Below are 51023 nucleotides of genomic sequence, written 5' to 3'. Positions count from 1 at the left end.
GATACATCCAGGCGGACCCGATCGGGTTGGAGGGTGGCTGGAATCGGTTTGGGTATGTGGGTGGTAACCCGCTGAGTCACGTCGATCCGCTGGGGTTGGCTGGATTTGTTCCTGGAGGTGGCGGCGCTGTTAACACAGGTGACATGTGCCAACCGCTACTCCTTAATAGTCCGATGGATGACAACGGGTGCCTTCGCCCATTTATTGCAGGTGGCCCAAGCCTTTGTGTGGGGCCGGGCTCTGTAGGTAAAGCGGGCCCAGCACTGAGGTCAATGACCAAAGAAGAGTTAAAAGCGTTGATTGGAAAAGATCAAACGGAGCTCTTGCGACAGCTTTTTGGAACAGGAATTCCAGGTGCAAATAATGCACTTTCAAACTTGACGCGCCCCGAGGCACTGACCAATCAAGCTGTAAATGCTTATAGAGAGCTTGCAACGAGAGCCATAAGCCAATATGAGCGATCAGGAAATGCTGCCGCGGCCGATCTGCAGCGGCTACGCCTAGAAATACTTAATAGATTGAAATAATGAAATATCTCATTCTTCCTAATAACTGCAACCCAACAGAGTTGTCATCCTGGAAAAAAACAAACGAGGTTGATCTTGGTGGTTTTTTTTATGACCATATCAAATCCAAGGAGGGTAACTTAATTGGCATTAGGTATTACATTGAAGACGGCTTCAAGCCTAAAGAGCATCCCGTTTTTAATTATTTTATAACAGATCCACGATTTCATTTTGATGCAATCAATGGGTATATCGATATCTTCTTTAAATGCATCCGCGAAGAAGATTCTTTTACTATTGATGTTGTTCAAGACTTTGGGGGGGATCATGTATTAAAGAATCACAAAGAATATGGAATCATGGTTGAAATATAAAATAATCATTAAATAAGTCTTCATTAAAAAAAAACCTGCAACCCCATGTCAGCCGCTGCGGCTGGGGGTTCAGGGTGCCAGCGTTGCGTGTCTGCTACGAACTATGCTGCGCCAACATAGCCGCAATCGCGTCAATCACCACGCGCTGCCGCGACTACGGCCAGACTGTCAGCGGTCCCAGCTATGCGCAGGTGGTGAAGTTCGACCTGCGGTATCCGGGGCAAGTGTTTGATGAAGAGACGGGGCTGTCGTACAACCTGCACAGGTACTACGATGCGGCGACGGGGAGATACATCCAGGCGGACCCGATTGGGCTGGAGGGTGGGTGGAATCGGTTTGGGTATGTGGGGGGTGATCCGCTCAATGCGATTGATCCGGATGGATTGAATGCTGTTGTTGCGTTGAACAGGATCGCAGAGGTGGGACGGGGGCTTTACTACCGGTACGGTCCGGCGATCACGGAGTTCATTGCCGGGGCGTCGGCATCGCCTGCGGCGATCAGCCCGCTGGTGGCGCAGATTCCGACGGGTGTCTCGAGGATGCTGCCGATTGCGCGGGGGATTTCTAAGGGAGTGGAGTCGGGGGCGTTTTGCTCTTCAGTGGATGCTTCAAATGTTGCAAATACTCCACGATTGGCAAGGCAACTCACCAACGAGTCAGCTAGATCTTCATTTCTACCAAATGGAGCTTTGACCAAAGAAGCTCTTGCGCGATCAAGGGCAATGCCAAACCTTGGTCTTGGACAGCTTAGTAACCCAGCTATACCCGCAGGCTATGGAAAATATACCACAGAAACATTTCAAAGTCTCGCAGGAGACTATCAAATGCATTTCTATATGAATTCTGGAACTGGTGAAGTGTTTTATGGCTTGTATTATAAAGCTATATTTAATAATTATTCTGGAGCATTAAAATGAAGGTTCAATGTATTAAATTGCTCGACACTGAGGGAAATGAGGCTTTGTCCTCCCCTTGGTTGAAGCTAAACTCTGTTTATCAGGTTTTGTCAATTTTTATTGATCCGCATGGTCGACGTAGTTTTAATGTTGTAACTTCTGAGAATAGTGGAGGGCGTCCTATATTTGGTAGTTATCAAGCAGAGTGCTTTAAGATTATTAGCACTGTTGTTCCAACAAATTGGACCGTATGGATTCATGAGAGCTCTGCTATAGGAATTTCGCCAAAGGCCTGGCAAGAGGCTGGATTTCTTGATTCTCTTTTAGAGCAAGAACAATTTGCATGGGATATTTTCGAGCAAGAACGCCGCTTAATAATGTCTGAAGAGCCGTAGCAGAGGCGGTGTGATGCTGGGCCAGCAAGTTACCCGCGCAGCGTTGACAGAATAGCCCCCGGCCAGTGGTCCCATGCCCATTGCGGTAGAAATCAACGGCCGCCTATACGCCATCCACACGGACCACCTGACCCCCCCCCCAGGCGCCTGACCAACCAGCAAGGATAGGTGGGCTGGCAATGGCTGATCTCGGGGTTCGGGGAAGTGCGGCCCACCACGGGCGACCGTGGCTACGGCCAGACGGTCAGCGGGCCCAGCTATGCGCAGGCGGTGAAGTTCGACCTGCGATATCCGGGGCAAGTGTTTGATGAAGAGACGGGGCTGTCGTACAACCTGCACAGGTACTACGATGCGGCGACGGGGCGGTATATGCAGGCGGACCCGATCGGGTTGGAAGATGGGTGGAATCGGTTTGGGTATGTGGGGGGTGATCCGCTCAATGCTATTGATCCGGATGGATTGAATGCCGTTGTTGCGTTGAACAGGATCGCAGAGGTGGGACGGGGGCTTTACTACCGGTACGGTCCGGCAATCACGGAGTTCATTGCCGGGGCGTCGGGGGTCAACGGGACGTTGGCATCGCCTGCGGTGATCAACCCGCTGGTGGCGCAGATTCCGACTGGTGTGTCGAGGATGCTGCCGATTGCGCGGGGGATCTCTGAGGGGATGGAGTCGGGGGCGTTTTGTGCAGCAAAAGGTGGAATACAAGAAACTGCCAAGATTGGAGACTTATTCGCAACTCATGGACAGACAATAAGTAGTAGGCAGTTGGATAGATTAATTAAAGATATTCGGGTTAATGGAATATCTAATCCGTTGGTGGTGACTGCGCATGATGGGCGGTTGTATATTCTGGATGGTCATCGTAGAGCGTGGGCGGCTCCTAGGGCTGGAGTTTTAGATGTTCCGATAAAAAGGGTGGATTTGCCATACGGTGCTTACAGAGGACCCGCAGATCTTGAATTCACATGGGGAGGTTATTAAAAATGGAACTAAGAAAAATCAATGAAATCATCATTTCTAGTAGAAATATTTTATTTAATAATGAGGTGAATGATACAGTTATTTCTTCATTGGAAGAGGTGTTGATCTGCTGGCGAGAAATTGAGGTGGATAGTTCGCGTAATATATTGAAATACTGCATTGGTGAGGCTTTGCAGCAGATCAAGCAATCTAAATTAACTAGTGCTGGGCGTGTGTTGAATTTAATTCATAACTTGCCTTTGTCATTGGAAGGTTTAAATAATTGGGATTTGGACTACTTTATCTCTATGGAACTGCCGAATTTTTTAGAGCATTTTGAAGAAATAAATAATTCCAGAGATATCTCTCTTTATGTGTTTCAACAAATTTCCAATCAGTATTTCAACAGTGCTTTATTGAATAGATAGAATTCTTCTCTGAAAATCTATTGGATTTTAATGCTTGGCCCAGCCGCAGGAGCAGGTGGCTTGGCAATGGCTGATCTCAGGCTTTGGTGAAGTGTGGCCCACCACGGGCGCCCGTGGCTACGGCCGAACCGTCAGCGGCCCCAGCTACGCGCAGGCGGTGAAGTTCGACCTGCGATATCCGGGCTTCGACCGTTATAACAACTATCGTGCCTTGCCAAAAACGACCAGCACAACCACTGCTTTCGTTTCGACTTGGGCAATGGTGTTCTTCATAATGCGGATGGCAGTGTCTTCATTGAAGCCTCCAGATCCGCAACCGATGAGGGGAAAGGCTACGGATTTGAAGCCGTGATCGTTGACGAGTTGCAGGGCCGACTGTGTGGACTTCTCAATGGAGAGTTGTGACGCCCTCCAAAGAAGATTGATACCCGCCACATGGATGATGCCTTTGAAAGGCAGTCTGCCGGCAGATGTCAGGACGGCATCGCCCAGAGGAATGGGGCCGGCCCGCGCAACCTCCAAGAATGGCTGCAGTCCACCCTTGCGCTTGATTGCGCCGGACACGCCTTGGGGGATCAACAGCCACCAGGGAATGATGTTTCTATTCCATGAGTTGACGATGACTTCAACGTCCTGGTCCAGAAGGTCGCCGTTGACTATGCGGATATTCATGGAGTGAGGGGCGATGCTCGCAGGTGCGGAAACTGCACAGTATCTCGCGCCTCGCGTCACCCCAACGCTCACTTGTCTTGAGCCACCGCATGCCCTTTCTCCAGCCTTGCCACGGCCTCGCGGTAGGCGGGGCTGGCGCGCAGTTGCTGGTAGCGCTCCAGGCCGCGCTGGTATTCGGTGGAGCGGACATCGATCTCGCGGTCGGAGAGATAGGTGAGTCCGGCGCGGTGCCACATTTCCAGGTCGGCCAGCACCTGGGCGCGGCTGAGGTCGGTGGGGGCAGCAGTGGAGGAGGGCGCGGCGTCCTGGGCGAGGGCGGTGCCGGCCAGGCCCAGGCTGAGGGCGGCCAGGGCGATGAAGCGGGTGAAGTCGGAAGTGCGCATGGGGAACCTTTCAGGTGAAGCGAAGTGATGAGGGCTTCATGGTCCCGCCGCCGCCCTGGCCGGCACAGCCGTTTGCGACGCACTGCAGCATGGCGGGAGCCAATGGCCGTTGGGTTTCGTGAAATGTCAGGAGGGCAGGCGCGGCCAACCGAGGAGCGCCGCCAGCCATGAAAATGGGTTGAGCGGCGCTTGTGCAGCGCTTGTGCGGCAGATTATTTCCAGTTTCTCGAATAAATCGGCATAAAAATCTGTGAAATGGCTGGTGGAAGCATGAATCGGCAGCAAATTCCAGCGGCACAGGCCGACAATCGCCGCTCTCCATGTCTTCATCCATTCCACTTTCCCCCGCTGCCGTTTCGGCAGATTCTGTCTCCCGCAGTTCCGAGGCCTTTCGCGGCTTCAGGGATGCGATTCCCGTGATGCTGGGCTTCGTGCCCTTTGCCCTGGTGCTGGGCGCCCAGGCCGTGCAAAAGGGGCTGGCACCGCTGGAGGTTCCTCTCATGACCGGGATGAACTTCGGCGGCGGCTCGGAGTTCACGGCCATACGGCTGTGGACGTCGCCGCCGCATGTGCTGCTGATCGTCGCCATGTCCTTCCTGGTCAATTGCCGGCACATCCTGATGGGTGCGGCGCTGGCGCCCTATCTGCGCCATCTGCCCAGGCGCCGTGCGCTGCCGGCCCTGTTCTTCATGTGCGACGAAAGCTGGGCGCTGGCCCTGGCAGACGCGCAGCGCAGTGCCTCCCGGCGTGTGAGCCTGCCTTACTACATGGGCGTGTCGGCGGGCCTGTACATGGCCTGGGTGTCGTGTACGGCGGCAGGTGCCTTTCTGGGGCCGCGCATTGGCGACCTGGAGCAGTACGGCTTCGACATGGCGTTCACCGCCGTGTTTCTGGTGCTGCTGCGCGGCATGTGGAGGGGCGTCAGGCCTTGCCGGCCCTGGCTGGTGAGCCTGGTGACGGCGGCCCTGGTCTACAAGCTGGTGCCTGGCGCCTGGTATGTGGCGGCGGGCGCCGTTTCGGGCCTGGTCTGCGCGGCCTTGCTGGCGCCCAGGAGTTGAGCGATGGAAGCCACAACCTTGCTGACGCTGGTGCTCATGGCGTGCAGCACGTATTTCACGCGGGTGATCGGCTACCTGCTGCTGCGCGGGCGCACGCTGAGCCCGCGAATGCAGTACGTGATGGAAAGCCTGCCGGGCTGCGTGCTGATCTCGGTGATTGCCCCGGCGTTCGTGTCCGAGCGGCCGGCCGATCTGCTGGCCCTGGTAGTGACTATGGTGGCCGCGAGCCGGCTGCCCATTCTGCCGACGGTGCTGATCGGCATTGCATCGGCGGGAGCGCTGCGGCATGTGCTGGGGTGACTACTGGCGGGGCAGGCGTGTTTTCGGCCTTCAGTTTGTGCGGCTGCGGACGATGTATGAGGCATGCAAGTCTCATCCTCCACATCGGCTTCCGCCTCGGGAGCCGCTTCATCCTCCGGCGGCAATGACATCGTTGCGTTGCAGCGCAAGCTCAAGGAGCTGCAGCAGGCGCTCAAGGAAGTGTCTTCCGAGAACGTCGACGCCAAGGCCAAGCAGACGAAGGCCAAGCTGCTGCAGTCGCAGATCATGATGGTGCAAAGCCAGATCGAGGCGATCATGCGCGCCAGGCAGCAGGCCCAGATCGACAAGCAGCGCGAGCAGCAGCAGGCGGCTGAAGCCAAGTCGCCGTCCCAGCCGAAGAGCAACAAGGCGCCCGGACTGGGTGGCGTGGTCGACGTCTACGTCTGAATGGAAATGGCTCGTGCTTTCACGGGCCTTTTTTTTGATGATCTTGATGTAACTTACATGAATTGATTGGCCGTGCCTTGGATGCGTTGGCCTGGCAACGGGGTTGAGGGCAGTGGCTGGGCATCCGCACTTTGGCAGGCGTCTTTACACATCTCGCGGAACTTATTGAGTTTTGTCTCTCAAGAAATCGGCCACCGCTACCGATAAGGCAGCTAATGTGACTGCCTGGATGCGATAGCGATGGCCTATACCGACGGCAGCACTGGGCCAGAGGTTCTGCGATGAAAAAACTCAGCGATGTGCGTATAGGTACCCGGCTTACAGCCGTCTTTCTTGTCCTGCTGGTCTGCCTGATGGCCGTAGGGGGCGTCGGCGCAAGGGCGCTGGGCCATGTGTTTTCGGGCACGGAGACCCTGTACCAGGACCGTGTGGTTCCACTCAAGCAGCTCAAGCAGATTGCGGATGCCTATGCCGTCAACGTCATAGACACGGTCAATAAAGCCAATGCGGGCCTGATCACGGCGCAGGAGGCATCGGCCAGCATCTCGGGCACGCTGCCCGTGATCGAGGCCGCCTGGCGCAGCTATTCGTCCACCCAGCTCACCGTGCAGGAGGCGATGCTGGCCAAGCAGGCCCAGGCACTGTTCGCGCCGGCCAACCAGAGCATCGACAAACTGCTGCAGCGCCTCAAGCAGCTGGACGGCAAGAAGGCCGGCAGCCTGGATGAGTTCGACGGCGCGCTGTATGCCAGCATCGACCCCATCAGCGCCAAGATCGGCGAGCTGGTCGAGCTGCAGCTCAAGACGTCGGAGGATGTCTATGGGGACTCCAGGGAGGTTTTTGCACGGTCGCAGATGCTGATCTACGGTTTTGTGGCGGCTGCCGTCATCCTGGCCGTGGCCCTGGGCTACATGGTCACGCGCTCCATCACGGTGCCCTTGAAGTCAGCCGTGGAAGTGGCCCGGCACATCGAGCAGGGCGACCTGGCTTCGGAAATCCAGGCCACTGGGCGTGACGAAGTCGGCGACCTGCTGCGCTCCATGAGCGCCATGCGCGAGTCGCTGGCAAACATCGTTGGCGATGTGCGGCGCGGGGTGGAGTCGGTGACCACGGCGTCCAGCCAGATCGCTGCCGGCAACCAGGATTTGAGCAGCCGCACCGAGCACCAGGCCTCCAGCCTGCAGGAAACGGCGGCGTCCATGGAGCAGCTGGCCGGCAATGTGGGCCAGAGCTCCGAGAACGCGCGGCAGGCCAGCGCCCTGGCCGTGCGTGCCAAGGAGGTGGCCGGCGTGGGCGGCGGCGCGGTCGCCAGGGTCATCGGCACCATGGACGAAATCTCGGCCAGCAGCGGAAAGATTGCCGAGATCACGGGCGTGATCGACTCTATTGCCTTCCAGACCAATATCCTGGCGCTCAATGCAGCGGTGGAGGCCGCGCGGGCAGGCGAGCAGGGCAGGGGCTTTGCCGTGGTGGCCGGGGAAGTGCGCTCCCTGGCCCAGCGCAGCGCCGCAGCGGCGCGGGAGATCAAGGCACTGATCACGGCATCCACCGACAAGGTACGGACAGGCGGCAACCAGGTCCGGGAAGCAGGCAAGGCCATGGATGCCATTGAAGCCCAGGTGAGCGAGGTGGCGTCGCTGATCGAGGCCATCTCTGCCTCCAGCGTGGAGCAAAGCGGTGGCCTGGGGCAGATCACCCAGGCCGTCTCCCAGATGGACCAGGTCACGCAACAGAATGCCGCCTTGGTGGAAGAGTCAGCAGCCGCTGCAGCCAGCCTGGAACGGCAGGCGCGGGTGCTGGCGCAGGCGGTGGCCACGTTCCAGATCAGCTCGGTGAAGGAGATCGGCATGGCGAGCCCCGGCCTGACATTGGCAGCTGCTTGACGCAGACCCAGGAAGAGCGTGCGCAGTGCGCTCTTCCTTTCTTTTTGATCAATTCAATGTAACTTACATAAATTGAATCCATATCAAAAATAGAAAAAGCCGCCGTTTTGAGCTGCGGCTGCTTGTCAGGAGCAGGGGGTCAACCCGCGCTGTTGCGGCCTTGCCAGCGCTCGGCAGGCTTGCTGTACATGGCGGCGATCTGCGACTCGAACCGCGTCATGAGGTTGTTGCGCTTGAGCTTGAGGGTAGGCGTCATCAGCCCGTTTTCTATGGTCCAGGGCTCCAGCTCCAGATGCACGGCGCGTGGCACGGCATAGCGGGCAAAGCTGGCCACCTGCTTTTCGATGCGTGCCAGTGCCTCGCGTTCGGCGGCGGAGTGGTTCAGGCTCTTGGGGTCTTCGGGATCCAGGCCCAGGCGCTGGGCCATGGCCTGCCATTCGCCGCGTTCGATCACGGCCACGGCAGCGATGAAAGGGCGGTCTTCGCCCACGACAAAGACCTGGGTGAAGAACGGGTCGCCGGTAATGGCAAGCTCCAGGTCGGCCGGTGGAATCTTTTCGCCGGTGGAGGTGACGATGATTTCCTTGATGCGTCCCTGTATGCGCACGCGCCCGTCCTCGAGCACCGCCTGGTCGCCTGTGCGCAGCCAGCCGTCGTCGGTGAAAGTCTTGGCGGTGTCTTCGGGGCGCTCCCAATAGCCGCGCATCACGCAGGGGCCACGCACCTGCAGCTCCCGGTTCTCGCCAATCCGCACCTCCACGCCGGGCAAGGCGCGGCCCACGGTGGCGGGGTGGTTGTCCTCCAGCGTGTTGGCGCAGACCACGGGCGAGGTCTCGGTCATTCCGTAGCCCTGGATCAGCGGCAGGCCCAGGCCGAGAAAACAGCGCGCAATCGTGGGTGACAGCGGCGCGCCACCGCTTACGGCCACGCGCACACGCCCGCCAAACTGGGCCAGCAACGGCTTGGCCACCAGGTGGTTGAGCACCGGCCAGGGCAGCCATTGCATCCAGCCCGGCACTTCGGGCTGGGGCGCTTGCGCATCGGCAATGCCTTGTGTTTCACAAAATCGCTGCCAGCCCCTGGCCTGGGCCAGCTCGAACAGCTGGGCCTTGAGCGGTGCACGGGCCAGGGTCTCCATGACCTTGGCGTGCACGCGCTCGTAGATACGTGGCACGGACACCAGCACCGTGGGGCGCTGGGTCTTGAGATCCTCTGCCAGCTGGGCCACCGAGCGCGCATAGGCCACGCAGGCGCCCACGGCCAGCGCCAGGTAGTAGCCAGCCGTGCGCTCGAAGGTGTGCGACAGCGGCAGGAAGGAGAGGAAAACATCGTCGCTGCGCGGCTGCAGCCGCTGCATCACCGCCTGCACGTTGGAGACCACGTTGCGGTGCGTGAGCATCACGCCCTTGGGCTTGCCCGTGGTGCCCGAGGTATAGACCACGGCGGCCAGGTCCTCGGCAGAGGGAGGCGGGGGCAGGGGGACTGCGCCGCCTTCAGCCAGCCATTGGGCCAACGGCTGCACGGGGATCTGGCGCAGGGTCTCCAGTGCGGCGGCATCGCCTTCGGTTTCAGGCTCTGCGGCCCGGGAAGCCGGCTTGGCCGATGCCACGACCACCTTGCGCAACGCGGGCAGGGCCTGGCCCGTGGCGCAGATCTTGTCCCAAGTGGATTGCTGTGCCACGAACAGCATGGACACCTGGGCGTTGGCCAGGATGTAGGCAATGCTGCCCGCGTTGTCTATGGCGTGCAGCGGCACGGGCACATGGCCGCAGCGCAGGCTGGCCAGGTCGATGGACATGGCGTCCAGACCGTTGGGTAGCAGGATGGCGATGCGCGATCCTGCCGGCAACTCCTGCGCGGCCAGCGCCTGCGCCCAGAGGGCCACGCGCTCGCCGGCCTGTGCCCAGTTCAGCGTCTTCCAGCTGCGCGCATCCTCGTCATAGGCCCGGTAGGCCTCGCCTGCGGGCGTTTGCCGCACGCGCAGGGCCAGCATTTCCACCAGGGTGGAGGCCGTGGCCATGCTGGCATCGGCTGGCAGGCTCATGGCCAGGGAAGGGGCGCGGGCTGGGTCTTCTTGGATGCTCATGCGAGAAGGGTGCGGGCCGAAGTGGATGTAGCCGCTGATGATAGCCGGGGCTTTCCGCAGGCCCTGGCGTCAGCTTCGGACATGAGAGGGTGCGGCGCACGCGTTTATGCTGCACTGCAGCGTTTTCGTGTGCCCACTCTGAAACCAACCAGGAGCCGCATGTCTGCCTACGTCGCCACCGTTGCACACCGGGCCCGATTCCAGACGGGGCGGCCGCCTGCGCGTCATGGCCGCGCCAGAGGGTGCCGGCTGCGCAAGAGCGCCGAACGGCAGGCTTCAGGACGCCGCAGCCAGGCCGTTCTGAAAATGCTGACGCATGGCCTGGGCCGCTGCAGCGCCATCGCGGCGCAGCAGGGCCTGCATGACGGTCTCGTGCTCGGCCAGCGAATCCTCGATGCGGCCCTGCTTGAACAGCGACTTGTGGCGGTTGAGCTTCATCACCTTTCGCAGATCTGCCACCAGCTGGTTGCGCCAGCGGTTGTCGGCAATCTGCAGCAGCTGCATGTGAAAGCTTTCGTTGAGTTCGAAGAAGCGGTCTGCATCGCGCGTCTGCGCCTTGAGTTCCTCGTGGGTCTGCTGCAGGGCGGCAAGCTCTTCGTCGCTGCCCGATTCGGCCACCACCTGGACGGCATCGGATTCCAGCAGGCTCAGCAGGTGATAGACATCGGCAATGTCCTTGGACGACACCTCGGTCACATAGGCGCCACGGCGCACCTTCATGGTGACCAGGCCCTCGGCGGCCAGCACCTTCAGGGCCTCGCGCAGCGGGGTGCGGCTGATGCCGTATTCCTCGGCAATCTTCAGTTCGTCGATCCAGTCACCGGGCGCCAGCTCGTGCTCGAAGATGCGCAGGCGCAGCTTCTCTGCAACCTGTTCGTAGAGAGCGCGGGGAGTGAGGGTGTTTGTCGACATGTGGCCCGGATTGTATCGGCAAAGATATTTTGAATGAATAATTATGAATGATGTAAACTGCGGCAGCTCTGGGGCATGCCCTCAAGGGCACCTGTCATTCACGAGCCTGAGAACATGAGACAAGACCATCCGACAGCGCAGAACGGCCAGGAATTCGCAACTGCCGACCTGCAGAAATGGGCCCAGGCGGCCGCCAAGGCCGCTCCCGGGGGCGACATCCAGGCACTGCACTGGACCACGCCCGACGGCATCGACGTCAAGCCGCTGTACACGGCGGCAGACACGGCCAACCTGCCCCATACGGATAGCCTGCCAGGCTTCGAGCCCTACATCCGCGGCCCGCAGGCCACCATGTACGCGGGCCGGCCCTGGACCATTCGCCAGTACGCGGGCTTTTCCACGGCCGAGGAATCCAATGCCTTCTACCGCAAGGCGCTGGCCGCCGGCGGGCAGGGCGTGTCGGTGGCGTTCGACCTGGCTACGCACCGGGGCTACGACAGCGACCATCCGCGCGTCACAGGCGACGTGGGCAAGGCCGGCGTCGCCATCGATTCGGTCGAGGACATGAAGGTGCTGTTCGACCAGATCCCGCTGGACAAGATCAGCGTGTCCATGACCATGAACGGCGCCGTGCTGCCCGTGCTGGCCGGCTACGTGGTGGCGGCCGAGGAGCAGGGCGTGGCCCAGGACCAGCTGTCGGGGACCATACAGAACGACATCCTCAAGGAGTTCATGGTCCGCAACACCTATATCTACCCGCCCCAGCCGTCGATGCGCATCATCGGCGACATCATCGAGTACACGAGCAAGAACATGCCCAAGTTCAACTCGATCTCGATCTCGGGCTACCACATGCAGGAGGCGGGCGCCAACCAGGCGCTGGAACTGGCCTTCACGCTGGCCGACGGCAAGGAGTACGTCAAGACCGCCACGGCCAAGGGCATGGATGTGGACGATTTCGCCGGCCGGCTGTCCTTCTTCTGGGCCATCGGCATGAATTTCTACCTGGAGATCGCCAAGATGCGCGCGGCCCGCCTGCTGTGGTGCCGCATCATGAAGGGCTTCGGCGCCAAGAAGGCCAAGAGCCTGATGCTGCGCACGCACTGCCAGACCTCCGGCTGGTCGCTGACCGAGCAGGACCCCTACAACAACGTGGTGCGCACCACCATCGAGGCCATGGCCGCCGTCTTCGGCGGAACGCAGAGCCTGCACACCAACAGCTTTGACGAAGCCATTGCGTTGCCCACCGAGTTCTCGGCCCGCATTGCGCGCAACACGCAGCTGATCATCCAGGAAGAGACCCACATCACCAATGTGATCGACCCCTGGGCCGGCAGCTACATGATGGAGAAGCTGACCCAGGACATGGCCGACGCCGCCTGGAAGATCATCGAGGAGGTCGAGGCCATGGGCGGCATGACGGCCGCCGTGGACTCGGGCTGGGCCAAGCTCAAGATCGAGGCCGCCGCCGCCGAGAAGCAGGCGCGCATCGACTCGGGCAAGGATGTCATCGTTGGCGTCAACAAGTACAAGCTGGCCAAGGAAGACGCCATCGACATCCTCGAGGTGGACAACGTCAAGGTGCGTGACAGCCAGATCGCGCGCCTGAACCAGATCAAGGCCAGCCGCGATGCAGCCAAGGTCGAGGCCGCCCTGCAGGCGCTGACCCAGGCCGCCGAAAGCGGCGAGGGCAACCTGCTGGACCTGGCCATCCAGGCCGTGCGCCTGCGCGCCACGGTGGGCGAGGTCTCGGACGCACTGGAGAAGGTTTTCGGGCGCCACCGCGCCGATACGCAGAAGGTGACCGGCGTGTATGCAGCAGCCTACGACTCGGCCGAGGGCTGGGAAAAGCTCAAGAGCGAAATCGACGCATCGTCCGAGCAGCTGGGCCGCCGCCCGCGCGTGATGATCGCCAAGCTCGGCCAGGACGGCCATGACCGCGGCGCCAAGGTGGTGGCCACGGCCTTTGCCGACCTGGGCTTCGACGTGGACATGGGCCCGCTGTTCCAGACGCCCGAGGAATGCGCGCGCCAGGCCATCGAGAACGACGTGCACGCCGTGGGCGTGTCCACGCTGGCGGCCGGCCACAAGACCCTGGTGCCGGCCATCATCGAGGAACTGCGCCGCCAGGGCGCGGACGACATCATCGTCTTCGTGGGCGGCGTGATTCCCGCGCAGGACTACGACTTCCTCTACAACGCCGGCGTCAAGGGCGTCTATGGTCCGGGCACCCCCATCCCGGCCAGCGCCAAGGATGTGCTCGAACAGATCCGCCAGGCCAACAGCCTCTGAGCCCGCCGCAGTGACTCCCGAGCAAATGCAAGACGGCATCCTGAACGGCAACCCCGCCGTTCAGCGCCGGGCCATGGCCAAGGCCATCACCCTGCTGGAATCCACGCGCGCCGACCACCGTGCGGCGGCCGATGTGCTGCTCACGGCCCTGCTGCCGCATACGGGTGGGTCTTTCCGCCTGGGCATCAGCGGCGTGCCGGGCGTGGGCAAGAGCACCTTCATCGAAACGCTAGGCCTGTTCCTCATCGCACGCGGCCTGCGGGTGGCGGTGCTGGCCATCGACCCCTCATCCACCGTGTCGGGCGGCTCCATCCTTGGCGACAAGACGCGCATGGAGCATCTGTCCGTCAACCTGGATGCCTACATCCGCCCCAGCCCCAGCAGCGGCACCCTGGGCGGCGTGGCCGAGAAAACCCGCGAGGCCATGCTGGTCTGCGAGGCGGCTGGCTACGATGTGGTCATCGTCGAGACTGTGGGCGTGGGCCAGAGCGAGATCGCCGTGCAGGGCATGTGCGACATGTTCTGCCTGCTGCAACTGCCCAATGCGGGCGATGACCTGCAGGCCATCAAGAAGGGCGTGATGGAGCTGGCCGACCTGGTCGTCATCAACAAGGCCGACATCGACCCGCATGCCGCCACGCGCGCGCAGGCCCAGATCACCTCCAGCCTGCGCCTGCTGGGCATGCACGGCAATCCCGAGCACGCCCACCACGACGAGCGGCTGTGGCAGCCCAGGGTCATCACCATCAGCGCGCTCAAGAAAGAGGGCGTTGACGGCTTCTGGAGCGCGGTGGAGGAATTCCGCCGCCTGCAGCAGGCCAACGGCCGCCTGGCGCTGCGCCGCGAACGCCAGGCCCTGTCCTGGATGTGGGAGCGCATCGACTCCGGCCTCAAGCAGGCCTTCCGGCAGCATCCGCAGGTGCGGGCGCTGCTGCCCCAACTGCAGGCCGACGTGGCAGCAGGGCGGATCGCGGCCAGCACCGCCGCCAGAAATCTGCTGCAGGCGCAGGCCGGGCCCGCGATGGCGCCATCTTCAGCGCCGGCGACAGCACCCGCCGCAGCGCCGCAGTGACAGCAGACAAGACAACACCAGCAACCCGTATCGTTAGACGTTAGAGGAATCGCAGCATGCAAGACATCCTGGATCAACTGGAGACAAAGCGCGAACAGGCCCGCCTGGGTGGCGGCCAAAAGCGCATAGACGCACAGCACAAGAAGGGCAAGCTCACGGCGCGAGAGCGCATCGAGCTGCTGCTGGACGACGGCACCTTCGAGGAATGGGACATGTTCGTCGAGCACCGCTGCACCGACTTCGGCATGGAAAACAGCAAGATCCCCGGCGACGGCGTGGTCACCGGCTACGGCATGATCAACGGCCGCCTGGTCTTCGTCTTCAGCCAGGACTTCACCGTCTTCGGCGGCGCGCTGTCCGAGACCCATGCCGAGAAAATCTGCAAGATCATGGACCAGGCCATGAAGGTCGGCGCCCCCGTGATCGGCCTCAACGACTCGGGCGGCGCCCGCATCCAGGAAGGCGTGGCCTCCCTGGGCGGCTATGCCGACGTGTTCCAGAAGAACGTGCTGGCCAGCGGCGTGGTGCCGCAGATCTCCATGATCATGGGCCCCTGCGCGGGCGGCGCCGTGTATTCGCCGGCCATGACGGACTTCATCTTCATGGTCAAGGACAGCAGCTACATGTTCGTCACCGGCCCCGAAGTGGTGAAGACCGTGACGCACGAGGAAGTCACGGCCGAGGAGCTGGGCGGCGCCATCACCCACACCACGCGCAGCGGCGTGGCCGACATGGCCTTCGACAACGATGTGGAGGCGCTGATGATGCTGCGCCGCCTGTACAACTACCTGCCGCTGAACAACCGCGAGAAGGCGCCCGTGCGCTACACCTCGGACCCTGTGGATCGCGCCGACAAGTCGCTGGACACCCTGGTGCCCGACAACGCCAACAAGCCCTACGACATGAAGGAGCTGATCCTCAAGACCGTGGACGACGGCGACTTCTTCGAGCTGCAGCCCGACTACGCCAGGAACATCATCACCGGCTTTGCGCGCATGGACGGGCAGACCGTAGGCATCGTCGCCAACCAGCCCCTGGTGCTGGCCGGCTGCCTGGACATCAAGAGCTCCATCAAGGCGGCGCGCTTCGTGCGTTTCTGCGATGCTTTCAACATCCCCGTGGTCACCTTCGTGGACGTGCCCGGCTTCATGCCAGGCACCAGCCAGGAGTACGGCGGCATCATCAAGCACGGCGCCAAGCTGCTGTACGCCTATGCCGAGGCCACGGTGCCGAAAATCACCGTCATCACGCGCAAGGCCTACGGCGGCGCCTATGACGTGATGGCCTCCAAGCACCTGCGCGGCGACGTCAACCTGGCCTGGCCCCATGCCGAGATCGCCGTGATGGGCGCCAAGGGCGCCGTGGAGATCATCTTCCGCGAGGACAAGAACGACCCTGCCAAGCTGGCCGCGCGCGAGGCCGAGTACAAGGCCCGCTTCGCCAACCCCTTCGTGGCAGGCGCGCGCGGCTTCATCGACGATGTGATCCAGCCGCATGAGACGCGCAAGCGCATCTGCCGCTCGCTGCAGATGCTCAAGAACAAGCAGCTGGAAAATCCGTGGCGCAAGCATGGAAACATCCCCTTGTGAAGCACCCCCTGAGCGGCTCCGCCGCTTCCCCCTCTCTAACTCGCTTCGCGAGGGAGGGGGACGACACCCTCGGTGCGGGGCGGCGCGGCCGGCCTAGGCCCTTCCTCGGTGTCCCTCGCTTTGGTCGCGCCGGTTACTGACAGTGCTGGCGAAGCGCAAAACAGGGACAGCGAAGCTGACGACAGCTCCGGTTTCCATGATTTAGTTCCAAGAATGGGCTAAGAAGATGTTCAAGAAGATCCTGATTGCCAACCGCGGCGAGATTGCCTGCCGCGTTATCGCCACCGCCCGCAAGATGGGCATACAGACCGTGGCGGTGTACTCTGATGCGGACCGCGAGGCACGCCACGTCAAGCTGGCCGACGAGGCCGTGCACATCGGCGCCGCGCCCAGCCGCGAGTCCTACCTGCAGGCCGACCGCATCATTGCCGCCTGCAAGCAGACCGGCGCCCAGGCCGTGCACCCGGGCTACGGCTTCCTGTCCGAGAACGAGGCCTTCGCCCGGCGCGTGGAGGAAGAGGGCATCACCTTCATCGGCCCCAAGCACGCGGCCATTGCGGCCATGGGCGACAAGATCGCCTCCAAGAAGCTGGCCGACAAGGCCGGCGTGAGCACCATCCCCGGCTACAACGACCCCATTGCCGGCCCCGAGGCCGCCGTGGAAATCGCCAAGGGCATCGGCTACCCCGTGATGATCAAGGCCAGCGCCGGCGGTGGCGGCAAGGGCCTGCGCGTGGCCTACAACGACAAGGAAGCCTTCGAGGGCTTTGCCAGCTGCCAGAACGAGGCACGCAACAGCTTTGGCGACGACCGCATCTTCATCGAGAAATTCGTGCAGGAGCCGCGCCACATCGAGATCCAGGTGCTGGGCGACGGCCACGGCAACGTGATCTACCTGAACGAGCGCGAATGCTCCATCCAGCGCCGGCACCAGAAGGTGATCGAAGAGGCGCCGTCCCCCTTCATCAGCGACGCCACGCGCCGCGCCATGGGAGAGCAGGCCGTGGCCCTGGCCAAGGCCGTGGGCTACCAGAGCGCGGGCACGGTGGAATTCGTGGTCGGCAAGGACCAGGATTTCTACTTCCTGGAAATGAACACCCGCCTGCAGGTGGAGCACCCGGTGACCGAGTGCATCACCGGCCTGGACCTGGTCGAGCAGATGATCCGCGTGGCCGCTGGCGAGAAGCTGGCCATCGTGCAGGAAGACGTCAAGCGCAATGGCTGGGCCATCGAGTGCCGCATCAACGCCGAGGACCCGTTCCGCAACTTCCTGCCCTCCACAGGCCGCCTGGTGCGCTTTGCGCCGCCCGAGCAGACCATGTGGCAGGCCGACACCGGCCACCTGCACGGCGTGCGCGTGGATACTGGCGTCTATGAGGGCGGCGAGATCCCCATGTTCTACGACTCGATGATCGCCAAGCTCATCGTGCATGGCAGCGACCGCAACGACGCCATCGCCAAGATGCGCGAGGCGCTCAATGCCTTCGTGATCCGGGGCATCAGCTCCAACATCCCGTTCCAGGCCGCGCTGCTGGCCCATCCCAAGTTCAAGAGCGGCGACTTCAACACCGGCTTCATCGCCGAGCACTACTCCCACGGCTTCCACGCCGAGGACGTGCCCCACGGCGATCCCGACTTCCTGGTCGCCCTGGCCGGCCACATGAACCGCCGCTACCGCGCGCGCGCCGCCACCATCAGCGGCCAGATGCGGGGGCACGAGCTCAAGGTCTCGGCCGACTACTGCGTGGTCGTGCTGGGCGCCGAAGGCCAGCACCAGTACCGCGCCGTGCAGGTCTCGGACTTCGACGCCGAAAGCCGCGCCAGCACCGTCACGGTGGATGGCAAGCCCTACACCTTCCGCAGCGAAACCCCCATGCGTGCCATGTGCGTGCAGGGCAGCTGCAACGGCAAGCCCTTCACGGCCCAGGTCGAGCGCGGCACGGCCAGGAACCCGCTGGCCCTGCGCGTCATCCACAACGGCACGCAGATCGACGCCCTGGTGCTCTCGCCGCGCGGCGGCGAACTGCACCGCCTCATGCCCTACAAGGCGCCGCCGGACCTGTCCAGGTTCCTGCTGTCGCCCATGCCGGGCCTGCTGGTGGACGTGGCCGTGCAGCCGGGCCAGAAGGTGCAGGCGGGCGAGAAGCTGGCGGTGATCGAGGCCATGAAGATGGAGAACATCCTGTTCGCCTCGCAGGACGGCGTGGTCGGCAAGATCAGCGCAGCCAAGGGCGATTCGCTCGCGGTGGACGATGTGATCCTGGAATTCGAGTGATTTCTGCGCCGCGGGGCGGGGCGGTGGCATGCATGAAGCATGTCGCCGGCCGCCCGGCGTTGCTGTTCCGACTCAGGTGCAATAAATTTTTGCTAAATCCGAGGCGCTCGCTTTAGAATTTGTAAAAATATGTGTCACTCCCCAGGACCGGCATGAACCTCAATTCCAAGGCAGCTCAAAGAGAGATCGACGAGCGCACCAACCTCACCAGCAACAACAAGTTCGAGCTGCTGCTGTTCCGGCTGGGCAGCGACTCCGGCCTGGGCCAGTCCGAGCTGTTCGGGATCAATGTGTTCAAGGTCCGCGAAATCGTGGCCATGCCGCACATTACGCCCATCGCGGGGGGCACGGCCCATTCGCTGGGTGTGGCAAACCTGCGCGGGCAGGTTATCCCGGTGCTGAATCTTCCCGCCATCATGGGCTGCAAGCCCCAGACCGGCCTGAACATCATGCTGGTCACCGAATATGCGCGCACCACCCAGGCATTCGCGGTGGAGTCCGTCGAGGACATCGTGCGCCTGGACTGGAAGCAGGTGCTGTCGGCCGAGGCCAGCGGCACCGGCGGCAAGCTGGTCACCAGCATCGCCCGCCTGGATGGCGACACCGACAACTCGCGCCTGGCCCAGGTGCTGGATGTGGAGGCCATCCTGCAATTGGTGTCTCCCACCGACGCCCAGGAAATCACGCCGGAAAAAGTGGGCGCCAGGCTCAAGCTCAAGCCCGGCGCCATCGTGCTGGCCGCCGATGATTCCTTCGTGGCGCGCTCGCTGATCGAGAAGGAGCTCAAGGTCCTGCAGGCACCGTATGAAATGCTCAAGTCCGGCAAGGAGGCCTGGGACCGCCTCAACGCCATCGCCGACAGTGCTCAGGCAGAGGGCCTGACGGTGGCCGACAAGGTCGCCCTGGTGCTGACCGACCTGGAGATGCCCGAGATGGACGGCTTCACGCTCACCCGCCACATCAAGCAGGACGCGCGCTTTCATTCCATTCCCGTGCTCATCCATTCCTCGCTGTCCGGATCGGCCAACGAAGACCATGTGCGCAGCGTTGGCGCGGACGGCTACGTGGCCAAGTTCGCGGCAGAGGATCTGGCCGAGACCCTGCGCCGCCTGCTGCCGGGCTGATGGCCACGGAGGAGGGCGCACAAAGCCCTCTTCGCTTCAACTGCTCTGCCGCACCACCAGTTCGTAGCCCAGATCCACGCTGGGCGGCTCCACGGCCTCGCCACGCATCAGTTGCAGCAGCATGCGCGCACCTTCGGTGCCGATATGGCCGCGCGGCGTGCGGATGGTTGTCAGCGGCGGCACCATCTGGTCGCTGCCGGGCAGGTCGTTGAAGCCTGCGATGGCGATCTGCTCGGGCACGCGTATACCCCGGCGCAGAGCCTCCAGCAGCGCACCCTGAGCGATGTCGTCGTTGCAGAAAAACAAGGCATCGACGGCAGGGTCCAGGCGCAGGGCCGCGTCCAGCAGCTCGGCGCCCAGCGCCATCGACGTGGGGCGGGGCCAGAGCAGTTCCAGGGCGGGGTCATGCAGGCCTGCCGCCTGCAGGGCATGGCGGTAGCCAGCGGCGCGCTGCATCACGCGTGCATCGAGCTGACCTGCGCAAAAGGCAATGCGCCTGTGTCCTCGCTCCATCAAGTGCCGCGTGATGGCGGCCCCGGCCTCGGCCTGCGAAAAGCCCACGCTGGGCGCATCAGGCTCGCCACCCAGTTCCATCAGGTGCACGCAGGGGACCTTGCTGGCCTGCACCAGTTCACGCGCAGCGGGGCTGCGGTCAAAACCCGTGAGCAGCAGGCCGGCCGGGCGCATGGGCAGGTAGGTGCGCAGCAGCTGTTCTTCTTCGGCCCGGTCGTAGTGGGTCACGCCGATCAGCGCGTGGTAGCCCGCGGAGAACAGCACCTTGTGAACCGCCTCGATCAGGTCCACGAACAGGGTGTTGGACAGCATGGGCACCAGCACCAGCACCTGGGCGCTTTTCTGCGAGGCCAGGGCGCGAGCGGCGGGGTCGGGCACGTAGCCCATCTGTGCGGCGGCCGTGCGGATTTTCTCGACCAGGGCCGGGTCCACGCGGCGCTCGCCGCGCAGGGCGCGCGAGACCGTCATGGGGCTGACGCCAGCGGCCTGTGCCACATCGCTGAGCGTGATGCGCCCGCTGGCCCGCGAGGAGCGTGCGCGGCCCGTGGCGGGCAGGGCCGGGCCGGAAACATCGGCGGAGGGCGTTTCTGGGGAGGCAGGCGGAATCTGACGGGCCAAGGGATTGTCCTAGGTCGGGGGCGGGAGGGTTGAAGATTATGATAGCGCTATCCCAATCATTCGAAGGCCCTTGCTCCTGCGTGTAAACCCGGACGAAGGCCTCTGAAGCACACCGAAATCCAAGGCAGACCCTGGTCTGCCAATTTTTGCAAGAACATGGATAGCGCTATCCCAACAACCACCGCGGCCGCCCCCGCAGACACCCGCCCACGGGCGCTGGTCGTCATGGGCGTTTCCGGCTGCGGCAAGTCCAGCGTGGGGCAGGCCCTGGCCGATGCCCTGGGCTGGACCCTGCACGAGGGCGATGCCCACCATGCCGAGGAAAGCATCCGCAAGATGCAGGCCGGCATCCCCCTGACCGACGACGACCGCAGCGGTTGGCTGGACCGGCTGGCCCAGCTGCTGGCCCAGGCCATGCCGGGGCAGGGCGTGGTGCTGACCTGCTCGGCCCTCAAGCGCAAGTACCGCGACCGGCTGCGTGCCGCCGGCCCGGCCGGTGCCGTGGGCTTCGTGTTCCTGGACCTGAACTACGACACGGCGCTGCAGCGCGTGCAGGAGCGCGCTGGCCACTTCTTCTCGCCCGAGCTGGTGGCCAACCAGTTCGCCACGCTGGAACGCCCTGATGGCGAATGCGCCGTGCTGTCCGTGGACGCCACGCTGCCGCTGACCGACATCGTGCTCCGCGCCCAAAGCTGGCAGGTCCTGCCCGCGGCGCATGCCGACACCTTCTCCCAAAACCCATAACGCCAGGAGACAAGCCCCATGCAATCCGATTCCCCCGCAGTCCGGCCCAAGCCGCGCCTGCAGCACTTTGCCGAGGTGCTGATGGTGCTGGCCCTGGCCGGCATGGTCATTGCCGTGTTCGTCAACGTGGTGCTGCGCTATGTGTTCCACACCAGCATCGTTTCCTATGAGGAAATCTCGCGCCTGCTCTTCGTCTGGCTGGTGGCCATTGGCGCCATCGTGGCCGCTTTCGAGGGCAGCCACCTGGGCTTCGACCTCGTGACTTCCCGCGTGGGGCCTGGCGCGCGCAAGGCGTTGTTCTGGGTGTCGCAGGCGCTGGTCCTGGTCTGCATGGGCCTGCTGCTGTGGGGCTCCTGGGCCCAGGTGGAGGCGGGGCTGAACAGCTACAGCACGGTGCTGGGGTACCCGCTGGCCCTGGGCGCCGCGGCCACCCTGGTGCTGGCCGTGGGCCTGCTGGTGGTGACGCTGCGCGACCTGCGCCGCGGCGCGCCGGCAGAAAACCATGCCGAAACGACGGTCGAGTAAGGAGTACGCACCATGGTTGTGACCCTGATCTTTCTGGCCGTGCTGATTGGCGGCATGGTGATCGGCATGCCCATCGCCCAGGCGCTGGTGCTGACCGGCGTGGCGCTGATGTGGCACCTGGACTTCTTCGACTCGCAGTTGCTTGCGCAGAACCTGCAGGCCGGCTTCGACAACTTCCCGCTGCTGGCCGTGCCCTTCTTCATCCTGGCCGGCGAGCTGATGAACGCGGGTGGCCTGTCGCGCCGCATCATCGACCTGGCACGTGCCTATGTGGGCCATATCCGTGGCGGCCTGGGCTATGTGGCCATTGGCGCGGCAGTGCTGCTGGCGTCCATGAGCGGCTCGGCCATTGCCGATACCGCCGCCCTGGCCACCATCCTGCTGCCCATGATGCGCGACCAGAAGTATCCCGACAGCTACAGCGCGGGCCTGCTGGCCTCGGGCGGCATCATCGCGCCCATCATTCCGCCGTCCATGCCCTTCGTGATCTACGGCGTGACGACCAACACCTCGATCAGCAAGCTGTTCCTGTCGGGCGTGGTGCCGGGCCTGATCATGGGCGTGTTCCTGATCTTTGCCTGGTGGTCCATCGCCCGCAAGTACGACCTGTCGCGCGGCGAGCGCATGGCCTGGGGCCCGCGTCTGAAGGCACTGGCCAAGAGCTTCTGGGCCATGATGATGCCGGTCATCATCCTGGGCGGCCTCAAGGGCGGCGTGTTCACGCCCACCGAGGCGGCCGTGGTCGCAGCCGTCTACGCGCTGTTCGTGTCCATGGTGATCTACCGCGAGATGACCTGGACCCGGCTCTACGCCGTGTTCCTGGCCGCCGCCAAGACCACGGCCGTGGTCATGTTCCTGTGCGGCGCCGCCACGGTGACGGCCTACATGATCACCCTGGCCGACCTGCCCAACATGCTGGCCGACAGCTTCTCGGGCCTGCTGGGCAGTCCCGTGCTGTTCATGGCCACGATGATGCTGTTCCTGCTGGTGGTGGGTACGGCCATGGACCTGACGCCTACCATTCTGATCTTCGGCCCCGTGTGTGCGCCGCTGGCCGTCAAGGCCGGCATCGATCCCATCTATTTCGGCTTCATGTTCATCTACGTGGGCTGCATCGGCCTGATCACGCCGCCCGTGGGAACGGTGCAGAACGTGGTGGCCGGCGTAGGCCGGCTGCGCATGGAGACCGTGATCAAGGGCACGAACCCGTTCCTGATGGTCTATGTGCTGCTTGCCGTGCTTTTCGTGATTTTTCCGCAAATCATCCTGGCCCCTCTGCGCTGGATGCATTGATCCCTCACTACAACCCAAGGAGATGAACATGCGTATTCCCTTTGCACTCGCCGGCCTGATGGCCGCCGTCACCACGCTGGCCGCCACGGGCCAGGCCATGGCCCAGGACTTCAAGCCGCGCATCGTGCGCTTCGGCTATGGCCTGGTCGATGAGTCCAACCAGGGCCGCGCAGCGCGCTTCTTTGCCAAGGAGGTCGAGAAGGCCACGGGCGGCAAGATGAAGGTGCGTGCCATCGGCAATGCCTCACTGGGCTCGGACACGCAGATGCAGCAGGCGCTGATCGGCGGCGCACAGGAGATGATGGTCGGCTCCACCGCCACCCTGGTGGGCCTGTCGCCCGAGATGGCCGTCTGGGACACGCCCTTCCTGTTCAGCAATGTCAAGGAAGCCGACGCCGTGCTGGACGGCCCCGTGGGCGAGAAGGTCAAGGCCACGCTGGAGCCCAAGGGCATGGTGGGCCTGGTCTATTGGGAAAACGGGTTCCGCAACCTCACCAACAACAAGCGCCCCATCGCCAAGATGGAAGACCTGGCCGACGTGAAGCTGCGCGTGATGCAGAACAACGTCTTCCTGGACAGTTTCAAGGCCCTGGGCGCCAATGCCGTGCCGCTGCCGTTCTCCGAGCTGTTCACGGCGCTGGAGACCCGTGCCGTCGATGGCCAGGAAAACCCTTTCAACACCGTGCTGTCCAGCAAGTTCTATGAAGTGCAGAAGTACCTCACGGTGTCCAACCACGTCTACAGCCCCTGGATCGTCACCGTCAGCAAGAAGTGGTGGGACACGCTGAGCCCGGCCGAGAAGAAGGTGCTGCAGGACGCCGCCGTCAAGAGCCGCGAGTTCGAACGCAAGGACACGCGCGAGGAAGCCGCCAAGGCCCTGGCCGACATCAAGGCCAAGGGCATGCAGGTCAACGAGCTGCCCGCCGCAGAAGCTGGCCGCATGCGCGACAAGCTCGCGGCGGTGAATGCCGGCATTGCCAAGACCGTGGGCCAGGGCACGTGGGACGAGGTGCAGGCCGCCGTCAAGCAGGCGCGCGCAGTGAAGTAAGCTTCGGAACAGGGCCGGACGCACCTGGGAGGGATGCCCCGGCCGACATTTCCCATAAAGACAACGCGACAGAGAGAAAACGCGCACCAGCGCATCCGCAGGAACCCCGCATGAGCACCATCCACCCCATCGTCGAGCAGGTCACGCGCCGCATCCGCGAGCGCAGTGCCCAATCACGCGCCGCCTACCTGGAGCAGGTGGACGCCATGGCCGCGCGCCCGCCCGGCGCCCAGTCCATGGGCTGCGCCAATGTGGCCCATGCCTTTGCGGGCATTCCAGGCGGCGACCGCATACGCATCGTGGAGGAGAAGGCGCCCAACGTCGCCATCGTCACCGCATACAACGACGTGCTCTCGGCCCATGCGCCGCTGGCACGCTATCCCGACATCCTCAAGGACGAGGCGCGCAAGCTCGGCGCCACGGCGCAGGTCGCCGGCGGCGTGCCGGCCATGTGCGACGGCGTGACCCAGGGCGCGCCCGGCATGGAACTGAGCCTGTTCAGCCGGGACGCCATTGCCATGGGCACGGCCATCGCGCTGTCGCATGACGTGTTCGACGCCGCGCTGATGCTGGGCATTTGCGACAAGATCGTGCCGGGCCTGCTGATCGGCGCCCTGCATTTCGGCCATCTGCCCACGGTGTTCGTGCCGGCAGGCCCTATGACCTCGGGCCTGTCCAATGGCGACAAGGCCAAGGTGCGCGAGCAGGCCGCGCAGGGCCTGGTGGGCCGCAAGGAACTGCTGGCCGCCGAAACGGCTGCCTACCACGGCGAAGGCACCTGCACCTTCTACGGCACGGCCAACAGCAACCAGATGCTGCTGGAGGCCATGGGATTGCATGTGCCGGGCACGGCCTTCATCAACCCGGCCGAAGGCGAACGCGAACTGCTCACGCGCGAGGCCATGCGCAGTGCGCTGGCCATCACCAAGAACCGCCGCTTCGCGCCCATTGGCCATGTGGTGGACGAGCGCTGCATCGTCAACGCCATGGTGGCCCTGCTGGCCACGGGCGGATCGACCAACCACCTGATCCATTGGGTGGCCGTGGCGCGTGCGGCGGGCATCGTCATCGACTGGAATGATTTTTCGGAACTCTCGGGCGTGGTGCCGCTGCTGGCCCGCGTCTATCCCAACGGCAGCGCCGACGTGAACCAGTTCCAGGCGGCAGGCGGGCCGGGCTATGTGATCGGCCAGCTGCTGAAGGCCGGCCTCATGCATGGCGATGTGCTCACCGTGCGGCCCGAGGGCCTGCAGGAATTTGCGCGCATTCCCGCCGTGGACGACGGCCATCTCGTCTGGCACGAGGCCGAAGTCTCCGGCGACCTGTCCGTGCTGCGCCCAGCCGATGCGCCTTTCAGCGCCACGGGCGGGCTCAAGCTGCTGTCCGGCAACCTGGGGCGCAGCGTGATCAAGGTCAGCGCCGTGCCCGAGGACCGCCATGTGGTCGAGGCGCCTGCGCGCGTCTTCGACTCGCAGGAAGCGCTGCAGCAGGCCTTCAAGGCCGGCGAGCTGGACCGCGATGTCGTCTGCGTGGTGCGCTGGCAGGGTCCGCGCGCCAACGGCATGCCCGAGCTGCACAAGCTCACCCCGCCGCTGGCCGTGCTGCAGGGCAAGGGCTACAAGGTGGCCCTGGTCACGGACGGCCGCATGAGCGGCGCCTCGGGCAAGGTGCCCGCCGCCATCCATGTCTCGCCCGAGGCCTGCGTGGGCGGGCCGCTGGCGCGCCTGCAAGACGGCGACCTGGTACGCCTGGACGCCGTGGCTGGCACCCTGGCCGTGCTGGTCGATGACACCGAATGGCAGCAGCGGCCCCTGGCCACCATGCCGCAGGCACTGCGCCAGGCCAATGGCCGGGGTTTTGGCCGTGAACTGTTTGCCGGATTCCGGCGCCACGCGCTCAGCGCAGAAGAGGGAGCTTGCACATGGATCAACGACTGACGGCACTGGCCATCATGCAGGACGCGCCGGTCATCCCGGTCATCGTCCTGAACAACGTCGCACATGCCGTACCCATGGCCCAGGCCCTGGTCGCGGGCGGCATCCGCGTACTGGAAGTCACGCTGCGCACGCCCGAGGGCCTGGCCAGCATCGAAGCCATTGCACGTGCCGTGCCCGAGGCCATCGTGGGTGCCGGCACCGTGCGCAGCGCTGCCGATGCCCGTGCCGCCGCCAGCGCCGGTGCGCGCTTTGCCGTGAGCCCCGGCTACACCAGCGCACTGGGCCAGGCCTGCCAGGCCCTGCAGCTGCCGCTGCTGCCCGGCGTGGCCACCAGCGGCGAAATCATGGCCGCGCAGGACGACGGCTTCAACGAGCTGAAATTCTTCCCCGCCGTACAGGCGGGCGGCACGGCCATGCTCAAGGCCTGGCAAGGCCCGTTCGGCGACGTACGGTTCTGCCCCACGGGCGGCGTGTCTGCGGACAATGCGGCGCAATTCCTGGCGCTGTCCAACGTGGTCTGCGTGGGTGGCTCCTGGCTGGTGCCTGCCGATGCGCTGGAGCAGGGTGACTGGAAGCGGATCACCGCACTGGCCGGAGCAGCCAAAAGCCTGCGCAGCGCCTGAGTCGCCATTGCCCCGGAACCAGCGGCCCCCAAGGGGCCGCTTTTGTTTGTCTGGGCCATCGATTGGGGATGGGGACTTGAATCCATTGAAAATTATGCGTATTGCGGCAATGTTTGCGCAAAATGCAAAGTCAAGGTGCGAGGAAATGAGGGATTGATTTCATAACACAACGTTACAATCATTGCTTATCCTTCAAACAGCCTTTTGATAAGACGATATCAATAGGCTGTCTTGAAACATTCGCATATGCACAAGAATAATTGCCGCCTGAAGTTTCCGCCGCAATCATTCTTTACCGACCAAGAAAAATGCAATTGTCGTTGCAGGGCCTGAAAATAAAAATTGGCACTGGTGCCTCGCGGCGCCAGTGCCAATTTTTATTGGTCGAGTATCGAGACATGATCGAAGAGATCAGTGGGGCCACCAAGGAGCAAAGCCAGGGCATCGATCAGATCAATGATGCGATCATCCAGCTGGACCAGGTCACCCAGCAAAATGCCGCTCTGGTGGAAGAGTCGGCAGCGGCGGCCGGAAGTCTCAGCCAGCAGGCGCAGGCCCTGGTTTCGGCAGTTTCCATTTTCAAGCTGGACCCCGCGGAAAAGGAGGCCCCTGTCTTGAGGAAAATCCCCTCATCCATGAAACCGCTGAGTCTTTCCGCGTCCTGACGGAAATTCGGACCAGTGCGTCACAGCCAACGGGGAGCGGTTCTCCTGGCAGGCTTGCCTGCCAGGAGAACAGCGCCTGTTCGCTGGCATTTTGACCAGATGAGCGTTGAATGATGCATGCAGAGAGAAGACCTCCAAGCTGGCAGCCCAGGCGCTGGTATGCCTGTATTTTTATCGTATGTTTGGTGGTCATTGGCGTTGCGGGCGTTTCTCTGATCTCCAGCTACGAGACATCGCTGCATGAAGAGAAATCGAATCTCCTGCATGCGCTCTCTGCCTCTGCCGCTGAAACCAACAAGATCATTCTTGCCACCTCTTTGGCGGTAGAGAGAACAGAACAACTTTTGCTGGCACCGGGCCGCCAAGGCGAAATCACGGCAGACCCTGATGCCAGCACCGATATCCGCAATGCCTTGATCCAGGAGGTGGCGGCGCTGCCCGGCGTCATCAGCATGAGCGTGCTTGATCGACATGGGAAATGGTCCATTTCCTCACGTTTCAGCAAGCTGCCGCTGTCTCCCGACAACCCCGAGCGCCCCATCTGGAATGCAGCGCTGCAGACAAAGCCTGGCGGCTTCTTCTTGCTGGATTCAAGCAGATCGCCGGTCTTCGATATACCGTCCCTGGTGCTGGGGCGTCCGGTACGTGACTCCAGTGGGGCGCTGACTGGCATTGTGGTGGCCTTCATTTCCGTGGATTCCATTCGCCAGGCATTCGGTTCACTGCTGCTGGATGGCCATCAGGTCATGGTCAGCCTGCCAAACGGCAAAGACTTGGTCAGAATTCCCCAGGAGCATCCGCACATTCTGGACGGGATGGATTCCGGCCTTGCAAAAATGATGGCTGCAGGCGAGGGCACATTGGACGCTGACGATGGCTTGGGGCACCCCTGGATCGTCGCCATGCACCAGTCCAGCCAAGGCGGCATGGATCTCGTCTATGCCACGCTGGCCGCCAAGGCAAAGCTCGCGGCTCCATGGTGGAGGTTTGGAAAAACCATCATGGCATGGGCGGCCATCAGCCTGGCTTCATTTTTATTACTGGCGCAATTGTGGATGCGTGAGCGCAGAAGATCCTATTTCGAGGCGAGGGATCTGGTGCAGGTGCATTCACAGCTGAGGCACCATCTTTTCCATGATCCTGCTTCCGAATTGCTTAATTCAACCGGATTTGAGCAACTGCTGAGCAGAACGCAAGCACAGCGGCGTCCTGTTGCCATCCATGTCATCGGTATCGAGCATTTGCAAGTGCTGGCAGATACGCTGGTTCCTGGAATGGACAACCCACTGATCTCGCAACTGTCAAAACAATTGCGCTCCTGTATTGGCCAGAATGACGTCGCCGCCCGCCTTGCCATCGAGGAGTTCTGTGTCGCCCAATATGAAGGAGACCCCGATTCCATGGCGAAAACACTCTCCATCCGACTGGGTAAAAAGCGCTACATGCTGGGTGAGCGCAGCATTTTGCTGTCTGTCTGCGTAGGGACGGCGGTCTGCAAGAACAACGAGGACTGGAATCAGCTGCTGCGCGACGGGCGCGTGGCAATGGAGCGGGCGCGATCCCAGGGACGTGGGCGATTCGTGAAATTCGAGCCTTCCGCCGATAGCCCCATGCAGGAGCAACTGCTGCTGGAGCAGGATTTCCGGTCCGCCATCGGAACAAGCCAGTTGTTCATGGCGTACCAGCCGATCTGCCATGTGGCCACGGGAAAAATATCGGGGTTCGAGTCGCTGATGCGCTGGAACAGCCCGGCCAGAGGGTCTGTCCCGCCAGGCGTCTTCATTCCCATGGCAGAGCGGCGCGGCCTGCTGCTCCCCATCGACCAAATGGTGGAGCGCTCCCCGCTGCTGGTTGCCAACGGATGGCCGTCCGATATCTCGGTGTCCATCAACTGCCCGGCTTTTGAATTTCTCGACCCAGGCATGGCGGTGCAATTGAAGGAACATCTGGACCGCGCCGACCTGAACCCCGAGCGCTGCTACATCGAGGTGACGGAATCGGCCCTGCTTCAAGATGATGAGCAGGTGCTGTCCGTCATGCGGCAAGTGAAGGCGCTGGGCGTGAATCTCGCCATCGATGACTTTGGCTCCGGCCATGCCAGTCTTTCCTACCTGCACCGCTTTCCCTTCAACCTGATCAAGATCGATCGCAGCTTCATACAGGCCATGGACAAGGACGCCGGGGCTGCCGCGATTGTCGAGGCCACGCTGGCACTGAGCCGCAGATTGGGCCTTGAAGTCGTCGCGGAAGGCGTGGAAACCACGGAGCAGTTTCTGCACCTGCAGCAGCTCGGGTGCACGTACGTCCAGGGATTTCTGATCGCCCGCCCGATGAACGAGGAGCATGTCCTGCCGTTCCTGGAGAGCTTCAGGCTCAGCGACGTGCTGGAGTGTCCCGCACAGGCCTGAGCACGGTTGCTGCACTGGGGCACAATCGCGCCCTCAGCAGACGCCGCCTGCGCAAGAGGGCCTTGCCGCCATGATGAAGATCGACTCCACCACCGTGCAGCTTGTGCTTGCGATTGCCGAAGAGGGCAGCATTTCGCGCGCGGCCGACAGGCTTCAACTGGCGGTGGCGGCGGCCTCGCGGCGGCTCAGTGACCTGGAGCAGCAACTGGGCGCCAGGCTGTTCAAGCGGCAGCCCCATGGAGTACGCGCCACCGAGCCTGGCCTCAAGCTGCTGGCCCATATCCGCCAGATAGGCAACTTGGTGGAGCGGCTGGAGGCCGACGCCCAGGCCCTGGGCCGCGGGCGCGACGGCCGCATCATCATCGGCGCCCCCAAATCCGCCATCCTGCAGTTCCTGGCTGCCGACATCGCCGTCACCCAGCGGCGCTATCCCCACATCACGCTGCAGGTGATGGAGGAGAACAGCCGCATCGTCCAGCAACTGCTGCGCGACAAGGTCATCGACATCGGCATCTTCGAGAAGACCAGCGGCTTCGTGGATCTGCCACGCTCCGACTACCGCAAGGACAGCCTGGTGCTGGTCTACAGCCGCAGGCATTTCAGCTTTGCCGTCGAGCCAGTGGTACTGGACCAGTTGCTGGACTGCCCCATCGTCAGCCTGGGCCGGGGCTCGGCCATTCTGGCCGCTTTGCGCCGAGCCCACCGCAGCCGGGGCAGGGTGTTCCGCAACGATTTCGCCGTCAGCGGCTTCGACACCATGCTGGCCCTGGTGCGCGAAGGATTGGGCGTGGGGCTGATGCCACCCGGCGTGCTGCGCAGCTTCCACCCTGAGCCCGACCTGGGTTGGGCCACCCTGGAAGGCGACTGGCACGAGCGCAGCTACGTGCTGTCCTTCATCGAAGGCCAGGCCCAGGAACAGGCGCTGCGCAACGTCGTCGCCGCCCTGCTGCAGGGCGAACGCGCGATCTGACCCTTCCGGTTTCGCGGATTGCGAAACCAGGCATGCGGCACACAGGCTTGCCGCGATATCGGCGCCCGGCGACAGTGACTGCACAACAACGATGTGCAGGAGACAGACATGAAACGCCGCGACTTCATCGCGGCCGGCGCCACCGCGCTGGCCGCACCCTGGGCAGGGGCCGCGCCCCCGCCCTCCGACCTGCCCAAGGGGCCCGTCAAGATCCTGGTGGGCTGGGCGCCGGGCGGCGGTACCGACGTGTTCGCGCGCATCGTGGGCCAGAAGCTGTCCGAGGTCTGGGGCCGGCCCGTGATCGTGGAGAACAAGCCCGGCGCCACGGGCTCGCTGGCGGCCGAATACTTTGCCAAGACCCGCTTCACAGAAGGCATCAACCTGCTGATGGCCCATGTGAACACGCACGCCATCTCGCCGCAGATCTTCAAATCCATCACCTATGACCCGCTCAAGGACTACGCGCCCATCGCCCTGATCGGCGCAACGCCCCACATCCTGGTGACCAGCAGCAGGAACGGCCATGCCTCGGTGCAGGAAGTGGTGGAGCTGTGCCGCAAAAGTCCCGGCAAGGTCAGCTTCGGCTCTTCGGGCACAGGTTCGGTGCAGCACCTTGCGGCCGAGATGTTCAACATGGCGGCAGGTGTCAAGAGCATCCACGTTCCCTACAAAGGATCCGGCCCCATGCAGACCGACCTGATCGGCGGTCAGATCGACTTCAGCTTCGACACCATGACGGCCGCCACTGCCCAGGTCCGCGCAGGAAAAATGCTGGGCATCGCCCAGACCCGCGTGAACCGTGCCAAGGGATTCCCGGCCATGCCCACCATGGACGAGCAGGGCTTCAAGGGCTTTGACGCATCGAGCTGGTACGGCGTCGTCGGTCCGCGCGACATGTCCAGGGAACTGGCCCAGCGCATCAATGCCGACATCAACCGCGTGCTGGTCATGCCCGACGTGGTCAGCCGCTTCGACGGATACGGCGTGGAGGACGGTGGCGGCTCCGTGGACAAGTTCGCGGCCTTCATGGCTGCCGAATACAAGAAGTGGGGCGACGTGGTGCGCGCTGCAAAAATCACCGAAGAAAGCTGAGGACCCGGCATGAGCAATCCCCAATCCAACCCGCTGCAACTGCCCCTGCAAGGCATCCGCGTGCTCGACGTCAGCCAGGTCATGGCCGGCCCATTTGCCTGCATGCTGCTGGCCGACCTGGGCGCCGATGTCATCAAGGTCGAGCCTCCGGGCACCGGCGACCAGACGCGGGGCGCCATGGGCTTCAAGATGAAGGGCCCGGACAGCATGGGCTTTCTGAACATGAACCGCAACAAGCGGTCGCTGACGCTGGACCTCAAGAGCGAGGAGGGGCGTGAGGCCTTCTACCAGCTGGCCACGACAGCCGATGTCATCGTCGAGAACTACCGGCCAGGCGTGGTCCAGCGCCTGAAGATCGACTACGAGAGCATTCGCCGCATCAATCCGCGCATCGTCTATGTCAGCATCTCCGGCTTCGGCCAGAGCGGCCCCTGGGCCCAGCGGCCGGGGTTCGACCTCATGGCCCAGGCCATGTCGGGCGTGATGAGCGTCACCGGCTACAAAGGAGAGAAACCCGTCAAGGCCGGCGTGCCCGTGGCCGACATCGGTTGCGCACTGTTCGCCACCTACGGACTGCTGGCCGCCTACATCGGCGCGCAGAAAACAGGGCAAGGCCAGCACATAGACGCCTCGCTGTTCGACTCGGCCATGGCTTTCTCGATCTGGGACATGTCCGAGTACTGGGGCACCGGCGTGCCGCCCGCGCCGCTGGGCACCAGCAACAAGATGAGTGCCCCCTATCAGGCCGTGAAGGCGCGCGACGGCTACTTCGTCATGGGCGCCACCAACCAGAAACTCTGGGCCAGGCTGTGCGCGCTGATCGAACGCCCGGATCTGGTGGAACATCCGGACTACGCCACCGTGGCGCTGCGCCTGAAGCACCGCGAGGCGCTGATAGGCGAGCTGGAAGCGGAATTCGCCCACCACGACAGCGCCGACTGGGTGGACCGCATGCTGGAGGCAGGCATTCCCGCGGGCCCGCTGCTCACCTATCCGCAGGCCTTCGAGGGGGAACACGGCCAGCACCGCGGCATGTGCATGGAGATCGACCATCCCATCGAAGGCAAGGTCAAGAACATCGGCTTTCCCGTCAAGATGCTCGGCACGCCCCAGCAGGTGCGCCGCCATCCGCCGCTGCTGGGCGAGCACAACGCAGAAATCATGGCCGAACTCCAGGCACTGAAGGCCGCAGCATGAGCACGGCCCTGCATGAATCCGTGGCACTGACCGTTCACGCCGGGGGCGCGGCCGAGATCCTCATCGACCGCCCCGAACGCCACAACGCCATGAGCATGCCCATGTACGAGGCATTGCTCACGGCCTTGGAACGTTGCCAGGCCGACCCTGCCATCCGCTGCGTGATGCTGCGCGGTGCGGGCGGCAAATCCTTCATCTCGGGCACGGACATCGCCTACTTCAAGGACTTCCATGACGGCCAGCAAGGCATTGCCTATGAAGCCTTCGTGGAGCGCGTGATCGATGCCGTGGAGCGCATCGCCGTGCCCACCATCGCCGTCATCGACGGCTGGGCCGTGGGCGGCGGCCTGGCCCTGGCCACGGCATGCGACTTTCGCATCTGCAGCACCGGCTCGCGCTTCGGTGCGCCGATTGCCAAGACGCTGTCCAACACGCTGTCATCACGCAACATCGCGCGCCTGGTGGCCAGCCTGGGCGTGCCACGCGTCAAGCGCATGCTGCTGCTGGCGGACTACCTGTCAGCCGAGCAGGCCGAGGCCTGCGGGTTCGTGCATGCGGTGGTGCCGGCAGATCAATTGCAAGCCCAGGCTCAGGCGCTGGCCGAGCAGCTCATGGCCTTGTCGGCAACCACCCAGTCAGCGGTCAAGGAAAGCCTGAGGCGCATCATCGTGGAGCAGCGGCTGGATGATGAGGATCTGGTGTCGGTGGTTTATGGGAGTGGGGAGTTTCGGGCGGGGGTGGCGGGATTCAACAGGCAATGATTTGAGCCAGCCTTGCCAGAATCTGGCGCAATCCTACAAATTGCTTGGCTAAACTCCACAGCCTGGAAAGAGGCGGTGGCTGCATTCTTGGCCTGAAAGAAAAGGCCGGTTGCTGCGCGTAGCCGCCCCTCAGATCAACGCAGCCCGAGAAATCCCATGCAAATCAAGAAATGCATTTCCGTCCTGCTGGCCAGCAGCTTCATCCTGCCGGTTCTGCCTGCGCATGCAGGCGAAGAGACGGTGCAGCTCATGTCCAATGGCCGCTACCAGACCTACAGCCTGCCCGACGACGCGCAGCAGGTGCAACTGGTCGAGACCTTGGCTGGCAACTGCAGCTACAACCAAAACTGGGGCTACGACCTGGGCCGCCGGGAGATGTGGGTCAAGGACGGCTGCGGCGGGCGTTTCCGCATCCTGACCGGCCTGCCCCAGGGCGCGCAGGGCCAGGAAGGTGGGAGCGACAACACGGGCGCATGGATCGCCGGTGCCGCCGTGGCAGCCATTGCCGGCGCCGCCATTTTGGCGAACAAGCGCGACAAGGACCGCGAACGTGACCGCGACGAGCAATGGAACGATGACCGCTATCCGGGCCAGCAGCCCGGCTATCCCTCGTGGGGCGGACGGGAGGTGCGGGGCCAGAACGGCCTGTGCCTGGATATATCCGGGGGTCTTCGCCCAGGCAATGGGCTCATCGTCTACCACTGCAGCGGCGGTGAGAACCAGCGTTTCACGTTGACGCGTGATGGCGAGATGCGCGTGGGCGACCTGTGCCTGGACGTGGCCGATGGCAACACCCGCAATGGTGCGCGGGTGATTGCCTGGCAATGCCGCAACCAGCCCAACCAGAAATGGGACTGGAGCCGTGGCCAGATCCGCAGCCGTTTTGCCAACAAGTGCCTGGACATCGAAGGCGGCAATGCCCGGCCGGGCCAGCCCGTGATCGTGTGGTCCTGCGCCGGCGGCCCGAACCAGCGCTGGAACTGAGGGCGCTTGTTGCACAAGCTCTCTCCCGCGCCCGGGCCAGTGCCCGGACGCAACGCCGTCGCGGGCTTCCGGCGGCTGGGGCCCTTGCAGTGGCTGGGCCTGATAACTGGCGCCGTACTGCTGGGCGATGCCGTGGTGCTGATGGCGCGAGGCATGTTCAATCTGGGCGTGACGCTGCCAGCGGTGCTGGGCCTGCTGTTCATGGCCTGCAGCTTCTGGCGCTCGGCCATTGCGCGCAGGCTGCGCGCCAGTGCATGGCTGCGGCGCGCCTGGTGGCTGGGCTGGGCGGCGTTGGCGATGTGGCTGGTCAGCCTGCTGGTGTTCTGGGCGCACCTGCTGTCCGCCTCGTCCGGGTTGCCACCGGACCAGCCGGTGCAGGCCATCGTGGTGCTGGGCAGTGCCACGCGTGACGGTCAGCCGTCGCTCACGCTGGCCCAGCGGCTGGATCGCGCTGCCGAGCTGGCCGCCCGCCAGCCCAAGGCGCTGGTGCTCACCAGCGGCGGGGTGGACTTTGGGGAAAGCGAGAGCGAAGGCGCCATCATGGCGCGCTATCTGCAGCAGCGCCACGGCCTGCTGCCCGAGCGCCTGCTGATGGAGGAACGCAGCACCAGCACGGCGCTGAACCTGGTCTGGAGCCTGCCCCTGCTGCAGGCGCGCGGGGTGGAGCCGCAGGCGGCAATCGCCATCGTCACCAGCGACTTCCACACCCTGCGCGCAGGCTGGATAGCCGAGCGCAGCGGCTACGGCCAGGCCTTCACCGTGGGTGCGCCCACGCCCGTAACGATCCGCGCCAACGCCTGGCTGCGCGAGTACTTTGCGGTGATCAGCGGCTGGGTGCTGGGGGAGTTCTGAGCCGCTTGTGCGATGGGATGCGGCCTTGCGGATTGGCTACACAATGTGATTCTTCATAAATCAACAGGAGTGAGACAGTGGCAAGCGAACAGCGTCCTTTCCGGGTTCTGGGCATACAGCAGGTGGCCATCGGCGGCACCGACAAGCAGCGCATGAAGCGCCTGTGGGTGGACATGCTGGGCCTGACCCAGACCGGCACATTCCAGAGCGAGCGCGAGAACGTGGACGAAGACATCCTGGCCATGGGCCAGGGCGCGCACAAGGTCGAGGTGGACATCATGCAGCCGCTGGACATCGACAGGAAGCCCGCCGTCCACACCACGCCGCTGAACCATATCGGCCTGTGGATCGACGACCTGCCGCTGGCCGTGCAGTGGCTGACGGCGCAGGGCGTGCGCTTTGCCCCCGGCGGCATCCGCAAGGGCGCGGCCGGCTACGACATCTGCTTTCTGCACCCCAAGAGCAATGACGAGTTTCCGATCGCTGGCGAGGGCGTGCTGATCGAGCTGGTGCAAGCGCCGGCCGAGGTGATTGCCGCCCTGGGCTGAGACGCCTTCAGGCGAAAGGCTGGACGCGCCGCTCGGCATGCTCCAGCAGCCACAGCCTTTTTCGGGCGCGCGTCATGGCCACGTACAGGCGGTTGCGCTCCAGAAAGGCCAGCGCGTGCGGGGCCGAGGCCGGAAAGCGGCCAGGCTCCATGAAGGGCAGGGCGACATGCTCGTATTCCTTGCCCTTGGCTTCCTCGATGGTGCTCAGATGAAAGTCGAAGCCGCGCTCGGCCCGCACGGTTCGTTCAAAGCGCGTGGCCATGGCGGCCACCTGGGCCAGCATGTCGGGCACGGCCATGCCCGCCACCGAATCCATGAAGGCCTTCACGCGCTGACGCAAGGCCGCCGTCTGGGCCTGCGACAGGGCCACGCCCGCAAAAAGGCCCCAGACGTCGGCCTGCTCCAGCAGGCTGCGTGCGTCTGACTGAAGCGCCAGGGGCAGTTGCAAGAAGCTGCCAAAGGCCTGGAAGTTGCGTTGCCCGCCCTGCAGGCTGGACTGGTTGCCCAGGAATCGCCAGATGATCTGCGGGTTGTGCAGCATCTCGCCCGCCATGCGCTGGGCCAGCGTATGGCGGCTTGACGGATCGGCCATGTCGGCGCCATCCACGCTGCCCTTGCCGTAGAAAAGCGCACCTTCCACAAAGGCCGCCAGGATCTCGCTGCCCAGCACGCTGACCTCGGCCTTCCATGACAGCGCCTGCATGCCATGTGCGTAGCAAAGGCCCAGCAGCAGGGCAATCTCGCGCTGCAGGTAAAAGCGCTTGAAGCCGTAGAAGCTGGCGGACTTGCCGGCGCGGTGGATGGCCCATTCCAGCGCGCAGGCATCTTGCTCATGGCGCAGGATCACGGTCAGCGAGGGATTGCGCGCGCCGGGCGACGGGGACTCACCCGGCGCCGCCGTTGGCGTGCCGCGGGCCAGACCGGCCTGGATCTGCAGCAGCTGGTCAATGCACTGGCTGTCATCGGTGTGCTGCAGTTGCTGCACGGTGCTGAAGCGCGTGGGCGCCGCAGTCAGGCCAACGTTGAACAGCGCATTCACCGCCTTGGCGATCTGCGGGCCAAAGCGCCGCGACTGGGTCAGCGCCAGCGTGGCCGTGGCCTGGGGCAGGAAGTCATCGAGCTGGTGGAGCTTGTCGCGGAACACGGACCAGGCCTGTGCCTCGATGTGCTGGTTGAAGTCGCCTGCACCCAGAAAGGCGCAGCCGCTGGTTCCGACCAGGGCGCGCAGCAGTTGCAGCGAGGCCGGGTCCAGGTCATGCATCTCGTCGAACACCACCAGGTCGTAGCGCGGCAGGTCCAGCGCCTGGCCCTGCAGGGCGTCGCTGGCCAGTGCATGGCTGCAGTCGCCTTCGGCGTAGTACAGCGGGTCGCCGCAGTGGTCGATGCGGCGGCGCTCGTACTCGAAGAACAGGCCGGCCATGCGGTAGTCGAGCAAATACTCCTCGCAGAAACTGGCCAGTCCCATGCCTTCCTCGGCCAGGCGCTGGGGCAGCAACGACTTCTTGGCGCTGAGGTTGAAGTCCCAGAAGGCGTCCAGATCCAGGTCGCCGGGCTGCTCGAACAAAGGGTCGGGCTGCCAGGCCAGCCGCTCGCACAGCGCGGCATGTGCCTCGCGCACGCGGGCCTGCAGTGCCACGCGGTCGGCCAGAAAGCGGGCCGCAGGGTCGCGGCGGCGGATCTGCTGGGCCGCCCAGCGTTCCACCGTGGTGATCTGTACCTGGGGCGGCACTTCGCGCACCAGTTGCTTGAGCCGGTGGTGAAAGGCCGCCACGCCGGAGCGCGAATAGGCCAGCACCAGGATGCGCTGGGCCTGGCCGCTGCGGCAGGCCTGAACCACCTTGCAGGCCAGCGTGGTCGTCTTGCCTACGCCCGCCAGCGCCGCCACGATGGCCGAACGTCCCTCATGCGCCAGGATGGCCTGCTGCTCGCGCGACAGCAGCAGCGGTTGGCCATGATCGGTGGGAAATTCCAGGGAGCGCAGGGACATCGGGGTGAATCGAGGTGAATCAGGGGAAAGTGGTGGAAAGCGGGTGGAAGCACGGGCCGTGGCAATGAAAACCGCCGTGGCGACGACGGCGGGCACCCATTGTGGTCGTTTTGGAGAGGCATCTGGCAGGTATTGGGAATCAAGGCCGGCGCCCGCTTGCACATCTTTTTCGGCCTGCATCGGACAATTGAGCGATGTTGGCCGCCAATGGCTGCGCGCTTGCGGCATGAAGCATGCAGGCAGAAAAACTTCTGCCAAAACGCAGCGAACATCGCTCAAAAATAAGCGAAGTTCGCTCTTTTTGCAGGCCATGAAAATGGGGCAACTATTTTTGCCAAGGAGCCGGCTTTTTCATTCCCAAGGCTTTTTTTGCTCATCAGAATGAAAAAAGCAGACCCACAGAGGAGTTTTTGATGACCGCCTGCAGCACCACCCCGACGACTTCCGCCACCTCCGCACAGCCTGCGGCCGGCAGCCCCCTGCAATGGCATGCACGCCCCTCCAAAAGCGACACGCTGCCGTTTGAAGGCGCCTGGAGCGTGCAGGCCATTCAGGAACTGCTGGACAAGCCCTTCATGGACCTGATGTTCCAGGCCCAGAGCGTGCACCGTGAGCACTGGCCCGCGGGCGACATCGAGCTGGCCACGCTGCTGTCGGTCAAGACGGGCGGATGCCCGGAGAACTGCGGCTACTGCCCGCAGGCGGCCGAGTTCGATACCGGCGTCAAGGCGGAAAAGCTCATGAGCGTGGACGAAGTCACGCGGGCCGCCCAGGCCGCCAAGGACGCGGGCGCCACGCGCTTTTGCATGGGCGCCGCCTGGCGCGCGCCCAAGGACCGCGACATCGAGAAGATGAACGAGCTGATCGGCGCCGTGAAGGGTCTGGGCATGCAGACATGCGCCACGCTGGGCATGCTCCAGCCGCACCAGGCGCAGTCGCTGCGCGAAGCGGGCCTGGACTACTACAACCACAACCTGGACACCGCGCCCGAGTACTACCAGGACGTGGTCAGCACGCGCCAGTACCAGGATCGCCTGGACACGCTCAAGGCCGTGCGCGGCGCGGGCATCAGCGTGTGCTGCGGCGGCATCATCGGCATGGGCGAGGCGCCTGTGCACCGCGCGGGCCTGATCGCCCAGCTGGCCAATCTCAACCCCCATCCCGAATCCGTGCCCATCAACAGCCTGGTGCGCGTGCCCGGCACGCCGCTGGCGGACAGCGAGCCAGTCGATCCGCTGGACTTCGTGCGCGTGATCGCGGTGGCGCGCATCACCATGCCCACGGCGCGCGTGCGCCTGTCGGCAGGCCGGCAGCAGCTGGGCGACGCCGTGCAGGCCCTGTGCTTCATGGCCGGCGCCAATTCCATCTTCTACGGGGACAAGCTGCTGGTCACCGGCAACCCCGATGTGGAAGCCGACACCACGCTGCTGCGCAAGCTGGGCCTGAGCGGCACGCGGACCTCGGTACAGGAGTGAGCTTTTTGAGCTTTTGAGCCGGCAGCTCAGGACTGCGGCCGGCCGCTGCCTTGCGCGGCGGCGGCCGCATCGTCGTCGCCGGCATCGAGCAGGCGGGCCGCACGGTTGCTCAATGCGGAATCCGCACGGAAATAGCCCAGCACCGTATTGACGCTGCTGTGCCCCGTCAGCGCCATGGTGTCGGGCAGGGGCACGTTCTGGCGCCCGGCCTCGGTCACAAAGCCCGAGCGCAGGGAATGCGCCGAGAAATCCCCCTCCACGCCCGCCAGCGCACAGCGCTGCTTCACGATGTCGCGCACGGCCGCTGGCGACAGGGGCTCGCCCACATGGCCGCCCTTGCGGATGCGCCGGAAGATCGGCCCTTCCTGTATGGCGGCGGCACGCAGCCAATCGGCCAGCGCCTGGGCCGCGCGCCCGGTCACGGGCTTGTGGTTCTCGGGCACATCCCGCCCGGACTGGTTGGTCTTGGAGTGGGCCAGCGTGTAGATGAATTCCTGCGGCCCCACGGCGCGCAGGTGGCGCATGTCGGCCCCGGCCACCTCCGAGCGGCGGCGCCCGCCGCTGGACCAGGCGAACAGCAGCAGGGCGCGGTCACGGCGGCCGCGCAGGCTGTCATCGCAGGTCTGCAGCAATTGCTCCAGCAAGTCGCGCGTCAGCGCATCCTTTTTGGCGGGCTGCTCGCCGCGCCGCGCATAGGCCTTGCGCGTGCGCGACATCAGCTCGCGCACCGCGCCGTCCTGGCAAGGGTTGGCCAAACCGTGCACCTGATGGGCCTTGGACAGCACCGCCATGCGGTGCACCAGCGTGTTGTGCGACAGGGGGCCTTCGCGGGCCTTGTATCCGGCCTCGACCAGGGCGCGGTCCATGTGCACCGGCATTTCACTGGCCAGGCCCGCGCCGGTCTGCCGCTGGGCGTGGTCAATGATGAACTGCAGCACACAGGCCACATTCAGCGGCAGCTGCATCTGCCGCTCAAAGCGCAGCGCATGCCAGGCGGCCCAGTAGCGCATCGCACTCTGGTAGCTGTTTCTGGTGTTGGTGGATTCGCCCTCGCGCAGCAACTCGCGCAGGGCCTGCTGGGCGGCAGGCTCCAGCCCCGCAGAGGGCAGGGTGCTGCCTTGCTCTGTGTCTTCCAGAGGCTGGTCTTGGGGAATCAGCGAAAAGGGGCCGTTGCGCATCCGTGGATTGTCGCCCGGCGCAGCAGGGCCACCCGCCGCGGAGCCTGCGGCCGTGCAGGGCCAATGCAGGCCATGCAAAGTTCAGTTTCCAAGCTTTCCAGAGGCTGCAGCGGCCTTTTGCCTGGGCAAAGCCGTGTAATGTGCGTATCCATACTGTATGAAAATTTCATATGTAATATTTAATACATGGCACATATGATGTATTACGCAGTAATAAAATAACTCACGATAACAATCACTTATCGTTGGTAATCTGGAAAATAGTTCACGATATGCAGAAAACATCCACCCGCGGCGTGCAGGAAGCCGATGTCTGGGCCGCGGCAGACGCCTTGATCGCCCAGGGCCTGCGGCCGACCATCGAGCGCGTGCGCCAGCAAATCGGCCGAGGCTCGCCAAATACCGTCAGCCCGATGCTGGAGACCTGGTTTGCCACCCTGGGCCAGCGCCTGGGCGTGGCGGCAGGGCAGGGCGAGCTGCTGCCCTCGTCCGTGCCCGATCCCGTTCAGCGCCTGGCGCAGCAACTGTGGGACGCCGCCCAGGAAGCCGCCATGGAGGCCGCCCGCGCCGCGCTGCAATCGCGCGAGGAAGCGGCGCAGGCCACGCAGGCCGAGTTGCAGGAGCAGCAAGAGCAAATGGCGCGGCGCGAGGCGTCCATGCAGGCGCAGAAAGAGGCCATGGACCAGGCCCTGCAAGTGGCCCAGGCGCAGTCACAGGATCTTTCACGCCGGCTGGACGAAATGCAGCAGCAGTTGCAGGACCGCGACGAGCGTCTGGAGGAAATGCGCGATGCGCTGGCTGAAGCCGCCCGCCAGCGCGAGGCGCTGCAGCAAAAGCATGGCGAGGAAATGCAGTCCGCTGCGCTGGAGCGCCAACGCATGGCCGAGCAATACGCGGGCAATGAGCGCCACATGCTCAACGAAGTGGACCGTGCACGCCAGGAACTGGCGGCTGCGCGCAAGACAGCCACCGAGCAGGAGCGCAAGGCAGCGACCCGCCTTGCAGAGCTGCAAGGCCGCTATGAAAAGAGTGAGGAGGAGCAGCTGAGCCTGCACTCCCAGTTGCAGACCGCCCAGAATGCGGCCGCCCTGGCGCAGGAGCGTGCGGCGGACCTGCGCAGCCTGCTGGAGGCGCAGCAGCGATTGGCCGCTGGCGGTGCCTTGCCGGATGCCGGCGCGGGGCTTTCGCTGGGCCGGCGCGGCAGCCTGTCCGCGGCGCGCCGCTCCATGACGCGCCTCAAGGACAGGAGAGGCTAGGGCGTATCGCCCAGGCCAAGGTCAAGCCTTGGCGCGCGATTTGCCTTGGGGCGGCCGATGTCTGCGCATGGCCTGCGTGATGCTGTCTACCGTTCCACGCACATGCGCGCGCACTTCGCGCTCCAGCCTATCAGGGTCACCGGCCTGCAGGCTGGCCACCAGTTGCTGGTGGTGCTCCTGCAACTTCGGCGAGGGCTCGTTGTTTTCCAGCCAGATCCGCATCAGCGGCTCGACCACCGAATGCAGGGCTGAGATCTGCTCGCACAGGCGCGGGGCTGCGCTGATGCGGCAAAAGCGCTCGTGAAAGCGCCGGTGCACCGTGATCCATTCCGACTGGTCACTCTCGCAGCGCTTCATTTTCGAGAGCAGGTCCTGCAGGTCGTCCACATCCGCCTGGGTGCAGCGCCTGGCGGCCATGGCTGCGGCAAGGCCTTCGAGCACGGCTCGCATCTCGAAAACCTCGATGACCTCGCTCTCGGAAAGCTCCCGCACGATCGCGCCCCGGTTCGGCGGCATGACCAACAGGCCTTCCGCAGTCAGCCGGCGCAAGGCCTCGCGGACCGGCATGCGGCTCATGCCGATGGAGTTGGCAATGTCATCGGCCACCAGCCTGTCGCCCGGCTTCAGCAGCCCCATGCGGATGCCATGAGAGAGGTGTTGGTAGGCCTCTTCATGGGCACTGGTCTGTGCCGCATCGGGCGAGGGGGTGGCAAGTGGCGGCATGGTGATGGTTCTGGGGTGGGCGGAGCCCGGTCGTCATTTTAGGTTTCGCTGTCAGGGTCCAGGGCGCACTCTGATGGTGCATTGTGTACGGCCAATCCAGGCATGGTGATTGCTTGGGTATCTTTGGAAAAATTGGATACAAAGATATCAGGATACGGTAATCTCGAGGCTGCCATCGCGCCCTGCGTTGATGGCGGTCCGCTGCAAGCAGCGTTGGCAGCCCCCCCCGGCCCCCCATTCATTGCCCGAAATCCAAGTCCCAGCAACACAAGGAAGAAGAACCGTTATGCGTAATTTCCAGAATCCTGGCCGTTCCGTCGTCATGTCCACGCACGGCATGGCAGCAACCTCGCACCCGGCCGCCACCCAGGCCGCTGTTCGCATCCTGGAGGCCGGCGGCACCGCCATGGATGCCGCCGTCGCGGCCTGTGCGGTCCAGTGCGTGGTGGAGCCTGGCTCCACCGGCATTGGAGGAGACTGCTTTGCGCTGTACAGCGAGAAGGGCTCCGACCAGATCACGGCCTACAACGGCGCCGGCTGGGCGCCCCAGGCCACCTCCCTTAAGGCCGTTCTTGCCTCGGGCGAGAAAAAGCAATTGCGCCGCCAGTCGCCCTACGTGGTCACGGTGCCTGGCGCCGTGGACGCCTGGGTCGCCCTGACGGACCGGTTCGGCCGGCTGCCCATGGGCCGCCTTCTGGAAGACGCCATCCGCTTCGCCGAGCAGGGCTATGCCGTGGCGCCGCGCGCCGGCACCGACTGGGCCATGCACACGCAACTGCTGGCCGCCACCACTGCGCGCGACATCATGCTGGTCGATGGCCAAGCCCCGGCCATCGGATCGGTTCACCGCCAGCCGCAGTTGGGCGCTACCTTGCGAAAAATCGCCGAGCAGGGCCGCGCCGGCTTCTACGAGGGGGAGGTCGCGCAGGACATCGTCTCCTATCTGCGCAGCCTCGGTGGCGTGCACACGCTTGAGGACTTCGCCACCTATCGTGGCGAGTTCGTGCAGCCGGTCAAGAGCAGGTTCCGAGACCATGTGGTGCACGAGTGCCCCCCACCGGGGCAGGGCATCATTGCCCTGCTGCTGCTGAACATTCTGCAGGGCCTGGAGCCGGGCACGGACCCGCTCTCGCCCGAGCGGCTGAAGGCCGAGATCGATGCCACGCGAATGGCCTACCGGATGCGGGATGCGCTGCTGGCCGATCCGCGCTTTGCCGATGTGGACATCGACTATCTGCTGTCACAGGAGCTGGCCGGCCAGCTGCGCAACGGCGAGTTCCCGGAGCATTTCAAGACCCCGGCGACCAATGCGGCAGCGGAGCACAAGGACACGGTCTACATCTCGGTGGTGGACAAGGATCGCAACTGCGCCAGCTTCATCAACTCGATCTTCCACCCCTTCGGCTCCGGCCTGATGGCGCCCAAATCAGGCGTGCTGCTGCACAACCGGGGCCAGAGCTTTGAACTGGCTGAGGGCCATCCCAATTGCATCGGGCCCGGCAAGCGGCCCCTGCACACCATCATCCCGGGCATGACCACGAAGGATGGCCGCGTGGAGCTGGTGTTCGGCGTGATGGGCGGCCACTACCAGGCCATGGGCCATGCGCACTTTCTGTCCAAGGTCATCGACTACGGCTGCGACATCCAGGCCGCCAGCGATCTGCCGCGGCTGTTCCCCATTCCCGGCACCGACAAGGTGGAGGTTGAAAGCACCTTGCCGCAGCATGTCGCGCAGGCGCTGGAGCAGCAGGGCTACCGGTTGGTGGCGCCCGGCTATCCTGCCATCGGCGGCGCCCAGGCCATTCGGGTGGATTGGGACAACGGTGTGCTGCACGGCGCATCCGACCATCGAAAGGACGGCTGCGCCATGGGCGCCAACCGCTCCTGACGGACGGCAGCCTGCGCGCTGGCTTCACGCTTCGTGACAGCGAAGGGGCCGGCGCGGCTTTCAGTGCGGCTTTCAGCGCGGATTTCAGTCGGCCTGGTTCGCCTGGAGGATGCCTGGAAGCGTGCGCAGGATGTGGGCGCGCATCAGGGCTTCCACCTTTGCGCCATCCCTGGCCTTCAATGCGCCTATGAGTTCTTCGTGCCTGTCGTGCACGTAGTCCGTCGATGGCTTGCCCTCCAGCCACACCCGCATCAGGGGCTCGGAGACTGAGTGCAGGGACGCGATCTGCCGCATCAGCTGGGGAGCGTCGGCAATGGTGCACAGGCGCTCGTGGAACTGGCGGTGCGCCGTGATCCATTCCGATGCATTCAGGCCGCTGCGGTGCATGCGCTGCAGCAATTGCTCCAGATCGTGGATGTCATTGGTGGTCACGTTCTCGGCCGCCAGGGTGGCCGCCAGGCCCTCCAGCACCGAACGCATGGCGAATACCTCGCGCACCTCTTTTTCGGTCAGCACCCGGACCACCGAGCCACGGTTGGGGCGGTTGACGATCAGCCCCTCCGTGGCAAGGCGGTTCAGCGCCTCGCGCACGGGCATGCGGCTGGTGCCAATTTCGGCCGCGATGTCATCCGGTGCCAGCCGCATGCCCGGGCGCAGTTCGCCCGTGCGTATGCCGCGCTTGATGTGTTGGTAGGCCTCTTCCTGTGCCGTGGCATGGACAGTGTCAAACGAGGCGCGTCGGTCGGTCAGCATGGTTTATCCGGTGTCTTTCGCCCAGGGCAGGGGCCCGCCGATTCTACGGGGACCTGCCTGCGCCTCCCGGGGACCCCGTTTGTGCCGGTTTCCACGCAGCCATGCCTGTGCAGGTGATGGCAAGAGGCGGTTTTCCCTAGAGCTGGTTCGATTATTGCTTGCTAGTCTTCCGCATGATTGGATACAAATATCTAAATATCTATGCATTTTCCCCATGGCAGCCGGAACCTGTTCCTTCGCCATGCCTGCTCTCCAACCTGATGAAGACCATGCCTCTCCAAACGCTCCGCACTCCCCTGGCCAAGGCCCTGCTGTCCGCCCTGGCCCTTGTCGCTGCCGCTCAAGCCTCTGCCCAGGGGGCCGGCGCCTGGCCCAGCAAGCCCATACGCATCGTCGTCCCCTTTCAGGCCGGGTCCGCCACGGATCTTTTGAGCCGGCAAGTGGGGGCCGGGCTGAGCACTTCGTTGGGCCAGCCCGTGCTGGTGGAAAACAAGCCGGGTGCGGCCGCCATGATCGGCAGCGACACCGCGGCCCGGGCCCCGGGCGACGGCTACACCCTGCTGATGAGCGGGCCGGCCTCCATGGTCACCAACCGTTTTCTGTACAAGAAGCTGAGCTACAACCCGGACGCCTTCGAGAAGGTGGCCATCGTGGCGGTCACGCCCAATGTGCTGCTGGCGAACCCGTCCCTGCCGTTCAGTACGCTGGCTGAGATGGTGGCCTATGCCAAGGCAAACCCCGGCAAGCTGACCTATGCCTCCTTCGGGGCCGGCACGACCTCGCACATGGCTGGCGAGTTCCTGCGCCAGGCCGCCGGCATCGACATAGTGCATGTGCCCTACAAGGGTGCGGCCGAGGCCATTCCGGCCTTGATATCGGGCCAGGTCTCCCTGTACTTCGACACCATCATGACCGCCTTGCCCCAGGTGAAGGCCGGCAAGCTGCGGGCCCTGGGCGTATCGACTGCGAGCCGCGCCGCCATGGCCCCGGACATCCCGACGATTGCCGAACAAGGCTATCCGGGCTTTGACATCGCCCCGTGGTACGGCATCGTGGCCAGCCACGGCACGCCGCCGGCCGTGGTCTCCCGGCTCAACACCGAGATCAACAAGCTGCTGAACACCCCTGAGTTCCGCGAGCGCCTGGTGGCCACCGGCGCCGAAGCCCGTGGCGGCAGCGTTGCCGACTTCGAGGCCTTCGTCAAAACCGAGGTCCCCCGCACGGAGAAGCTGGTACGGCAGGCCGCAATCGCGCTGCAGTAACCGGACCGGCGCCGCCGGGGCAGGGCGGTGGGTTGCCTGCCGTGCGGCGCCGATTTCATCTATGCAGGGCGATGCTCCTGGACCGGGATGATTCGCTGTCCAGCCGAAAGCCTGCCACCACGTCCGCCAGTTGCGCGGCCTGCTGCTGCAGCGACTGCGCCGCGGCCGTGGCCTCTTCGACCAGGGCCGCGTTCTGCTGGGTGGACTGGTCCATCTGGCTGACGGCCGTGCCGATTTCGGCAATGCCCGTGCTCTGTTCCTGGCTGGCATTGCTGATCTCGGTGACGATGGCGGTCACGCGCTGCACGCTTTCCACAACCTTGCCCATGGTGGCGCCTGCGTCCTGCACCAGGCGGCTGCCGGCATCGACCTGGCCCACGGAGTCGTCGATCAGCGCCTTGATTTCCTTGGCGGCCGTGGCGCTGCGCTGGGCCAGCGTGCGCACTTCGGAGGCCACCACGGCAAAGCCGCGGCCCTGTTCGCCGGCGCGGGCCGCTTCCACGGCGGCGTTCAGCGCCAGGATGTTGGTCTGGAAGGCAATGGAGTCGATCACACCAATGATGTCGGCAATGCGGTGCGAGGACTGCTCGATGCCGCCCATGGTGCGCACCACCTGGTCCACCACGGTGCCGCCATGCGTGGCGATGTCCGAGGCGCTGCTGGCCAGTTCGCGCGCCTGGCGCGCATTCTCGGCGTTGTGCTGCACGGTGGCTGTGAGCTGCTCCATGGCGGCAGCCGTTTCCTCCAGCGAGCTGGCCTGCTGCTCGGTGCGCGCCGACAGGTCCTGGTTGCCGCTGGCGATTTCGGTGGAGGCATGGCGAACGGTCTCGGACGATTCCCGGATGCGCACCAGCACCGAGGCGATCTTGTCGGTGAAGTGGTTGAACGCGCGTGCGATCTGCGTCAGTTCGTCATTGCCTTGCACCGACAGGCGGCGCGTGAGATCGCCGTCACCCGAGGCGATGTCTTCCAGCGCATCGCGCACCACGGCCAGCCGGCGCGTGACGCGGGCGATGACGGCGCCCAGCAGCGCAATCGCCAGGATCAGCGAAATGGCAACGATGGCGCCCGACACCTTGAGCAGCGAACCCAGCGCGGACAGCGCCTCGTCGCGCTGCACGGCCACCACCAGTTGCCAGTTCGTGCCGGGCACGCCCTGGCCGTAGAGCAGGAAATCCTTGCCGCCGACGGCCGTGCGCATGCCGGTGTCCTCCTTGGGCAGGGCCTGGATGGCGTCGGCACGCAACTGGGGCGAGAGCGCGGAGACGGGCTTGAGCGTGAGTGCCGGATCGGGATGGGTGACGATGGCGCCCGCCTCATCCACCAAGAAGGCAAAGCTGCCCGGCGTAGGCCGGATGGCGCCCACGGTGCGCACCACCGTGGTCAGCAGCACGTCGGTGCCGACCACGGCGACGGGATTGCCGGCCGGGCCCACGGGCTCGGCAAAGGTCACGCCCACTTCGGGCGGAGATACAAACAGATAGGGCGCCGTCACGATAGGGCGGCCTTCCTTCAACGCCTGCCTGAACCAGGGGCGGGCCGTCACGTCGTAGTCGGCAGCCATCTCATTGAGGAAGAACATGCGCTTGTCGGTGTAGCCGAAGTAGGCATCCGAGAAGCCGCCGCCGTCGCGCAGTGCCTGGACCACGGCACGCGGGTCCGGCGTATCGACCGCCTGCGCCAGGGTATGGGTCAGCAGGCGCTTGGTCGCCACCCATTCGCCCAGAACCTGGGCCTGGGCGTTCACGAGCTGGCGGCTCTGGTCGTCGAGGGTGGACAGCACATGGCGCTGCACCGTGAGGAAGTTGGCAATGGCCAGGGCCAGCATGGCCACGGTGACGATGGCCACGCTGAGCGCGATGAGTCGCGCACGCAGGGACTGGAACATAGAAGAATTACTTATTGCAAGAAGATGCTACATACGTTAGCAAATTTTCTTGACAATACGCGTCCTTGCAGGCGGTGCCCCCTGGCCGCCGAAGCCTATGCGGGAAATTCGCGCCCCTTCAGCGCCTCAGCGCTCCCCGGCCAGCAGCCTGCCCAGCGCCTCGTAGGCGGGCAGCGAGGTCGGGTCATTGGCCGCATTGCCAGCCACCGGGTGGGAAGCGAAGCGCGCAATCACCATCTGTGCCTTGGGATCGATGTAGACGGTCTGGCCATGCACGCCGCGCGCCGCGAAGGCGCCATGGGCGTTGTGCGTGACCCACCACATGTTGCGATAGGTCCAGCCCGGCAGCAGCTTGTAGCCGGCCTTGGCAAAGGCCGCCGCATCGCCGCCACGGCGGATATCGTCCACGGCCGCTGCGGGAACGATCTGCTGGCCGTTGAACTGGCCCCGGTTGCGCAGCATCTCGCCAAAGCGCGCCAGGTCCCGCAGGCCCAGGTTCAGGCCGCCGCCTGCAAAGGGCGTGCCCGTGGAGTCCACCGACATGTAGGCATTCTGCTCGGCGCCCAGGCGGCTCCAGATGCGCTCGGACAGCAGATCGGCCACCGATTGGCCGCTCACGCGCGCCAGCACCCAGCCCAGCGCATCGGTATTGGCCGTGCGATAGCCGAAGGCCTTGCCGTGCACGCCTTCGGGCTTCACGGTCTGCAGAAATTCGTAGTAGCTGCGCGGCCCGGTGTAGTCCTTGGCCTTGGGCAGCGGGTTGCCGGCCGCTGCATGCGCCCAGACCTCGGCCTGCGGGTCCGCATAGTCTTCGCTGAAGCGTATGCCCGTGGTCATGTCCATGAGTTGGCGCACCGTGGCATTGCCGAAGGCCGAGGCCGCCAGCTCGGGCACGTATTCCGACACGCGGCGCGAGGGGTCGAGCTGCCCCTCGGCAGCCAGCATGGCCGCCAGCGTGCCGACGAAGGACTTGGTCACCGACATGGCGCCGTGCTGGCCTTCGGGCTTGAGCACGCCGAAGTAGCGCTCATAGATCACGCGGCCCTTGTGCAGCACCACGATGCCGTCGGTGTAGTTGGCCTTGAGCGAATCGCGCCAGGTCATGGGCTGGCTGGCACCCAATGGCGTGAAGCGCAACTCGTCGATGTCTTCGCGCAACGCCTGGGCCAGCGGCGCTGCAGGCGCCAGGCCGCGCGACACATTCACCGTGGGCATGAGCTGGCGAAAGTGCGAGACGCTCCAGCGCATGGCGGGAAACTGGAAATAGGAACCGTCGTCGAAGCGCAGCATGCGGTCCGGCGGCGGCGGCGAGCCCACCATCCAGCCCAGCTTTGCGGGGTCGCTGGCATCGGCATCGGGATAAGAGGGGGTCTTGGCTGCGGTGACCCCTGCCGTGGCTGTGACGAACACAAGGCTGCCAGCCAGGGCTCCGGCGAAATGTTTGAGCTGCATGCCGGCAACCATACTACGGTTGCCGCGGCGCCAAGATCCGCTGCCAAAGGATGGAAGCCGGCTTCCATCCCAGGCCCTGCGCCCAGTTGGCGCAAGCACGACAAATGGCTTTCTCGTTGGACTAAGCTTCAAATAGTTTTTGAAAATCAAAGCCTGGCGAATGCCCATGAAAAGCCTGCAAGACCTGGATATCTTCGTGCGCACCGCAGACAGCGGCAGCCTCTCGGCCACTGCGCGTGCCCTGGACCTGACCCCGGCTGCGGCCAGCGCAGCGCTCAAGCGGCTGGAGGCAGAGCTGGGCGTGACCCTGTTCGTGCGCTCCACGCGCAGCCTGCGGCTCACGCAGGAGGGCGAGCTGTTTCTGGAGCACTGCCGCCCCGCGCTGGCCGGCCTGCGCCAGGTACGCGACCAGTTGGCTGGCGGCCAGGCCGCTTTGCGCGGCACGCTGCAACTGGCCGCCCCCTCCGACCTGGGCCGCAACGTGCTCATGCCCTGGCTGGACGAATTCCAGAGCCAGCACGCGGGCGTGGATCTGCGCCTGCACCTGTCCGACCGCGCTGCCAATGTCTACAGCGAGCCTGTGGACGCGGCTTTTCGCTATGGCAGGCCGCAGGATTCCAGCCTGGTGGCCTTGCCGCTGTCGGACACGCACCGCCGCGTGCTCTGCGCCGCGCCTTCCTATCTGCAGGAACGCGGCGCACCCGCCACCCCCCACGACCTAGCCGGCCATGACTGCCTGTGCTTCATGCTGGGCGAGGAAGTGCACG

47 protein-coding genes and 1 pseudogene (1 of these 48 running past the window's edge) are annotated in these 51023 nt (G+C 64.2%); 36 read left to right on the top strand and 12 right to left on the bottom strand.

All coding sequences use genetic code 11. The annotated features are described in order from the left end of the window. The 6 genes from KDK82_RS31925 to KDK82_RS31910 form a co-directional block, all read left to right on the top strand. A partial coding sequence (locus KDK82_RS31925; RefSeq protein WP_143343476.1) for an RHS repeat-associated core domain-containing protein occupies positions 1-527 on the top strand: 527 nt, incomplete at its 5' end. Continuing rightward, positions 527-880: a hypothetical protein gene (locus KDK82_RS31920; protein ID WP_143343442.1), complete on the top strand. Its 354-nt coding sequence runs from the start codon at positions 527-529 to the stop codon at positions 878-880. The genes KDK82_RS31925 and KDK82_RS31920, both read left to right, overlap by 1 nt. A gap of 74 nt (positions 881-954) precedes the next feature. Further along, positions 955-1797 carry an RHS repeat-associated core domain-containing protein gene (locus KDK82_RS10070; protein ID WP_088164768.1) on the top strand — a complete coding sequence of 281 codons (843 nt, stop codon included), beginning with the start codon at positions 955-957 and terminating at the stop codon, positions 1795-1797. Next, entirely contained in the window at positions 1794-2171 is a 378-nt protein-coding gene (locus tag KDK82_RS31915) for a hypothetical protein (RefSeq protein ID WP_143343441.1), read from the top strand. The genes KDK82_RS10070 and KDK82_RS31915 overlap by 4 nt, the downstream gene beginning before the upstream one ends. Before the next feature lie 168 nt (positions 2172-2339). Beyond that, positions 2340-3155 carry an RHS repeat-associated core domain-containing protein gene (locus KDK82_RS10065; protein ID WP_088164767.1) on the top strand — a complete coding sequence of 272 codons (816 nt, stop codon included), beginning with the start codon at positions 2340-2342 and terminating at the stop codon, positions 3153-3155. 2 nt (positions 3156-3157) lie between these two features. Further along, positions 3158-3562, top strand: coding sequence for a hypothetical protein (locus KDK82_RS31910; protein WP_143343439.1), 405 nt, complete (start codon positions 3158-3160; stop codon positions 3560-3562). Positions 3563-3763: 201 nt separating this feature from the next. Here the strand turns inward: KDK82_RS31910 and KDK82_RS10060 are convergent, their stop codons facing one another. The 3 genes from KDK82_RS10060 to KDK82_RS31905 form a co-directional block, all read right to left on the bottom strand. After that, complete coding sequence (locus KDK82_RS10060; protein ID WP_088164766.1) at positions 3764-4234, bottom strand: macro domain-containing protein; 471 nt, start codon at positions 4232-4234, stop codon at positions 3764-3766. Positions 4235-4302: 68 nt separating this feature from the next. Next, positions 4303-4617 carry a DUF4148 domain-containing protein gene (locus tag KDK82_RS10055; RefSeq protein ID WP_043821957.1) on the bottom strand — a complete coding sequence of 105 codons (315 nt, stop codon included), beginning with the start codon at positions 4615-4617 and terminating at the stop codon, positions 4303-4305. Between the two features lie 126 nt (positions 4618-4743). Beyond that, positions 4744-4947, bottom strand: coding sequence for a hypothetical protein (locus KDK82_RS31905; protein WP_143343437.1), 204 nt, complete (start codon positions 4945-4947; stop codon positions 4744-4746). Here KDK82_RS31905 and KDK82_RS10050 point away from each other — a divergent pair. The 4 genes from KDK82_RS10050 to KDK82_RS10035 all read left to right on the top strand — a co-directional run bounded on the left by KDK82_RS10050 (position 4938) and on the right by KDK82_RS10035 (position 8266). After that, complete coding sequence (locus KDK82_RS10050) at positions 4938-5675, top strand: AzlC family ABC transporter permease (RefSeq protein ID WP_088164765.1); 738 nt, start codon at positions 4938-4940, stop codon at positions 5673-5675. The two genes, KDK82_RS31905 and KDK82_RS10050, sit on opposite strands and share 10 nt — an antisense overlap. A 3-nt stretch (positions 5676-5678) precedes the next feature. Further along, the gene (locus KDK82_RS10045) at positions 5679-5975 is read left to right on the top strand and encodes an AzlD family protein (RefSeq protein WP_088164764.1); all 297 of its coding nucleotides are present in this window, start codon (positions 5679-5681) and stop codon (positions 5973-5975) included. 63 nt (positions 5976-6038) lie between these two features. Continuing rightward, positions 6039-6383 (top strand): FlxA-like family protein, encoded by a 345-nt coding sequence (locus tag KDK82_RS10040; protein ID WP_088164763.1) that lies wholly within the window; start codon positions 6039-6041, stop codon positions 6381-6383. Between the two features lie 281 nt (positions 6384-6664). Beyond that, positions 6665-8266 (top strand): methyl-accepting chemotaxis protein, encoded by a 1602-nt coding sequence (locus tag KDK82_RS10035; RefSeq protein ID WP_088164762.1) that lies wholly within the window; start codon positions 6665-6667, stop codon positions 8264-8266. Between the two features lie 139 nt (positions 8267-8405). Here KDK82_RS10035 and KDK82_RS10030 read toward each other — a convergent pair whose 3' ends face one another. Together KDK82_RS10030 and KDK82_RS10025 are read right to left on the bottom strand one after the other, a co-directional pair. After that, positions 8406-10352 carry a long-chain fatty acid--CoA ligase gene (locus KDK82_RS10030; RefSeq protein ID WP_088164761.1) on the bottom strand — a complete coding sequence of 649 codons (1947 nt, stop codon included), beginning with the start codon at positions 10350-10352 and terminating at the stop codon, positions 8406-8408. A 276-nt stretch (positions 10353-10628) separates the two neighbouring features. Continuing rightward, positions 10629-11264 (bottom strand): GntR family transcriptional regulator, encoded by a 636-nt coding sequence (locus KDK82_RS10025; protein ID WP_012205578.1) that lies wholly within the window; start codon positions 11262-11264, stop codon positions 10629-10631. 114 nt (positions 11265-11378) lie between these two features. On the opposite strand from KDK82_RS10025, the gene scpA reads away from it, so the two are divergent. The 5 genes from scpA (at position 11379) to KDK82_RS10000 (ending at position 19616) form a co-directional block, all read left to right on the top strand. Next, a complete protein-coding gene (gene scpA / locus KDK82_RS10020) occupies positions 11379-13556 on the top strand; it encodes a methylmalonyl-CoA mutase (RefSeq protein WP_088164760.1) in 2178 nt (725 codons plus the stop codon). Positions 13557-13566: 10 nt separating this feature from the next. Then, the gene (meaB, locus tag KDK82_RS10015; protein ID WP_179217881.1) at positions 13567-14628 is read left to right on the top strand and encodes a methylmalonyl Co-A mutase-associated GTPase MeaB; all 1062 of its coding nucleotides are present in this window, start codon (positions 13567-13569) and stop codon (positions 14626-14628) included. 56 nt (positions 14629-14684) lie between these two features. Next, positions 14685-16217: an acyl-CoA carboxylase subunit beta gene (locus KDK82_RS10010; protein ID WP_012205581.1), complete on the top strand. Its 1533-nt coding sequence runs from the start codon at positions 14685-14687 to the stop codon at positions 16215-16217. 226 nt (positions 16218-16443) lie between these two features. Beyond that, positions 16444-18492 carry an acetyl/propionyl/methylcrotonyl-CoA carboxylase subunit alpha gene (locus tag KDK82_RS10005; RefSeq protein WP_088164758.1) on the top strand — a complete coding sequence of 683 codons (2049 nt, stop codon included), beginning with the start codon at positions 16444-16446 and terminating at the stop codon, positions 18490-18492. A gap of 152 nt (positions 18493-18644) precedes the next feature. Next, positions 18645-19616, top strand: coding sequence for a chemotaxis protein (locus KDK82_RS10000; RefSeq protein WP_012205585.1), 972 nt, complete (start codon positions 18645-18647; stop codon positions 19614-19616). Between the two features lie 36 nt (positions 19617-19652). Here KDK82_RS10000 and KDK82_RS09995 read toward each other — a convergent pair whose 3' ends face one another. Then, positions 19653-20747 (bottom strand): LacI family DNA-binding transcriptional regulator, encoded by a 1095-nt coding sequence (locus KDK82_RS09995; protein WP_088164757.1) that lies wholly within the window; start codon positions 20745-20747, stop codon positions 19653-19655. Positions 20748-20972: 225 nt separating this feature from the next. Between KDK82_RS09995 and KDK82_RS09990 the strand changes: the two genes are divergently transcribed. The 15 genes and pseudogenes from KDK82_RS09990 to KDK82_RS09920 all read left to right on the top strand — a co-directional run bounded on the left by KDK82_RS09990 (position 20973) and on the right by KDK82_RS09920 (position 36394). Next, positions 20973-21491, top strand: coding sequence for a gluconokinase (locus KDK82_RS09990; protein WP_071955888.1), 519 nt, complete (start codon positions 20973-20975; stop codon positions 21489-21491). An 18-nt stretch (positions 21492-21509) separates the two neighbouring features. Further along, positions 21510-22016, top strand: coding sequence for a TRAP transporter small permease (locus KDK82_RS09985; RefSeq protein WP_063326160.1), 507 nt, complete (start codon positions 21510-21512; stop codon positions 22014-22016). 12 nt (positions 22017-22028) lie between these two features. Then, positions 22029-23309 (top strand): TRAP transporter large permease, encoded by a 1281-nt coding sequence (locus KDK82_RS09980; RefSeq protein ID WP_013802434.1) that lies wholly within the window; start codon positions 22029-22031, stop codon positions 23307-23309. 28 nt (positions 23310-23337) lie between these two features. After that, complete coding sequence (locus tag KDK82_RS09975) at positions 23338-24357, top strand: TRAP transporter substrate-binding protein (protein ID WP_088165481.1); 1020 nt, start codon at positions 23338-23340, stop codon at positions 24355-24357. 110 nt (positions 24358-24467) lie between these two features. Then, a complete protein-coding gene (gene edd / locus KDK82_RS09970) occupies positions 24468-26294 on the top strand; it encodes a phosphogluconate dehydratase (RefSeq protein WP_088164756.1) in 1827 nt (608 codons plus the stop codon). Continuing rightward, positions 26279-26917 (top strand): bifunctional 4-hydroxy-2-oxoglutarate aldolase/2-dehydro-3-deoxy-phosphogluconate aldolase, encoded by a 639-nt coding sequence (gene eda / locus KDK82_RS09965; RefSeq protein WP_034393529.1) that lies wholly within the window; start codon positions 26279-26281, stop codon positions 26915-26917. Before edd ends, eda begins: the two co-directional genes overlap by 16 nt. A 395-nt stretch (positions 26918-27312) precedes the next feature. Next, positions 27313-27582, top strand: a pseudogene (locus tag KDK82_RS09960) (methyl-accepting chemotaxis protein); the annotation flags it as partial. A 110-nt stretch (positions 27583-27692) separates the two neighbouring features. Further along, complete coding sequence (locus KDK82_RS09955; protein WP_088164755.1) at positions 27693-29990, top strand: EAL domain-containing protein; 2298 nt, start codon at positions 27693-27695, stop codon at positions 29988-29990. A 70-nt stretch (positions 29991-30060) separates the two neighbouring features. Continuing rightward, positions 30061-30960: a LysR family transcriptional regulator gene (locus KDK82_RS09950; RefSeq protein WP_034393537.1), complete on the top strand. Its 900-nt coding sequence runs from the start codon at positions 30061-30063 to the stop codon at positions 30958-30960. Between the two features lie 108 nt (positions 30961-31068). Then, positions 31069-32052 (top strand): tripartite tricarboxylate transporter substrate binding protein, encoded by a 984-nt coding sequence (locus tag KDK82_RS09945; RefSeq protein ID WP_088164754.1) that lies wholly within the window; start codon positions 31069-31071, stop codon positions 32050-32052. Between the two features lie 9 nt (positions 32053-32061). Further along, a complete protein-coding gene (locus tag KDK82_RS09940; protein ID WP_088164753.1) occupies positions 32062-33249 on the top strand; it encodes a CaiB/BaiF CoA-transferase family protein in 1188 nt (395 codons plus the stop codon). Continuing rightward, on the top strand, positions 33246-34010 hold the full coding sequence (locus tag KDK82_RS09935) for an enoyl-CoA hydratase (RefSeq protein ID WP_088164752.1): 765 nt from the start codon (positions 33246-33248) through the stop codon (positions 34008-34010). Before KDK82_RS09940 ends, KDK82_RS09935 begins: the two co-directional genes overlap by 4 nt. A 156-nt stretch (positions 34011-34166) precedes the next feature. Then, a complete protein-coding gene (locus KDK82_RS09930) occupies positions 34167-34994 on the top strand; it encodes a lectin (protein ID WP_034393555.1) in 828 nt (275 codons plus the stop codon). A gap of 9 nt (positions 34995-35003) precedes the next feature. Beyond that, on the top strand, positions 35004-35846 hold the full coding sequence (locus KDK82_RS09925) for a YdcF family protein (protein WP_088164751.1): 843 nt from the start codon (positions 35004-35006) through the stop codon (positions 35844-35846). A gap of 77 nt (positions 35847-35923) precedes the next feature. After that, positions 35924-36394: a VOC family protein gene (locus tag KDK82_RS09920; RefSeq protein WP_088164750.1), complete on the top strand. Its 471-nt coding sequence runs from the start codon at positions 35924-35926 to the stop codon at positions 36392-36394. A 7-nt stretch (positions 36395-36401) separates the two neighbouring features. Here KDK82_RS09920 and KDK82_RS09915 read toward each other — a convergent pair whose 3' ends face one another. Next, positions 36402-38381 (bottom strand): UvrD-helicase domain-containing protein, encoded by a 1980-nt coding sequence (locus KDK82_RS09915; protein ID WP_088164749.1) that lies wholly within the window; start codon positions 38379-38381, stop codon positions 36402-36404. Positions 38382-38439: 58 nt separating this feature from the next. On the opposite strand from KDK82_RS09915, the gene KDK82_RS31900 reads away from it, so the two are divergent. Further along, positions 38440-38766, top strand: a complete 327-nt coding sequence (locus KDK82_RS31900) for a hypothetical protein (RefSeq protein ID WP_143343436.1) — start codon at positions 38440-38442, stop codon at positions 38764-38766. 28 nt (positions 38767-38794) lie between these two features. Next, the gene (bioB, locus tag KDK82_RS09910; protein WP_012205605.1) at positions 38795-39856 is read left to right on the top strand and encodes a biotin synthase BioB; all 1062 of its coding nucleotides are present in this window, start codon (positions 38795-38797) and stop codon (positions 39854-39856) included. Between the two features lie 26 nt (positions 39857-39882). On the opposite strand, the gene KDK82_RS09905 is transcribed toward bioB, so the two are convergent. Further along, entirely contained in the window at positions 39883-41034 is a 1152-nt protein-coding gene (locus KDK82_RS09905) for a site-specific integrase (RefSeq protein WP_088164748.1), read from the bottom strand. A 272-nt stretch (positions 41035-41306) separates the two neighbouring features. Between KDK82_RS09905 and KDK82_RS09900 the strand changes: the two genes are divergently transcribed. Further along, on the top strand, positions 41307-42290 hold the full coding sequence (locus KDK82_RS09900; protein ID WP_013802420.1) for a DNA-binding protein: 984 nt from the start codon (positions 41307-41309) through the stop codon (positions 42288-42290). A gap of 21 nt (positions 42291-42311) precedes the next feature. On the opposite strand, the gene KDK82_RS09895 is transcribed toward KDK82_RS09900, so the two are convergent. Then, positions 42312-43013 (bottom strand): GntR family transcriptional regulator, encoded by a 702-nt coding sequence (locus KDK82_RS09895; RefSeq protein ID WP_088164747.1) that lies wholly within the window; start codon positions 43011-43013, stop codon positions 42312-42314. 286 nt (positions 43014-43299) lie between these two features. Here KDK82_RS09895 and KDK82_RS09890 point away from each other — a divergent pair, with 286 nt between their 5' ends. Further along, entirely contained in the window at positions 43300-44901 is a 1602-nt protein-coding gene (locus KDK82_RS09890; protein WP_088164746.1) for a gamma-glutamyltransferase family protein, read from the top strand. Positions 44902-44985: 84 nt separating this feature from the next. On the opposite strand, the gene KDK82_RS09885 is transcribed toward KDK82_RS09890, so the two are convergent. Further along, positions 44986-45654, bottom strand: a complete 669-nt coding sequence (locus KDK82_RS09885) for a GntR family transcriptional regulator (RefSeq protein ID WP_012205610.1) — start codon at positions 45652-45654, stop codon at positions 44986-44988. 269 nt (positions 45655-45923) lie between these two features. On the opposite strand from KDK82_RS09885, the gene KDK82_RS09880 reads away from it, so the two are divergent. Beyond that, entirely contained in the window at positions 45924-46916 is a 993-nt protein-coding gene (locus tag KDK82_RS09880; RefSeq protein WP_088165480.1) for a tripartite tricarboxylate transporter substrate binding protein, read from the top strand. Positions 46917-46971: 55 nt separating this feature from the next. On the opposite strand, the gene KDK82_RS09875 is transcribed toward KDK82_RS09880, so the two are convergent. Together KDK82_RS09875 and KDK82_RS09870 are read right to left on the bottom strand one after the other, a co-directional pair. Further along, complete coding sequence (locus tag KDK82_RS09875) at positions 46972-48804, bottom strand: methyl-accepting chemotaxis protein (protein ID WP_088164745.1); 1833 nt, start codon at positions 48802-48804, stop codon at positions 46972-46974. Between the two features lie 126 nt (positions 48805-48930). Next, positions 48931-50256, bottom strand: coding sequence for a serine hydrolase (locus tag KDK82_RS09870; RefSeq protein ID WP_179217880.1), 1326 nt, complete (start codon positions 50254-50256; stop codon positions 48931-48933). A 166-nt stretch (positions 50257-50422) separates the two neighbouring features. Here KDK82_RS09870 and KDK82_RS09865 point away from each other — a divergent pair, with 166 nt between their 5' ends. After that, a protein-coding gene (locus tag KDK82_RS09865; RefSeq protein WP_179217879.1) for a LysR family transcriptional regulator crosses the window boundary here: on the top strand, positions 50423-51023 show its 5' portion. The gene runs 326 nt beyond the window's last position; only the first 601 of its 927 coding nucleotides appear in the window; the start codon lies at positions 50423-50425; its stop codon lies off the right edge, out of view.

It is taken from the genome of Delftia sp. K82 (assembly GCF_002193035.1).
GTDB classification, from domain to species: domain Bacteria; phylum Pseudomonadota; class Gammaproteobacteria; order Burkholderiales; family Burkholderiaceae_C; genus Comamonas; species Comamonas acidovorans.
This window is presented reverse-complemented; position numbering and strand designations above follow the sequence as displayed.

What these genes read in the sequence shown, in the direction of transcription:
- KDK82_RS31920 (WP_143343442.1), top strand. Translation starts at nt 527, where the DNA reads ATGAAATATCTCATTCTTCCTAATAACTGCAACCCAACAGAGTTGTCA.
- KDK82_RS31915 (WP_143343441.1), top strand. Translation starts at nt 1,794, where the DNA reads ATGAAGGTTCAATGTATTAAATTGCTCGACACTGAGGGAAATGAGGCT.
- KDK82_RS31910 (WP_143343439.1), top strand. Translation starts at nt 3,158, where the DNA reads ATGGAACTAAGAAAAATCAATGAAATCATCATTTCTAGTAGAAATATT.
- KDK82_RS10060 (WP_088164766.1), bottom strand. Translation starts at nt 4,234, where the DNA reads ATGAATATCCGCATAGTCAACGGCGACCTTCTGGACCAGGACGTTGAA.
- KDK82_RS10055 (WP_043821957.1), bottom strand. Translation starts at nt 4,617, where the DNA reads ATGCGCACTTCCGACTTCACCCGCTTCATCGCCCTGGCCGCCCTCAGC.
- KDK82_RS10050 (WP_088164765.1), top strand. Translation starts at nt 4,938, where the DNA reads ATGTCTTCATCCATTCCACTTTCCCCCGCTGCCGTTTCGGCAGATTCT.
- KDK82_RS31905 (WP_143343437.1), bottom strand. Translation starts at nt 4,947, where the DNA reads ATGAAGACATGGAGAGCGGCGATTGTCGGCCTGTGCCGCTGGAATTTG.
- KDK82_RS10045 (WP_088164764.1), top strand. Translation starts at nt 5,679, where the DNA reads ATGGAAGCCACAACCTTGCTGACGCTGGTGCTCATGGCGTGCAGCACG.
- KDK82_RS10040 (WP_088164763.1), top strand. Translation starts at nt 6,039, where the DNA reads ATGCAAGTCTCATCCTCCACATCGGCTTCCGCCTCGGGAGCCGCTTCA.
- KDK82_RS10035 (WP_088164762.1), top strand. Translation starts at nt 6,665, where the DNA reads ATGAAAAAACTCAGCGATGTGCGTATAGGTACCCGGCTTACAGCCGTC.
- KDK82_RS10030 (WP_088164761.1), bottom strand. Translation starts at nt 10,352, where the DNA reads ATGAGCATCCAAGAAGACCCAGCCCGCGCCCCTTCCCTGGCCATGAGC.
- KDK82_RS10025 (WP_012205578.1), bottom strand. Translation starts at nt 11,264, where the DNA reads ATGTCGACAAACACCCTCACTCCCCGCGCTCTCTACGAACAGGTTGCA.
- scpA (WP_088164760.1), top strand. Translation starts at nt 11,379, where the DNA reads ATGAGACAAGACCATCCGACAGCGCAGAACGGCCAGGAATTCGCAACT.
- KDK82_RS10010 (WP_012205581.1), top strand. Translation starts at nt 14,685, where the DNA reads ATGCAAGACATCCTGGATCAACTGGAGACAAAGCGCGAACAGGCCCGC.
- KDK82_RS10005 (WP_088164758.1), top strand. Translation starts at nt 16,444, where the DNA reads ATGTTCAAGAAGATCCTGATTGCCAACCGCGGCGAGATTGCCTGCCGC.
- KDK82_RS10000 (WP_012205585.1), top strand. Translation starts at nt 18,645, where the DNA reads ATGAACCTCAATTCCAAGGCAGCTCAAAGAGAGATCGACGAGCGCACC.
- KDK82_RS09990 (WP_071955888.1), top strand. Translation starts at nt 20,973, where the DNA reads ATGGGCGTTTCCGGCTGCGGCAAGTCCAGCGTGGGGCAGGCCCTGGCC.
- KDK82_RS09985 (WP_063326160.1), top strand. Translation starts at nt 21,510, where the DNA reads ATGCAATCCGATTCCCCCGCAGTCCGGCCCAAGCCGCGCCTGCAGCAC.
- KDK82_RS09980 (WP_013802434.1), top strand. Translation starts at nt 22,029, where the DNA reads ATGGTTGTGACCCTGATCTTTCTGGCCGTGCTGATTGGCGGCATGGTG.
- KDK82_RS09975 (WP_088165481.1), top strand. Translation starts at nt 23,338, where the DNA reads ATGCGTATTCCCTTTGCACTCGCCGGCCTGATGGCCGCCGTCACCACG.
- edd (WP_088164756.1), top strand. Translation starts at nt 24,468, where the DNA reads ATGAGCACCATCCACCCCATCGTCGAGCAGGTCACGCGCCGCATCCGC.
- eda (WP_034393529.1), top strand. Translation starts at nt 26,279, where the DNA reads ATGGATCAACGACTGACGGCACTGGCCATCATGCAGGACGCGCCGGTC.
- KDK82_RS09955 (WP_088164755.1), top strand. Translation starts at nt 27,693, where the DNA reads ATGATGCATGCAGAGAGAAGACCTCCAAGCTGGCAGCCCAGGCGCTGG.
- KDK82_RS09950 (WP_034393537.1), top strand. Translation starts at nt 30,061, where the DNA reads ATGATGAAGATCGACTCCACCACCGTGCAGCTTGTGCTTGCGATTGCC.
- KDK82_RS09945 (WP_088164754.1), top strand. Translation starts at nt 31,069, where the DNA reads ATGAAACGCCGCGACTTCATCGCGGCCGGCGCCACCGCGCTGGCCGCA.
- KDK82_RS09940 (WP_088164753.1), top strand. Translation starts at nt 32,062, where the DNA reads ATGAGCAATCCCCAATCCAACCCGCTGCAACTGCCCCTGCAAGGCATC.
- KDK82_RS09935 (WP_088164752.1), top strand. Translation starts at nt 33,246, where the DNA reads ATGAGCACGGCCCTGCATGAATCCGTGGCACTGACCGTTCACGCCGGG.
- KDK82_RS09930 (WP_034393555.1), top strand. Translation starts at nt 34,167, where the DNA reads ATGCAAATCAAGAAATGCATTTCCGTCCTGCTGGCCAGCAGCTTCATC.
- KDK82_RS09915 (WP_088164749.1), bottom strand. Translation starts at nt 38,381, where the DNA reads ATGTCCCTGCGCTCCCTGGAATTTCCCACCGATCATGGCCAACCGCTG.
- bioB (WP_012205605.1), top strand. Translation starts at nt 38,795, where the DNA reads ATGACCGCCTGCAGCACCACCCCGACGACTTCCGCCACCTCCGCACAG.
- KDK82_RS09905 (WP_088164748.1), bottom strand. Translation starts at nt 41,034, where the DNA reads ATGCGCAACGGCCCCTTTTCGCTGATTCCCCAAGACCAGCCTCTGGAA.
- KDK82_RS09900 (WP_013802420.1), top strand. Translation starts at nt 41,307, where the DNA reads ATGCAGAAAACATCCACCCGCGGCGTGCAGGAAGCCGATGTCTGGGCC.
- KDK82_RS09895 (WP_088164747.1), bottom strand. Translation starts at nt 43,013, where the DNA reads ATGCCGCCACTTGCCACCCCCTCGCCCGATGCGGCACAGACCAGTGCC.
- KDK82_RS09890 (WP_088164746.1), top strand. Translation starts at nt 43,300, where the DNA reads ATGCGTAATTTCCAGAATCCTGGCCGTTCCGTCGTCATGTCCACGCAC.
- KDK82_RS09885 (WP_012205610.1), bottom strand. Translation starts at nt 45,654, where the DNA reads ATGCTGACCGACCGACGCGCCTCGTTTGACACTGTCCATGCCACGGCA.
- KDK82_RS09880 (WP_088165480.1), top strand. Translation starts at nt 45,924, where the DNA reads ATGCCTCTCCAAACGCTCCGCACTCCCCTGGCCAAGGCCCTGCTGTCC.
- KDK82_RS09875 (WP_088164745.1), bottom strand. Translation starts at nt 48,804, where the DNA reads ATGTTCCAGTCCCTGCGTGCGCGACTCATCGCGCTCAGCGTGGCCATC.
- KDK82_RS09870 (WP_179217880.1), bottom strand. Translation starts at nt 50,256, where the DNA reads ATGCAGCTCAAACATTTCGCCGGAGCCCTGGCTGGCAGCCTTGTGTTC.